Annotated in this window: 49 protein-coding genes and 4 pseudogenes (2 of these 53 running past the window's edge); 30 read left to right on the forward strand and 23 right to left on the reverse strand. The window is 73.0% G+C overall.

The features are described 5' to 3' along the window. The 3 genes from IF83_RS0116405 to IF83_RS0116415 all read right to left on the reverse strand — a co-directional run. Positions 1-276: the beginning of a Uma2 family endonuclease gene (locus IF83_RS0116405; RefSeq protein ID WP_030544941.1), read on the reverse strand. Its footprint begins 306 nt before the window's first position; the window shows 276 of its 582 coding nt (coding positions 1-276); the start codon lies at positions 274-276; its stop codon lies off the left edge, out of view. Between the two features lie 210 nt (positions 277-486). Further along, positions 487-756: a type II toxin-antitoxin system RelE family toxin gene (locus IF83_RS0116410; RefSeq protein WP_030544942.1), complete on the reverse strand. Its 270-nt coding sequence runs from the start codon at positions 754-756 to the stop codon at positions 487-489. After that, on the reverse strand, positions 749-1015 hold the full coding sequence (locus IF83_RS0116415) for a type II toxin-antitoxin system Phd/YefM family antitoxin (RefSeq protein WP_030544943.1): 267 nt from the start codon (positions 1013-1015) through the stop codon (positions 749-751). Before IF83_RS0116415 ends, IF83_RS0116410 begins: the two co-directional genes overlap by 8 nt. A 276-nt stretch (positions 1016-1291) precedes the next feature. Between IF83_RS0116415 and IF83_RS0116425 the strand changes: the two genes are divergently transcribed. Continuing rightward, the gene (locus IF83_RS0116425; RefSeq protein ID WP_158711051.1) at positions 1292-1720 is read left to right on the forward strand and encodes a hypothetical protein; all 429 of its coding nucleotides are present in this window, start codon (positions 1292-1294) and stop codon (positions 1718-1720) included. A 51-nt stretch (positions 1721-1771) separates the two neighbouring features. Here IF83_RS0116425 and IF83_RS0116430 read toward each other — a convergent pair whose 3' ends face one another. Then, complete coding sequence (locus IF83_RS0116430) at positions 1772-2104, reverse strand: SCO4225 family membrane protein (protein ID WP_051722829.1); 333 nt, start codon at positions 2102-2104, stop codon at positions 1772-1774. Between the two features lie 79 nt (positions 2105-2183). Then, a pseudogene (locus tag IF83_RS33745) lies at positions 2184-2597 on the reverse strand (BTAD domain-containing putative transcriptional regulator); the annotation flags it as partial. 382 nt (positions 2598-2979) lie between these two features. Between IF83_RS33745 and IF83_RS0116440 the strand changes: the two are divergent. From IF83_RS0116440 to IF83_RS0116450, 3 genes are all read left to right on the forward strand, one after another. Then, a complete protein-coding gene (locus tag IF83_RS0116440) occupies positions 2980-3174 on the forward strand; it encodes a sigma factor-like helix-turn-helix DNA-binding protein (protein WP_051722830.1) in 195 nt (64 codons plus the stop codon). A gap of 219 nt (positions 3175-3393) precedes the next feature. Further along, positions 3394-3795 (forward strand): BlaI/MecI/CopY family transcriptional regulator, encoded by a 402-nt coding sequence (locus IF83_RS0116445; protein ID WP_030544948.1) that lies wholly within the window; start codon positions 3394-3396, stop codon positions 3793-3795. Beyond that, positions 3795-4724 (forward strand): M56 family metallopeptidase, encoded by a 930-nt coding sequence (locus IF83_RS0116450; protein ID WP_030544949.1) that lies wholly within the window; start codon positions 3795-3797, stop codon positions 4722-4724. Before IF83_RS0116445 ends, IF83_RS0116450 begins: the two co-directional genes overlap by 1 nt. 87 nt (positions 4725-4811) lie before the next feature. Here IF83_RS0116450 and IF83_RS0116455 read toward each other — a convergent pair whose 3' ends face one another. Both IF83_RS0116455 and IF83_RS0116460 read right to left on the reverse strand, forming a co-directional pair. Continuing rightward, positions 4812-5837, reverse strand: coding sequence for a sporulation protein (locus IF83_RS0116455; RefSeq protein WP_030544950.1), 1026 nt, complete (start codon positions 5835-5837; stop codon positions 4812-4814). A gap of 91 nt (positions 5838-5928) precedes the next feature. Next, positions 5929-6150, reverse strand: a complete 222-nt coding sequence (locus tag IF83_RS0116460; RefSeq protein WP_030544951.1) for a hypothetical protein — start codon at positions 6148-6150, stop codon at positions 5929-5931. A gap of 314 nt (positions 6151-6464) precedes the next feature. On the opposite strand from IF83_RS0116460, the gene IF83_RS0116465 reads away from it, so the two are divergent. The 7 genes from IF83_RS0116465 (at position 6465) to IF83_RS0116495 (ending at position 14166) form a co-directional block, all read left to right on the forward strand. After that, positions 6465-6728, forward strand: a complete 264-nt coding sequence (locus IF83_RS0116465; protein WP_030544952.1) for a twin-arginine translocase TatA/TatE family subunit — start codon at positions 6465-6467, stop codon at positions 6726-6728. A gap of 269 nt (positions 6729-6997) precedes the next feature. Beyond that, positions 6998-8653: a S8 family peptidase gene (locus IF83_RS0116470; RefSeq protein WP_078843558.1), complete on the forward strand. Its 1656-nt coding sequence runs from the start codon at positions 6998-7000 to the stop codon at positions 8651-8653. Positions 8654-8955: 302 nt separating this feature from the next. Further along, positions 8956-9708 carry a GntR family transcriptional regulator gene (locus tag IF83_RS0116475; protein WP_030544954.1) on the forward strand — a complete coding sequence of 251 codons (753 nt, stop codon included), beginning with the start codon at positions 8956-8958 and terminating at the stop codon, positions 9706-9708. Positions 9709-10016: 308 nt separating this feature from the next. Beyond that, positions 10017-10193, forward strand: a complete 177-nt coding sequence (locus tag IF83_RS32145; protein WP_078843532.1) for an SPOR domain-containing protein — start codon at positions 10017-10019, stop codon at positions 10191-10193. Between the two features lie 10 nt (positions 10194-10203). Then, complete coding sequence (locus tag IF83_RS0116485) at positions 10204-10728, forward strand: NUDIX domain-containing protein (RefSeq protein WP_078843533.1); 525 nt, start codon at positions 10204-10206, stop codon at positions 10726-10728. A 188-nt stretch (positions 10729-10916) separates the two neighbouring features. Continuing rightward, complete coding sequence (locus IF83_RS0116490) at positions 10917-11393, forward strand: ATP-binding protein (RefSeq protein WP_394297330.1); 477 nt, start codon at positions 10917-10919, stop codon at positions 11391-11393. Between the two features lie 139 nt (positions 11394-11532). Then, positions 11533-14166 carry a SpoIIE family protein phosphatase gene (locus IF83_RS0116495; RefSeq protein WP_051722831.1) on the forward strand — a complete coding sequence of 878 codons (2634 nt, stop codon included), beginning with the start codon at positions 11533-11535 and terminating at the stop codon, positions 14164-14166. Between the two features lie 32 nt (positions 14167-14198). Here IF83_RS0116495 and IF83_RS0116500 read toward each other — a convergent pair whose 3' ends face one another. The 4 genes from IF83_RS0116500 to IF83_RS0116515 form a co-directional block, all read right to left on the reverse strand. Beyond that, complete coding sequence (locus tag IF83_RS0116500; protein ID WP_030544958.1) at positions 14199-14966, reverse strand: succinate dehydrogenase/fumarate reductase iron-sulfur subunit; 768 nt, start codon at positions 14964-14966, stop codon at positions 14199-14201. Next, positions 14963-16987, reverse strand: a complete 2025-nt coding sequence (locus tag IF83_RS0116505) for a fumarate reductase/succinate dehydrogenase flavoprotein subunit (protein WP_030544959.1) — start codon at positions 16985-16987, stop codon at positions 14963-14965. The genes IF83_RS0116500 and IF83_RS0116505 overlap by 4 nt, the downstream gene beginning before the upstream one ends. A 151-nt stretch (positions 16988-17138) precedes the next feature. Next, positions 17139-18011 carry a hypothetical protein gene (locus tag IF83_RS0116510; protein ID WP_030544960.1) on the reverse strand — a complete coding sequence of 291 codons (873 nt, stop codon included), beginning with the start codon at positions 18009-18011 and terminating at the stop codon, positions 17139-17141. Positions 18012-18470: 459 nt separating this feature from the next. Then, on the reverse strand, positions 18471-18761 hold the full coding sequence (locus tag IF83_RS0116515) for a hypothetical protein (RefSeq protein WP_030544961.1): 291 nt from the start codon (positions 18759-18761) through the stop codon (positions 18471-18473). An 847-nt stretch (positions 18762-19608) separates the two neighbouring features. On the opposite strand from IF83_RS0116515, the gene IF83_RS0116520 reads away from it, so the two are divergent. The 7 genes and pseudogenes from IF83_RS0116520 (at position 19609) to IF83_RS30300 (ending at position 29733) form a co-directional block, all read left to right on the forward strand. Further along, on the forward strand, positions 19609-21666 hold the full coding sequence (locus IF83_RS0116520; RefSeq protein ID WP_078843534.1) for an ABC transporter family substrate-binding protein: 2058 nt from the start codon (positions 19609-19611) through the stop codon (positions 21664-21666). Between the two features lie 262 nt (positions 21667-21928). Continuing rightward, positions 21929-23800, forward strand: a complete 1872-nt coding sequence (gene typA, locus IF83_RS0116525; RefSeq protein WP_030544963.1) for a translational GTPase TypA — start codon at positions 21929-21931, stop codon at positions 23798-23800. Positions 23801-24368: 568 nt separating this feature from the next. Next, a complete protein-coding gene (locus IF83_RS0116530; protein WP_030544964.1) occupies positions 24369-25985 on the forward strand; it encodes a peptide ABC transporter substrate-binding protein in 1617 nt (538 codons plus the stop codon). Between the two features lie 138 nt (positions 25986-26123). Then, positions 26124-27053 carry an ABC transporter permease gene (locus IF83_RS0116535; RefSeq protein WP_030544965.1) on the forward strand — a complete coding sequence of 310 codons (930 nt, stop codon included), beginning with the start codon at positions 26124-26126 and terminating at the stop codon, positions 27051-27053. Beyond that, complete coding sequence (locus IF83_RS0116540) at positions 27046-28020, forward strand: ABC transporter permease (RefSeq protein WP_030544966.1); 975 nt, start codon at positions 27046-27048, stop codon at positions 28018-28020. Before IF83_RS0116535 ends, IF83_RS0116540 begins: the two co-directional genes overlap by 8 nt. A gap of 11 nt (positions 28021-28031) precedes the next feature. Then, positions 28032-28812: pseudogene (locus tag IF83_RS32155) on the forward strand (ABC transporter ATP-binding protein). Beyond that, positions 28805-29733: pseudogene (locus IF83_RS30300) on the forward strand (ABC transporter ATP-binding protein). Before IF83_RS32155 ends, IF83_RS30300 begins: the two co-directional pseudogenes overlap by 8 nt. Before the next feature lie 399 nt (positions 29734-30132). Here IF83_RS30300 and IF83_RS30305 read toward each other — a convergent pair. Both IF83_RS30305 and IF83_RS30310 read right to left on the reverse strand, forming a co-directional pair. Next, positions 30133-30504 (reverse strand): PIN domain-containing protein, encoded by a 372-nt coding sequence (locus IF83_RS30305; RefSeq protein WP_051722832.1) that lies wholly within the window; start codon positions 30502-30504, stop codon positions 30133-30135. Next, positions 30501-30764, reverse strand: coding sequence for a hypothetical protein (locus IF83_RS30310; RefSeq protein WP_019710215.1), 264 nt, complete (start codon positions 30762-30764; stop codon positions 30501-30503). The genes IF83_RS30305 and IF83_RS30310 overlap by 4 nt, the downstream gene beginning before the upstream one ends. A 181-nt stretch (positions 30765-30945) precedes the next feature. On the opposite strand from IF83_RS30310, the gene IF83_RS0116565 reads away from it, so the two are divergent. From IF83_RS0116565 to IF83_RS30315, 5 genes and pseudogenes are all read left to right on the forward strand, one after another. Further along, a complete protein-coding gene (locus IF83_RS0116565; protein WP_030544969.1) occupies positions 30946-32577 on the forward strand; it encodes a peptide ABC transporter substrate-binding protein in 1632 nt (543 codons plus the stop codon). A 141-nt stretch (positions 32578-32718) separates the two neighbouring features. Continuing rightward, positions 32719-33642 (forward strand): ABC transporter permease, encoded by a 924-nt coding sequence (locus IF83_RS0116570; protein WP_030544970.1) that lies wholly within the window; start codon positions 32719-32721, stop codon positions 33640-33642. Continuing rightward, positions 33635-34612, forward strand: coding sequence for an ABC transporter permease (locus IF83_RS0116575; RefSeq protein ID WP_030544971.1), 978 nt, complete (start codon positions 33635-33637; stop codon positions 34610-34612). The genes IF83_RS0116570 and IF83_RS0116575 overlap by 8 nt, the downstream gene beginning before the upstream one ends. A 12-nt stretch (positions 34613-34624) precedes the next feature. Next, positions 34625-35452: an ABC transporter ATP-binding protein gene (locus IF83_RS0116580; RefSeq protein WP_078843535.1), complete on the forward strand. Its 828-nt coding sequence runs from the start codon at positions 34625-34627 to the stop codon at positions 35450-35452. After that, positions 35436-36405: pseudogene (locus IF83_RS30315) on the forward strand (ABC transporter ATP-binding protein). The gene IF83_RS0116580 and the pseudogene IF83_RS30315 overlap by 17 nt, the downstream one beginning before the upstream one ends. A 222-nt stretch (positions 36406-36627) precedes the next feature. Here IF83_RS30315 and IF83_RS0116595 read toward each other — a convergent pair. The 6 genes from IF83_RS0116595 to IF83_RS0116620 form a co-directional block, all read right to left on the reverse strand. Beyond that, positions 36628-37881, reverse strand: a complete 1254-nt coding sequence (locus IF83_RS0116595) for an ABC transporter ATP-binding protein (protein WP_078843536.1) — start codon at positions 37879-37881, stop codon at positions 36628-36630. Further along, positions 37878-39089, reverse strand: a complete 1212-nt coding sequence (locus IF83_RS0116600; protein ID WP_078843537.1) for an ABC transporter ATP-binding protein — start codon at positions 39087-39089, stop codon at positions 37878-37880. Before IF83_RS0116600 ends, IF83_RS0116595 begins: the two co-directional genes overlap by 4 nt. A gap of 9 nt (positions 39090-39098) precedes the next feature. Next, positions 39099-40076 (reverse strand): ABC transporter permease, encoded by a 978-nt coding sequence (locus IF83_RS0116605; RefSeq protein WP_030544975.1) that lies wholly within the window; start codon positions 40074-40076, stop codon positions 39099-39101. Between the two features lie 232 nt (positions 40077-40308). Beyond that, the gene (locus tag IF83_RS0116610; RefSeq protein ID WP_030544976.1) at positions 40309-42102 is read right to left on the reverse strand and encodes an ABC transporter substrate-binding protein; all 1794 of its coding nucleotides are present in this window, start codon (positions 42100-42102) and stop codon (positions 40309-40311) included. Positions 42103-42174: 72 nt separating this feature from the next. Further along, positions 42175-43233: an ABC transporter permease gene (locus IF83_RS0116615; RefSeq protein ID WP_078843538.1), complete on the reverse strand. Its 1059-nt coding sequence runs from the start codon at positions 43231-43233 to the stop codon at positions 42175-42177. A gap of 349 nt (positions 43234-43582) precedes the next feature. Beyond that, positions 43583-45706, reverse strand: coding sequence for a prolyl oligopeptidase family serine peptidase (locus tag IF83_RS0116620; RefSeq protein WP_030544978.1), 2124 nt, complete (start codon positions 45704-45706; stop codon positions 43583-43585). Between the two features lie 321 nt (positions 45707-46027). On the opposite strand from IF83_RS0116620, the gene IF83_RS0116625 reads away from it, so the two are divergent. The 4 genes from IF83_RS0116625 to IF83_RS0116640 all read left to right on the forward strand — a co-directional run bounded on the left by IF83_RS0116625 (position 46028) and on the right by IF83_RS0116640 (position 49885). Continuing rightward, positions 46028-46222 carry a hypothetical protein gene (locus IF83_RS0116625; RefSeq protein WP_019710204.1) on the forward strand — a complete coding sequence of 65 codons (195 nt, stop codon included), beginning with the start codon at positions 46028-46030 and terminating at the stop codon, positions 46220-46222. Between the two features lie 36 nt (positions 46223-46258). Continuing rightward, positions 46259-47209 carry an N-acetyl-1-D-myo-inositol-2-amino-2-deoxy-alpha-D-glucopyranoside deacetylase gene (gene mshB / locus IF83_RS0116630; protein WP_244177099.1) on the forward strand — a complete coding sequence of 317 codons (951 nt, stop codon included), beginning with the start codon at positions 46259-46261 and terminating at the stop codon, positions 47207-47209. Next, positions 47206-47574: a DUF6113 family protein gene (locus IF83_RS0116635; protein ID WP_037680220.1), complete on the forward strand. Its 369-nt coding sequence runs from the start codon at positions 47206-47208 to the stop codon at positions 47572-47574. Before mshB ends, IF83_RS0116635 begins: the two co-directional genes overlap by 4 nt. Positions 47575-47779: 205 nt before the next feature. Further along, positions 47780-49885 carry a peptidoglycan binding domain-containing protein gene (locus IF83_RS0116640; protein ID WP_030544981.1) on the forward strand — a complete coding sequence of 702 codons (2106 nt, stop codon included), beginning with the start codon at positions 47780-47782 and terminating at the stop codon, positions 49883-49885. A gap of 175 nt (positions 49886-50060) precedes the next feature. Here the strand turns inward: IF83_RS0116640 and IF83_RS0116645 are convergent, their stop codons facing one another. Continuing rightward, on the reverse strand, positions 50061-50960 hold the full coding sequence (locus IF83_RS0116645) for a transglutaminase family protein (protein WP_051722833.1): 900 nt from the start codon (positions 50958-50960) through the stop codon (positions 50061-50063). A gap of 14 nt (positions 50961-50974) precedes the next feature. Next, the gene (locus IF83_RS0116650) at positions 50975-51997 is read right to left on the reverse strand and encodes a GNAT family N-acetyltransferase (RefSeq protein ID WP_030544983.1); all 1023 of its coding nucleotides are present in this window, start codon (positions 51995-51997) and stop codon (positions 50975-50977) included. Positions 51998-52136: 139 nt separating this feature from the next. Here IF83_RS0116650 and fdxA point away from each other — a divergent pair, with 139 nt between their 5' ends. Together fdxA and dapC are read left to right on the forward strand one after the other, a co-directional pair. Next, on the forward strand, positions 52137-52457 hold the full coding sequence (gene fdxA, locus IF83_RS0116655; protein WP_019710198.1) for a ferredoxin: 321 nt from the start codon (positions 52137-52139) through the stop codon (positions 52455-52457). A gap of 157 nt (positions 52458-52614) precedes the next feature. Next, complete coding sequence (gene dapC, locus IF83_RS0116660; RefSeq protein WP_030544984.1) at positions 52615-53712, forward strand: succinyldiaminopimelate transaminase; 1098 nt, start codon at positions 52615-52617, stop codon at positions 53710-53712. Between the two features lie 161 nt (positions 53713-53873). Here the strand turns inward: dapC and IF83_RS0116665 are convergent, their stop codons facing one another. Both IF83_RS0116665 and IF83_RS0116670 read right to left on the reverse strand, forming a co-directional pair. Continuing rightward, positions 53874-54425 (reverse strand): ATP-binding protein, encoded by a 552-nt coding sequence (locus IF83_RS0116665; RefSeq protein ID WP_244177110.1) that lies wholly within the window; start codon positions 54423-54425, stop codon positions 53874-53876. A gap of 295 nt (positions 54426-54720) precedes the next feature. Beyond that, positions 54721-55665, reverse strand: a complete 945-nt coding sequence (locus tag IF83_RS0116670) for a hypothetical protein (protein ID WP_030544986.1) — start codon at positions 55663-55665, stop codon at positions 54721-54723. Positions 55666-55770: 105 nt separating this feature from the next. On the opposite strand from IF83_RS0116670, the gene dapE reads away from it, so the two are divergent. Further along, positions 55771-56720: the 5' portion of a succinyl-diaminopimelate desuccinylase gene (gene dapE, locus IF83_RS0116675; RefSeq protein WP_030544987.1), read on the forward strand. 130 nt of this gene lie beyond the right edge of the window; the window shows 950 of its 1080 coding nt (coding positions 1-950); the start codon lies at positions 55771-55773; its stop codon lies off the right edge, out of view.

The raw sequence follows: 56720 nt of genomic DNA on the forward strand, positions 1-56720 counted from the left end.
GGTCGTCACGAGCAGATCCGGCTCCGGCCGGTTGCGCTCGTCGAGGCGGATCGTCATCTCCCGCTCGATCTCGAAACCGGTGGGCGCGGCCGCCATGAGCGTGGTGGTGAGGGACGTGACGAGACGGCCGTGCCAGGACCGCTGGGGCGACAGCATGAAGACGAGGGCTCCGTCGATCAGCTCGGTGTGGCGCGGCGCCTCGGGGAGGCGGTCCAGGTCCTCCGCGAACCAGCCTTCCGCGCGCGGCGGGCGCATCCAGTCGGGTAGTGCGGTCATGGCTCAACCGTATCGACTTGCCGGGGCTTGGGTCACGAGATCGTCAGGGCGTCGATGGAGATGCAGCGTTTGTCCGGAGTGCGGGTCGGCGGACCGCGATGCTCACGGATCGCGGCCGGTCGTGACCCTTGTGCCCTTGGGGTGCCGCACTGGGCCAGGCTGCCCGGAGCTGCCGCGATGGGTTGTTCCGGCTGCTGGATTCTGGCTGGATCACGATCGCGACTCGTGGACCGTGGAGCGGTGGCCGACCTGAATCACCCATGCGACGAGTTCGCCGTTGTCGATGGTGTAGATGATGCGGTAGTCGCCGACCCGGAGGCGGCGGCGGTCGGGTTGGGACACGAGCGCCGTGGTGCTGAATCCGAGGGGGTCACTCTCCAGTTCCGTCAGCTTGGCCAGGATGCGCAGCGCCATGTCGCGGGGGACTTTCCGAAGCTCGGCCTGCGCCTCCGGCCGGAAGACGGTGCGGTACTCACTCACCGCGCGCCAGGGTTTCCTTCATGACGTCCTCGATGGGGACGCCGGGCGAGCGGTTTGCCATCCGCTCGTCGATGATGCGGTTGATCTCCCGCTCTTCCCACTGTTGGTACTTGCGCAGAACATCGATCGAGACGACGGCGGCGACTTCCTTTCCTCGTCGCGTGATCACGGTGGGCTGGTCATCGCGATCGGCCCGTTCGACGACCTCCGCAAGGTGCGCGCGGACGTCACGGATGGACTCTGTGGGCATCTGCGTCATGACTCAAAGGTACCGGGTGTACCGTGTGTACACAACGGGACGGCTCCGGAGATCAGTGAGGCTCTGCTCCGGCTCCGCCTCCACCTCCACGGACTGTCCTCGGCGATTTCGTGCCCGCGGCGGAGCGTTCCCGGGCTCCTCGGCGGCAAGACCGTCGAGCGGGCTGCCGGTCCGGGCCGGAGGGGGATCCGCGGCGCGGAGGACCGGGGCGGGGCCGGGGAACCGGGCCGGGGCTACTGTGGGCTGATTGACCGAGACCGTTCGGGGGCTGTGGTGATGCCGGTCAGGCGTGTGGTGCTTCCGCTCGTCATCTGGGTGGCCGTGGTGCCGTGGCTGCTCGCCACGGCCACGACCGTGCTCTGGGGGTTTGCGAAGGAACTGGAAGGGCTCTCGTTCGTCACATTCAGCACCCGGCTGTTGCTGGTGCCGTTGCTGCTGGCCGCCGAGGTCGTCGGCGTGGTGGCGGCCTTCCGGCGCCATGGCGGTCTGCGCTCCGACTTCTGGCCGGGAGCCGGGCTGGCGTTCGCTCTGCTGGCCCTGTTCACCGTGATGGGGGTCGGCGTGACGTGGGGCGAGTGGGGCGTGCTGCTGTGGATCTGGGCCCTGTACTCCGGCTATGTGTTCTTCGTGTTCGTCTTCGGCGGGATGGCCTGGAAGAAGGTCTTCGCCCGGACTTCCGTGCCGGTCGGTGGCGGTGTGATCTGAACGGGGGGCTGGTGCGGAGGCCGTCGGCGGCGCCGCACCGGCCGGGCGGGGTCAGGCGGTGGCGGTCCGGGCGCGCCACCGGCGCAGCAGGGCGCTGAACAGCCAGGAGTTGACCACCGCGGCCACCGCGAGCAGGACGAAGTAGGCCACCGTTCCGGCCGCGCCCTCCAGGGGGGAGACGAGGAGGAGGGCCAGGCCGGTGGGGAGCGTCGCGAACACCGGCCACACCCCCGCGAACGAGGCGTCCTCGTGCGCGACGAGGCCCGCGTCGAAGCCCACCCACAGCAGCAGGGCGGCGCACACCACCAGGTAGCCCCGGGCGATCCGGTTGTCCGCGACGCCGGCGAGGATCCGGTGCGGGGTGCCGGGCGTGTTGTTGCTCATCTTGTTCTGCCTCTCATGTCGCTCTGTTGGTAGGTCACTTGAAGAACCGTGGTGCCGTGGTGCTGTGCCGGTACGGCCCTCATCCGGGCACCGGCGCGGGCCGGTGGCTCCGCAGCGCGGCGTTCAGCCGGCGCAGCGCCGGGCCGGGCTCCACCCCGAGCTCGGCCAGCAGCAGCCGGCGGCACCGCTCGTACTCCCGCACCGCCTCGGCGGGCCGTCCGGCCCGTCCCAGGGAGCGCAGCAGCAGCGCCCAGGAGGATTCCCGCAGCGGCTGAAGGTCGGTCAGGCCGCGTGCCACGGCGACCGCCTGCCCACGGCATCCCTGGGCGAGCAGCACCTCCACGAGCAGCTCCCGGCCGGCGGTCCGGGCCTCCTCCAGCCGGCGGATCTCCCCCGCCGCGAACGGGTGGTCGGACGCCTCGGCCAGGGCGGGGCCGCGCCAGAGGCCCGGCGCGACCGCCGTGCGGACCGTGCCCGCCGGCCGGGGCGCCGGGTGCCGCCGCCTCCGCGCGGGACCCGCAGGCGCTCACCGGCGCCCTGCGCCGCCCGGGGCGGGCCGGGAGTGCGGAGTGCGGCGGGCCGGTGCCCGGCCGGTCCGGGTCCGGGGCACTGGACCGGGCCGGTGGTGCGGAGTTGCCCCGCTGGGCTGCGACAACGTCATGCCCCAAGCATTCCGCCCGCTCGGCGCTTCCTCGGCCGCCGGCACGAAAGACGTTTCTATCCCCGGGTGGAGAAGGCCCCGTCCCGCGGGAGGACGGCGCGGGCCGGGTACGGGCGGCCGTCCGGGTAACGGTGCGCCGCAGCCCACCGCCTCGCCGCGGCCGTGGTGAGCGCCGACGCCGCGCGCCGGCCCGGCCGGACGTCCCGGCGCGCCGGTGGCGAACCGAGCGCTGCGGGACCCGAGCGAGCGGCACCGGGAGGTGATCCGGCTCATGTACTACCAGCAGCAGAGCGTGGCGCAGGCGGCCGAGCATTTGGGCATCCCGCCGGGCACCGTCAAGTCCCGCACCCACCACGCCGTGCGGGCGCTGCGCGGGGTGCTGCTCACGCGTGGTCTGACGGAGGCGTGACGGGGCCTGACGCCCGTCATCGCGTCTCCTCCGGCCGGTCCGTCCGCGCCGGAACACGCCTGTCCTCCGGACCCGTTGGGCACCGGCATCCCGTCATCCCGTCATGCCGGGCGGGGCTCCGGAGGCGAGTTCCGCTCCGGACGCGGTGCCCGGCCGCTGTCGTCGGTACGATGGGCCGTTCGTTCTCGGCCGGGTGGCGCGGCCGTGGAGGGAGGGGTCATGGCGGAGCCGGGCGGCAGTGGTCCGCGGCCGCGGCGGCGGGGGCAGGGCGAGCTGGAGGCCCAGGTGCTGTCCGTGCTGCGCGAGGCCCCCGGGCCCGCGACCGCCGGATGGGTGCTGGACCGGCTCGACGGAGGCCTGGCCTACACCACCGTGATCACCATCCTCACCCGGCTGCACGCCAAGCAGGCCGTCACCCGGGAGCGGTCCGGCCGCTCCTTCACCTGGCAGGCGGCGTCGGACGAGGCGGGGCTCGCGGCGCTGCGCATGCGCCGGGTCCTGGACGGCGAGCCGGATAGGGAGGCGGTGCTGGCCAGCTTCGTCACCGCGCTGCCGCCCGACGACGAGCGGCTGCTGCGGGAGCTCCTGGACCGGGAAGCCGACGCGCCGGACGGCCGGTGATGGGCGTCTTCGTCTTCCTGCCGCTGGTGCTGCCCCTGACGGCCTGGCCCATCGCCCGGCTGGCCGAGCAGCATCTGCATCCCCGTGCCGCCACCCTGCTGCTGACGGGTGCCGCCGCCGTACTGGCCGTGTGCAGCACGCTCTGCCTGGCCCTGCTCATGGTCGTCGGCACCGCGCAGCTGCCCGGGAATCCGCTGCCGGACGGCTGGGCCGATCCGGAGGTGCGGGAGGCGGTCCCCTATGACGAGGTCCTGGGCGTCGCGGCCATCCCCGTGCTCAACGCCGTGGCCGGGGGCTGCGCGCTGACGCTCTGGCGTCACCGGCGGATGCGGCGCCGCCTGCGGCGGGCCCTGGACGGGCTGCCCGGCACACAGGTGGCCGTCCTGCCCGACGAGACCCCGTACGCCCACGCGCTGCCCGGCGGGCGGGGCCGCATCGTGGTGTCCGCGGGCATGCTGGCCGCCCTCGAACCCCGGGAGCGGCGGGCCCTGTTCGCCCATGAGCGGGTGCATCTGACGGCGCGGCACCACCGCCTGCTGCTGGTGGTCCAGCTGGCGGCCCGGGCCAACCCCTTTCTGCGGCCGCTGCGGACCGCGGTGTTCTTCGGGGTGGAGCGCTGGGCGGACGAGGAGGCGGCGCGCGCCGTCGGGGACCGGCGACTGGTGGCCCGCGCCATCGGCCGGGCCGCGCTGGTCTCCGCGGCGGCGCCCGCACCGGCCTTCGCCGGCTTCGCCTCGCCGGGGCCCGTGCCCCGCCGGGTCCGGGCGCTGCTGGCCCCGGAGCCGCCGGCCCGGGTCTGGCCGCCGGCGCGCACGGCCGCCGGGCTCGCCGCCTGGGCCGCGGCCATGGGCACCGCGGCCTCCGCCTTCTCCTCGGCGAACGCGGCCGTGGCGCTGTTCCTCGTCCTCCGCGCGGCGACCCCGCTCTGAGCCCGGGGCGGGGCCGGACGGGTCCGCCCGAGCCCTCTTGACGCGGGCGGCCCCGCCCGCGGCGGGGCCCGGACGCCTCGGGCGCGGTCAGCCCTCCTCGTCCTCCTCCTCGCCCTCGAAGGCGTCGCCGATCTCGTCGACGATCTCGGCGGCCACCAGACCCCCGGCGACGCCGACCGCCAGGCCGGCCGCGCCGGCCGCGATGGCGGTCCCCGTCCCCGGGCCGGAACCGTGACCGCCGTGGTGGTGGCCGCCGTGGTGGTGGTCGTCCTTGAACCCGGCCCCGCCTCCGTAGGGGTCGACCTGCCCGTACGGCGCTGGGGCCGGAGAGCCGTACGCGGCCCGGTGCTCGACGAGCTGCCGGACCCAGGCGTCGACCTCGGCGGCCCAGTCGCGCGAAGCGGCCTCCTCATGGCCGACGGTGTGCCGGCTCAGGGCGTCGTGGCCGCCGGAGAACAGCCCGCCGCGCTTGTCGGCCTCCAGGACGACCTCCACCCCGGCGGGACCGGCGAGGAAGGTCACCTCGATCTCGTTCACCGCGTGCGCGTACTGAGGGGCGGGGGACAGCTCGATCTCCTGGTAGAACGGCAGTTGCTGCCCGGTGCCGTGGATGCGGCCCAGCTCCAGGTCGGCGGACGTGAACCCGAAACCGAGCCGGCCGAGCGCCTCCAGTACGGCCTCCTGGACGGGCAGCGGACGGACGGACAGCGCGTCCAGGTCGCCCTTGTCCTTCGCCCCGGCCACCGCCAGCTCGGTGCGCACCCCCAGGACCACGCCGAGCGGCTGTCCGTGGAGCTCCGTGACGGGGGTCTCCCACGGCAGCGTCACGGCGAACGGGACCGACCGCTCCTCGCCCCCGGCGAGCCGGAAGCCGCCGCCCACCGTGAAGCGCTCGAAGGCGACCGCGCCCTCCCGCTCGCCCTCCTCGTGCTCGGCCTCGACCCGTGCCACCAGCTCCAGCGTGATCTGCTCGATCTCGAAGTCCACGCTCCCGCCCCGCAGACGCACCTGTCCGCGCAGGACTCCGCCGGGCGGTACGGCGCCACCCTCCAGGACCGTGTCCACGGTCGGTCCGCCGACCCCGAGAGATCCCAGCAGCCGTTTGAACACCATCGCGGCGTTCACTCCTTCTCGTTCGTTCCTCGCCGGCGCCGCCGCACCGCCGTCCGGACTCCCCGGTGACGGCCCGGCGCGCGGCTCACGGTCACTTGTCCGATGCGTCCAGTGCCACCAGGGCCCGGGCCCAGCGGGCGTACTTCAGCGACCCCAGGTCGGCGACCGTCTTCACGCCGAACGCCTCCCGCAGCAGCTCGCCGTCACGGTCCGACACCCCTTTGAGGGCCGATACGGGTGCGGCCAGGACCTCGGGGAGGCTCTTGTCCGCCCACGCCTTGTCCAGCACCTTGTCCAGGTCGATCGAAGCCACCGTGTCCTCCTGAAGTTCATCCGCCGGTCCGGGCACAGACGCTTGCCGCACCACCGCCCGGGGCATGCTCCGGCCGGCGGCCGACGGGCCGTCTGTTCATCTTCTACATGCGTGTAGAAGAATAGGCCGCCCGGCGTCGCGCCGTCCGCGGAGCGGGGGTCCCGGCGGGGGAACGTCCGAAAGACGCGGTCTCCCGGCCCCGTCCGGCCCGGAGGGTCCCGGGTTCCGGCGGGTGCCGGACCGGGCGGGCCCTCCGGCGGGGGCGACTTTCGGACAGACGGGGCAACCATCGGTGCGCAGAAGGGAATACACGGATGTTCGGGATCAGCGAAATCGCCCTCATCCTCATCGTCGTCGTCGTGCTGCTCGGGGCCAAGAAGCTCCCTGAGCTGGCGCGTTCGCTGGGGAAGTCGGCCCGGATCCTCAAGAGCGAGGCCAGGGCCATGAAGGGAGGCGGCGGGGCCGGCTCCGGCGGCGGGGCCTCGGAGCCGTCGGCCCCGCACGTCATCCGGGCGGCGCCCGGCGATGTCGTCTCCCGTCCGGACGGTGATCCGGGGAGCGGGACGCCACGGCCCTGAACGCACCGGGCGGCCCTGAACGGGGCGGCGGCGCCCGGGGCCGTCCGGACGGTGAACTCCCGCTGAAACGCCGGTGACCAATGGGGCGCGCGCACCCTTGTGCGCGGGCCCGGGGGTCGGCCACTCTTGCGTCGGCGAGCGCCCGTGCACGTCCGTCGGCGCCGCCGCGCCCCGGCCCGCACGCGCCCCGCTCCGTACGCTGCCCGGCCGCCGGTTCCGGGGCGCCCACCCCCGCGCGCCCTCTCCGAGAAGGACCCCCCATGGCAGTGATGCGCAGACCCAGGCCCACCCCGCAGGCCCGTCACACCCGGCAGTTATGGCCCTCGCCGCGCTCGCCGCGCACCCGGCTCCGAGCCGTCCTCCCGCGGCACCTTTCCGTCCGGCCGGCCCTCGCGGCCGGTGCCGCGCTCGTCCTCGGCGCGGTCTGGGCCCTGCCCGCAGCGGCCGCCGCGCCCGCGGAGGGCGAGATCCTCGGCGCCGGCGGCGCCGGAGTGGTCGAGGACAGCTACATCGTCGTCCTCGACGAGGGCGCCCCCGCGGCGGACTCCCGGCCGGGCCGCGCACTGGCCGAGCGGTACGGCGGTGAGATAGCCGAGACCTATGACGCGGCGCTCAACGGCTTCGCGCTCGAACTGCCGGAGCGCCAGGCCCGGCGGCTGGCGGCCCATCCCGATGTCGCCGCGGTCCACCGCAACCGGACCGTCACCGCGGCCGCGACCCAGCCCGACCCGCCCTCCTGGGGACTGGACCGGATCGACCAGCGCGAGCTTCCCCTCGACTCCGGCTACACCTATCCCGACTCCGCAGGCGAGGGCGTCACCGCGTACGTCATCGACACCGGAGTCCGCGTCAGCCACGAGGACTTCGGCGGCCGGGCGTCGTACGGCTACGACGCCGTCGACGGCGACACGTCCGCCGACGACGGCGTCGGCCACGGCACCCACGTGGCCGCCACCATCGCGGGCACGCAATACGGCGTGGCCAAGAAGGCCGACATCGTCGCGGTCCGCGTGCTGGACGACAACGGCGCGGGCACCGAGGCGGGCGTCATCGCCGGCATCGACTGGGTGACGAAGAACGCCGTCAAGCCGGCCGTCGCCAACCTCAGCCTGGGCGGCGGTGCCAGTGACGCCCTGGACGCCGCGGTCCGGAACTCCATCGCCTCCGGCGTGACCTATGTCGTGGCGGCGGGCAACTCCGGTACGGACGCCGCCACTTCCTCCCCCGCCCGGGTGACCGAGGCCGTGACGGTCGGTTCCGTCACCCGGGCCGGCGCACGCTCCGGCTTCTCCAACTACGGCGAGAGCGTGGACCTCTTCGCCCCCGGCTCCTCCATCACCTCCGCCACCAACACCGGGGACACGGCCACCGACACCGCGTCCGGCACCTCGATGGCCGCACCCCATGTGACGGGCGCGGCCGCGCTCCTGCTCGGCGACCGGCCCTCGGCCTCCCCGGCGGAGATCTCCGGCTCCCTCGTCGAGTCCGCGGTACCGGGCACCGTGGGCGACCGCGGGGACGGATCGCCGGACCGGCTGCTGCACATCGGCGAGCAGGCGGGCGGCGGCGGCCAGGGGCCGGCCGTCGCGCGGTTCGAGAACACCGCCGACCTCCTCATCGCGGGCGGCGCGGTCACCGAGTCCGCCATCGCCGTGTCCGGGGTCGGGGGTGACGCCCCGGCCGACCTGGAGGTCGAGGTCGACATCCGGTTCGCCTGGAGCGAGAGCCTCCGGATCGAACTGGTGGCCCCGGGCGGCTCCGTCCACGTCCTGAAGGAGACCGGCCCCGACGGCGTCGCGGAGAGCACCGCCCGCTACACGGTGGACGCCTCCGGCGAGACGGCGGACGGTGTCTGGACGCTCCGCGTCCACGACCCGGCCTCCGCGAAGCCCGGCTTCCTCAACTCCTGGGCCCTGCGCTTCTGATCCGCCCGGGCACCACCCGGACCGCCCGCGCCACCACCGTCGCCGCCCCGTCCCGCTCCGTCATGCCGCGGGGCGGGACGGGGCGGGACCGTCGGCACGACCGCCCATCGCGGGACTCGGCCGGATCCCCGGACGCAGCACACCCGGCGCACACGGCGCACGCGCGCCGCTTCCCCGGCCGGGTCCGTTCATGCCTGCTCCCACCCAGCATCAGCCCTTCGGGCGAATCTTTGGCCTTCGCTTGCGGTGGCAACTCTCGGTTGCCAAGCTGTCGCAGAATGTCAACTCGTTGGGAGGGGCACGTGTCCTTCGGTGAGCAGCCCGCGTATCTCAGGGTCGCCGGCGACCTGCGGCAGAAGATCGTCGACGGCTCCCTGGCGCCGCACACCAGACTCCCCTCCCAGGCCCGCATCCGCGCGGAGTACGGCGTCTCCGACACCGTGGCCCTGGAGGCCCGCAAGGTGCTGATGGCAGAGGGCCTGGTGGAGGGCCGGTCGGGCTCGGGCACCTATGTGCGGGAGCGCGTGGAGCCGCGCCGCATCGCGCGGACCGGATACCGCTCCACCGGTGACAGCACCCCCTTCCGGCAGGAGCAGGCCGACGAGCGGGTGCCCGGCACCTGGGAGTCGCGCAGCGAGCAGGAGGCCGCCCCCGCCGAGATCGCCCGGCGGCTCGGCACCGAGCCCGGTGACCGCGTCATGTGCACGCGCTATCTCCACCGCGCCGAGGGGGAGCCGATGATGATCGTCACCTCCTGGGAGCCGCTGGCGGTCACCGGCCGCACGCCCGTGATGCTGCCGGAGGAGGGGCCGCTGGCCGGGCGCGGGGTGGTCGACCGGATGGCGGCGATCGACGTGGTCGTGGACAACGTCCAGGAGGAGGTCGGGGCGCGGCCGGGGCTCGCGGAGGAGACGCGGCTGCTCGGCGGGGTCCCCGGCCGGGTGGTCATCGTCGTCTCCCGGACATTCTTCGCCTCGGGCCGGGCGGTGGAGACGGCCGACGTGGTGATCCCGGCGGACAGCTACCGCCTCTCGTACCACCTCCCCGTCCGGTAGCCGCCGGGGAGCCGCCGGGGAGCCGCCCCGCCGCCCGCTTCCGCGCCCCGGGAATTCCCCGCCCCGTCACCTGCCCGAGGCTTTCCGCCCCGCCCGGGAGCCCGAACCGCCGTCACGGCTGTCGCGGGCAGGGGATGCCGGGGCGCGTTTCCCTGCTCGAACGAGTGGCCGGATGCGTGCCTCTTCGTGCAAACTCGTATCCGCTCCGTGAGGGCCCGGCGTAGGCTCGGGCATATGCAGACTGCTGTTTCCTCACAGAACGGAATCCTGTGCGCGGGCTCGCGCGCCCCGGCGCGGGAGGGGCGGCGATGAGCGACAGCGGTCCCGCCCTCCCCTGGCTCGTCATACGCGAGGACGGGAACGGCAATCGCTACCGCGTCGGCGCTTACGCGACCCGCGCGGAGGCGGAGAAGGCCAGGGCCCGGCTCCACCGGTCCGGGGGTGAACAGCTGTACGTGGTCGAGCGCGTGGCCCGCGGCTCGTAGAGTCCGGCCCATGACGGAAGACCCCGGAAGACGCGGACCGGCGGGGGACGGGCGGGCTGCGGACGCGAGCGCCCCGGAGCCCGGACCCCCGCCCCCGGCCGCCGCGCGCGTGGTCGTCGGCGGCGCCGTCCTGCGCGGCGGGCGGCTGCTGGCGGCCCGGCGCAGCGCGCCGCCCGCGCTCGCCGGCCGCTGGGAACTGCCCGGCGGCAAGGTCGAGCCGGGCGAGACGGCGCCCGAGGCCCTGGTGCGCGAACTCCGCGAGGAGCTGGGGGTGGAGGCCGTCCCCCTGGCCCGGATTCCCGGTACCTGGCCCCTCTCGCCGCCGTACGTCCTCCAGGTGTGGACGGCCGAGCTGCTCTCCGGCGAGCCCGAGCCGCTGCAGGACCACGACGAGCTGCGCTGGCTGACGCCCGCGCGGGTGGGCGAGGTGGACTGGCTGGACCAGGACCGCCCCGCCGTGGCCGAGGTGGCGCGGCGGCTGGCGGCGGACGCCGGCGGCGCCGGCGAAGACGGGGCGCGCGCCGGGGCGGGGTGACGCGGGGGTGTGGCACGCGCCGGGCGCGCTGCGCCGTTCGTGCCACAGGAGCTGCGGCAATGAGCGGTAATGGGATATTCACGCCGCGATATCGGGTAGGCGATGCTTCGGCCGGATACGTCCGGCCGGAGTCCGCCAGCAATCCCTGATCGGGCGGTGACGCCCGGCTCCCGTCACCCGGTTGGGAAGTGGTCGGTGTGAGCGACACCACAGGTTCTTCCGAACCGGCGGTCCCGCTCTCCTTCCGCCCTGCCGGTGCCGTGGCCCCCGGTACCCCTCCCCTGGAGGGGTACGTGGCCGAATGGAGCTTCCCCGCCGGGCCGGAGGCGCTGCGCGGCGCCCGCGCGCTGACCCGGGCCACGCTGGGGGAGTGGCGGCTGAACGCTGTGAGCGATATCACCGTACTGCTGGTCAGTGAGTTGGTGACCAACTCTCTGCGGTATGCGAGCGGCCCGATCGGAGTCCGTATGGAGCGCACCCCGAACCGTACTCTTGTGGTCGAAGTGTCCGATCCTCTGCCCGATCCGCCCCTGACGCGCGTCGCCGCCCCGGAGGACGAGGGGGGCCGCGGCCTGCAACTGGTGGCCGGTGTGTCCCACCGCTGGGGTGCCCGGCGGGGGAGATCGGGGAAGACGGTGTGGTTCGAGCTGGTCATCTCCGGTTAGGAGAGAGAAAGGACCTGATCACGTCCGATTCAACAGTTGAAACCGTGCTGTGATCGTGAAGGCCGTGTTCCGGATGGCGTTGGTGCTGGATACTCGGCCCATGCCGGTCCGGGCAAGGTGAGCTGGAGGGGACGGGCGCGTGAGCGAAATACCAGCGGGGCCGGGATCGGCCGGTGAGGGAACCGGTGTGCCCGCGTGGCAGGGGCACCCGCCCGGCTCGATCTACGACTACATCGGGGTGGCCTCCTTCTCACTGGGGCCGGACGGCCGGATCACCCAGTGGAGCGACCGGGCCGCGGAACAACTCGGCATCCCCGCCCGCGAAGCGCTCGGCAAGGACCCGGTCGAAGCCTTCCTCCGGCCCGATCTGCGGGACCGGGGACGCCGCAAGATGGCCGGCATCATGGACGGCCGCGAGTGGGTCGGCCTGGTGCCCTACCGGGCCGCCGACACCTCCGGGACCCACGGCCTCGCCGAGGTCTATGTGATGCCGGCCGATACCGAGAAGGGCGAACGCGGCGCCGTCTGCATCGTGGTCGACGTCCGCGCCCTCCGCGGGATCGAGACCGACCTGGCCGTCTCGGAGGCGGTTTTCGGCCAATCTCCGATGGGCTTCATGCTGTTCGGCACGGACCTCCGGCTCATGCGCGTCAACGAGCGCTTCGCCACCGTCTTCGGCGGGACCCCCGAGTCCCACCGCGGCCGCGTCCCCGCCGACTACCTCCCGCCCGGCGAGGCCGACCGGCTGGAGAACGCGGTCCGCAAGGTGCTGGAGACCGGCAGCTCCATCACCGACCTCCAACTCCTCGGCTCCGTACGGGGCGAGGAGGACCAGCACCGCTGGACCGTCAACCTCTACCGGCTGCACAACGCGGCCGGGCGCCCCATCGGCGTGGCCGGCCTCGGCACCGACGTCACCCGGCGGCGGAACGCCGAACGCGAGGCCGCCAGCGCCCGGCGCAACCTCGCCCTGCTGAACGCCGCCGGCGCCCGGATCGGCAACTCCCTCGATCTGGAGACCACCTCCCGGGAACTGCTCGCGGTGGCCGTGCCGCAGTTCTGCGACATCGCCTCCGTCGACCTCTTCCAGGGGCTCCTCAGCCGGGACGAGGCCCCGTTCTCCGCGAAGATCGGCCGCGAGCCGGTGCCCGGGCTGGCCGACGGCAGCGCCGAGATGCGCCGGGTCGCCTTCGCCAGCGCCGTCTCGGGCGCCCCGCTGCCGCTCTCCGATCCCGGCGAGGGGGAGGAACGGCGGAGCGCGAGCTCACCGGTGAAGGTGGGCGCCGTGCACCGGTACCCCTTCGACTCCTCGCTCGCCGACGCCCTGCGCACCGGCCGCACCCACGTCGTCCCCGGCTGGGGCAGCGACGACCGGCCCGATCTGGCCGCGATCGTGCAGTCCACCCTGGCCGTGCCGATGATCGCGCACGACACCGTGGTCGGCCTCGTCCGCTTCTCCCGGGTGAAGGGCAGCGAGCCGTTCGGCGAGCGCGATCTGGGGCTGGCCGCCGAGCTGGCCTCCCGCGCCGCCGTCTGCATCGACAACGCCCGCCTCTACCGCCGCGAGCACGAGCGCGCGCTGATCCTCCAGCGCAGCCTGCTGCCCCCCGGCGACCCGGAGGCGGCGGGCCTCGACATCGCCTGCCGCTATCTGCCCGGCACCACCGCCACCGAGGTCGGCGGCGACTGGTTCGACGTCATCGAACTGCCCGGCCACCGCACGGCGCTGGTCGTCGGCGACGTCATGGGCCGTGGCCTGCGCGCCGCCGTCGCCATGGGCGAACTGCGCACCGCCGTCCGCACCCTGGCCATGCTCGACCTGGAACCCGCCGAGGTGCTCTCCCATCTGGACGAGATCGCCCGCGGCCTGGGCGCCCCCGCCGGCGTCCACGGCACCCAGAGCGGATCGCGCTCGGCGGCCCGGAACGGCCGCGAGGCCGACGACCTCTCCGAGGTCTACCTCGCCACCTGCGTCTACGCGGTCTACGACCCCGTCACCCGGCGCTGCACCTTCGCCAACGCCGGTCATCTGCCGCCCGTCCTGGTGGAGCCCGGCGAATCGGCGCTGATGATGGAGGTCCCCACCGGGATGCCGCTCGGCGTCGGCGGGGAGCCCTTCGAGGAGGTCGAGGTCGAGCTCCCCGACGGGGCGCTGCTCGCCCTCTACACCGACGGCCTCGTCGAGTCCCGCGAACACCCGCTGGAGGAGGGGCTGCAGGCGTTCCGCGCCGCCCTGGACAACCAGGGCCGGCCGCTGGAGGACGTGGCCGACCATGTGCTGAACACCCTGCACACCCAGCACGGCGAGGACGACACCGCCCTGCTGATGGCCCGGGTGCAGGGGCTGCCGGCGGAGTCCGTCGGCGACTGGACGCTGCTGCGCGAGCCGCAGTCGGTCTCCCGGGCCCGGGAACTGGCCCGGGACCAGGTGGTGGCCTGGGGCCTGGAGGAGCTCGTCGACACCACCGAACTGCTGGTCAGTGAGCTGGTCACCAACGCCCTGCGGTACGGCGAGGGAGAGATCCGGCTGCGCCTGCTGCTGGACCGCACCCTGGTCTGCGAGGTGTGGGACAGCGGCCTGGTGCAGCCCCGGCGCCGCCGCGCCCGCGACACCGACGAGGGCGGCCGCGGACTGCAGCTCGTCGGGCTGCTCAGCAGCGGCTGGGGCAGCCGGCGCACCCCGCGCGGCAAGACCGTCTGGTTCGAACTCGCCCTGCCGGACGGGGAGTCGCCCGGTACGGACCCGGTCGAGGCGCTCCTCAGCCTCTACTGACGCCCCGGGCCGCCGGCTTCCGCCGCGGGGGATCAGGCCCCGCGGCGGCGGATCTTCGAGCCGAGCCAGACCAGCGGGTCGTAACGGCGGTCGGCCACCCGCTCCTTCATCGGGATCAGCGCGTTGTCCGTGATCTTGATGTTCTCGGGGCAGACCTCCGTGCAGCACTTGGTGATGTTGCAGTAGCCGAGGCCGTGCTCCTCCTGGGCCGTGGACTTCCGGTCGAGGCCGGTCTCCGCGGCGGCGTCCAGCGGGTGCATGTCCAGCTCGGCGACGCGCATCAGGAAGCGCGGCCCGGAGAAGGCGGCCTTGTTCTCCTCGTGGTCCCGCACCACATGGCAGACGTCCTGGCAGAGGAAGCACTCGATGCACTTCCGGAACTCCTGCGAGCGGTTCACGTCCTCCTGCCGCATCCGGTACTCGCCGGGGGCCAGCCCGGGCGGCGGGACGAAGGCGGGCACCTCCCGGGCCTTGGCGTAGTTGAACGACACATCCGTCACGAGGTCCCGCAGCACCGGGAAGGCGCGCAGCGGGGTGATCGTGACCGGCGCGGTGAGGTCGAGGACCGACATCCGGGTCATGCAGAGCAGCCGCGGCCGGCCGTTGATCTCGGCGCTGCACGAACCGCACTTGCCCGCCTTGCAGTTCCAGCGGACCGCGAGATCCGGGGCCTGGGTCGCCTGGAGGCGGTGGATGGCGTCGAGGACGACCTCGCCCTCGTTGACCTCGACGTCGAAGTCCGCCAGACCGCCGCCCTCGGCGTCGCCCCGCCAGACCCTGAAGTGAACGGTGTGGGTCACAGGGAAAGCTCCTCATCGGACAGGTACTTGCCCAGTTCGTCCTTCTCGAACAGGGCGAGCAGATCACTGCGGACGGGTGGGGCGGTGGAACGGGTGAGCTCGATCCGGCCGGGGGAGGCGGCGGACGCGGAGGTGGACGCGGTGGCGGACGCGGAGGCGGCGGCTGCCGGTCCGTCCTTCTCCGCGGCCAGGGAGCAGAGCAGGTTGATCCGCCGCCAGGCGCGGTCCATGCCCGGATGGTCCTCGCGGGTGTGGCCGCCGCGGCTCTCCTCGCGCTCCAGCGCGGCACGGGCCACGCACTCGCCGACCAGCAGCATGTTCCGCAGGTCCAGGGCGAGATGCCAGCCCGGGTTGAACTGGCGGTGGCCCTCCACCCCCACGCGCCGGGCGCGGGCCCGCAGCCCGTCCAGGCGCTCCAGAGCCTCGGCCATCTCGCCGCCGCGCCGGATGATGCCGACGAGGTCGTTCATCGTCTGCTGGAGCTCCTGGTGGAGCGTGTACGGGTTCTCGGCACCGGGGCCCTCTCCGGCGCCGCCCTCCGCCGCGCCGAACGGGCGGAGCGCCTCGGCGACGGCCGCGTCCACGGCGGTCTCGCGCACCGCCGGCGGCGCGGAGGCGGCCGCCCCCAGGGCGTACTCCGCGGCGTGCAGCCCGGCGCGGCGGCCGAACACCAGCAGGTCCGAGAGGGAGTTGCCGCCCAGCCGGTTGGAGCCGTGCATGCCGCCGGCGACCTCGCCCGCCGCGTACAGGCCGCTCACCCCGCGCGCCTGCGCCGTGTCCGGCTCCACCCAGACACCGCCCATCACGTAGTGGCAGGTCGGGCCGACCTCCATCGGCTCGGCCGTGATGTCGACGTCGGCCAGCTCCTTGAACTGGTGGTACATCGACGGCAGCCGGCGGCGGATCGTCTCGGCGGGGATGCGCGTGGAGACGTCCAGGAAGACCCCGCCGTGCGGGGAGCCGCGCCCGGCCTTGACCTCGGCGTTGATGGCGCGGGCCACCTCGTCGCGGGGGAGCAGCTCGGGCGGGCGGCGGTTGTGGTCCGGGTCCTCGTACCAGCGGTCGCCCTCCGTCTCCGTCCGCGCGTACTTCTCCTTGAAGACATCGGGGACGTAGTCGAACATGAACCGCTTGCCCTCGCTGTTGCGGAGCACGCCGCCGTCGCCGCGGACGGACTCGGTGACGAGGATGCCCTTCACGGACGGTGGCCAGACCATGCCGGTGGGATGGAACTGGACGAACTCCATGTTGGTCAGCCGGGCGCCCGCGAGAAGGGCCAGCGCGTGCCCGTCGCCGGTGTACTCCCAGGAGTTGGAGGTCACCTTGAAGGACTTGCCGATGCCGCCGGTCGCCAGCACCACGGCGGGCGCCCGGAGGACGAAGAACCGGCCGGACTCGCGCTCGTAGCCGAACACCCCGGAGACCCGGCCGCCGCCTGCCTCACCGGCTTCCCCGCCCGCTCCCTCCGCGTCCCCCTCGCCGTCCATGAGGACACGAGTGACGGTGCACTCCTGGAAGACCTTCAGCCGGGCCTCGTGGTCGCCGTGCTCCCGGAAGTCCTCCTGCTGCAGCGCGACGATCTTCTGCTGGAGGGTGCGGATCAGTTCCAGGCCCGTGCGGTCGCCGACGTGCGCGAGCCGCGGGTACTCGTGGCCGCCGAAATTGCGCTGCGAGATGCGGCCGTCGGCGGTGCGGTCGAAGAGGGCGCCCCAGGTCTCCAGTTCCCACACCCGGTCGGGTGCCTCGCGGGCGTGCAGCTCGGCCATCCGCCAGTCGTTGAGGAACTTCCCGCCGCGCATCGTGTCGCGGAAGTGGACCTGCCAGTTGTCGCCCTCGTTGACGTTGCCCATGCTGGCCGCGATACCGCCCTCGGCCATCACCGTGTGGGCCTTGCCGAACAGGGACTTGCAGATGACCGCGGTGCGCGCGCCCCGCTCGCGGGCCTCGATGGCGGCGCGCAGCCCGGCGCCGCCGGCACCGACCACGACCACGTCCCAGGCCTGCTGTTCCGGTTGGGTCATCGCCTACGTTGTCCTATCCCTCGGGGAGCTGCCGGAGCTGCCGGAGCTGTCGTCCTTCTCGTCACTCGGGTGAGTCCTCCCGGGACCGCGGGGCCGGCCGCCTTCCCGTCCTCCCGCTCTTCCGTTTCGCCCGTCCTTCCGCCCCTCCCGCTCAGAACAGCCTCGGGTCGTCGAAGACGCCGGTCGCCAGCAGATAGACGTAGAGATCGGCGAGGGCGACGCTGATCAGCGAGGCCCAGGCCAGCTGCGCGTGGCGGGCGTTGAGGCGGCTCACCCAGCCCCAGAGGCGGTACCGCACCGGATGCCGCGAGAAGTGCTTGAGCCGGCCGCCGACGATGTGCCGGCAGGAGTGGCAGGAGACGGTGTAGAGCCAGATCAGCGCGATGTTGACCAGCATGATCACGGTGCCGAGGCCCATGTGGCCCCAGGCGTAGGTCTCGTCGCGGAAGGCGAGCACCGTGTCGTAGGTCAGGATCAGGGCCACCGGCAGCGCCGCGTAGAAGAAGTAGCGGTGGATGTTCTGCAGGATCAGCGGGAAGCGGGTCTCGCCGCGGTACGCGGTGTGCGGCTCGGCGACCGCGCAGGCCGGGGGCGAGGCCCAGAATCCCCGGTAGTAGGCCTTCCGGTAGTAGTAGCAGGTCAGCCGGAAGCCGAGCGGGAAGACGAGGATGATCAGCGCCGGGGAGAGGCCCCACCACTCCCCGAACAGCGGCCAGTTGGGGCCCGCCTTCATGGGTTCGCAGTTCTCCGCCAGGCAGGGCGAGTAGAACGGCGAGACGTACGGGGCGGCGTAGTAGTCGGCGTTCGCGAAGGCGCGCCAGGTCGAGTAGACGACGAAGGCGAGCAGCCCGGCCGCGGTCGCGGCCGGCGCGAGCCACCAGCGGTCCGTACGGAGGTGGGCGGCGCCGATGGCGGCGCGCGCCGGGGAGTTCACGCCCCGGCGCACGCCACCGCGGGCCGTGCCGCCGGGGCCGGTGCCGCCGCCGGGCTCGCCGGTGGTCGTGGAGTCGGTGCCTGTGGCCAAGAGGGGCTCCGGGGTCGGACGGATGGGGCGGCGGGCCCGCGTGCGCCGCGGGGCTCGCGTGCGTCGCGGGTGTCTCGGGGGCTCTGGTGCGGGTGGATCCCGGTCAGGGGGCCGAGGCCTGGGATTGCGGGTCCGGGGGACGGCGAGGTCGGGTCGGGGTCGGACGGGGAGGCCCGGGGCCGGACGGCGCCTCGGGTGGCCGGGGGATCGGTGACCGCCGTGCGGTCCGGGGCCCGGCCGGGCGGCCGTGACGCCGATGGCCGGTACTCGGTGACCGGGGTGCGGACCCGAGGGCCTGGGCCGCCGGATGCCGACGGCCGGCCCCGTGGCCTCGGGTGGCCGAGGGCTCCTTGGCCGGGTGCGGGCCGGGGGCCGGTCCGGGTGGCCGTGCCGCCGGTGGCCGGGGGCCGTGGCTCGGGCGGCCGGTCCCGGAGCCGGAGTGACCGGGCCGCCCTGCCGTCAGGGCGCCTGTCCGTGACGAGCACCGAGCCCTTCGTCCTCGGCGTCCGCCCACAGGGCCGTGTTGTACGGAGCGTCCGGGATGACGATGACGTCCTGCCGGGGCTCGGACGGCAGTGCGGCCGGGACCGCCTCCCGCAGCAGCGCGAGGCTCTCGCGCAGATGCTCGGTGTCCGAGCGCACCCGGCGGATGTCGGGACCTCCGCCGACCTGGCGTTCCAGACGGTCCACCGTCCGGCCCAGCTCGTCGAGACAGCGCTGCGCGGCTCGTAGATCGTCGTGCAGGGACATAACTCGCCCTCACCTCCGCGGTGTTGCGGTGTGCGACTCCCGGAGAGTGTCGCGCGTCACACGCGCGCTTGTGAAGACGGCGGAGGCGAATAGCGCTCCGTTCACCCGCCACCGACCCCATCCCCGAACCCCCGTCCGCCCGCCCGGCACACGTACGCCGGCGAACCGTCCCGGCTCCGCCGGGGGGCCGGGGCCTGAGCCGAGGCCGGGGCCTTGAGCCGGGGCCGGGGCAGGGGCCGGGGCCGGGGCCTGAGCCGAGGCCTGAGCCGGGGCAGGGGCCGGGGCCAGGGCCGGGGCCTGAGCCGAGGCCTGAGCCGGGGCCGGGGCCGGGGCAGGGCTGGGGCCGGGAAAGGGCCGAGGCCGGGCGGGGGCCGGGCGATGGCAGGGGCCGGTGTCGGTGCCGGGGCCCGGGGGCCTGGCGCCCAAGAGCCGGGCCGGGACATCCCGCCCGGAGCAATGGGTGGCCGCGGGCGGGCAGCACCCGCGCGCAGCGCGGGACGACAGTGCCGCACCCGCGCGCAGCGCGGGGAAACGAAGCCGCACCCGGGGCAGGGACGGGCGGGGCGAGAGGGCAGAGGCGTCTCACCCGGAGCAATGGGTGGCCGCGGGCGGGCAGCACCCGCGCGCAGCGCGGGACAACGGCGCCGCACCCGGACAAGAACCGGAACCCGCGCCGGAGGCGAACCCGCGCCGGAGGCGAACCCGCGCCGGAGGCGAACCCGCGCCGGCAGGCGAGCACCACTCGCGCGGGTGACATCCCCGGCCCCCCGGCCGTATCCACCGTGCCCGGGCCCCGGACCGCCCCTTCAGTGGTGGGGAGAAACGCGTGCGAGCCGGGAGGTCCACCATGTCCAGTACCGGAGCAGCCGACCCGAGCACCGGTGTGGCCGACCGCCGGTCCCCGGCACCGCCCGACCGGTCCCCGGCACCAACCGACCGGTCCCCGGCACCGACCGACCGGTCCCCGGCACCGCCTGCCCGGGCGCGGGTGCGCGCACCCGCGCCCACCGCGCTGCTGCTGAGCGCCGCCCTGCTGGCCGGCCTCGCCGGGCTCACCGGCTGCGGCGGGGGCGACGACGACAAGCCGGCCGCCCACACCGCCCCGCCCGACATCGCCGCCACCCCCCGCGAGCAGGTGCGCGACGGCGGCACCGTCCGGTGGGCCGTCGACTCGGCGCCCGCCACGCTCAACGTCTTCCAGGCCGACTCCGGCGCCACCACCGACCGCATCGCCGAGGCCGTCCTCCCCGCGCTGTTCCACCTCGACCGCGCGGGCCGCCCGCAGCGCAACCCGGACCATCTCCGCTCGGCGGAGGTCGTCCAGCACGAGCCCGCGCAGGTGGTCGTCTACCGGCTGAACCCCGAGGCGGTCTGGAGCGACGGCCGCCCCCTGGGCGTGGCGGACTTCCGGGCCCAGTGGCAGGCGCTCAACGGGCGGAACCGCGCCTACTGGACGGCACGCAACGCCGGCTACGACCGCGTCGCCCGGGTCGACCCGGGCCGGGACGCCCACGAGATCCGGGTGACCTTCAACACGCCGTACGCCGACTGGCGTTCCCTCTTCACGCCGCTCTACCCGAAGTCGGCGATGGGCGGGGCCGACGCCTTCAACGACGGCACGCGCCGCACCCTCAGGGCCACCGCGGGCCCCTTCACCCTCCGTGCCCGGGATGCCCGCGAGCGCACCGTCACCCTCGTCCGCGACCCCCGGTGGTGGGGCGAGCGGGCCAAGCTCGACCGGCTCGTCCTCACCGCCGTGCCCCGCGAGCGGCGGGTGGCGGCGCTGGCCGGCGGGAAGATCGACATTGCGGGGATCGGCCGGCCGGAGGTGGAGGACATCCGCACGTCCGTACAGCGGCGCGACGCGAGGTCGGCGGCGCTGCGCCGGATCGACGTGCGCCGCTCCCTGGCCCCCGCCTACACGCAGCTCGCGCTGAACGGCGCCGAGGGCCCGCTGGCCGACGAGCGCGTGCGCCGCGCCGTGGCCCGCGCCATCGACCGCTCGGCGCTCGCCGAGTCGGTGCTGAAGCCGCTGGAACTCCCGGCCGCTCCGCCCGGCAGCCATCTGCGCCTGGCCGGCCAGCCCGGGTACGAGGACAACAGCTCGGCCCTCGGCGGGCCGGACCCCGCGGCGGCGCAGGCGATGCTCGCGGACGCGGGCTGGCGGACGATCACGGCCGGGCCCGGCGCCAGGGACGCCGGCAACAAGGAGTCCGGCACCAAGGAGCCGGGCACCGGGCGGGCCGCCGGCGAGGAAGCCGGCGAGAAGGCGGCGGAGCGGGGGAGCCAGGCCGGGGAGCTGACCGGCGAGAAAGCCGGCGAGAAGGCCGGCGAGAAGGCCGGTGAGCGGGCCCTGCCGGGCAACGCCCATGTGCTGCACAAGGACGGGGTGCCGCTCACGCTGGAGTTCGTCCTCCCCGAGGGGCGGGGCGCCGGGCAGCTCCGTGCCGTCGCGGAACGGATCACGCAGATGCTGACCGCGGTCGGGATCCGGGCGGAGATCGAGGAGGTGGCGGGGGAGAAGTTCTTCCGGGAGCACGTCGCCTCCGGGGACTTCGACCTGGCCCTCTACTCCTGGCCGGCCACCGCCTTCCCGGCGACCGACGCCCGCCCGGTCTTCGCCAAGCCGCGGCCGGCGCCGGACGGCTCGCTGACCGTCGAGCAGAACTACACGGGGGTGGGCACCGACCGCATCGACCAGCTCTTCGAGCAGGCGGCCGCGGAACTGGACGAGTCGGTGGCCCGGGAGCTGTTGAGCCGCGCCGACGCCCGGATCTGGGCCGCGGCCGGGTCCATCCCGCTCTACCAGCGGCCGGAGCTGGTGGCCGTGCGGCCCGGGGTGGTCAACGCCGGGGCCTTCGGCTTCGCGACGCCGCGCTATCAGGACGTGGGCTTCCGCCGCTGAGCCGCTGAGCCGCCGAGCCGCCGCCGCCGAGCCGCCGAGCCGCCGAGCCGCTCCGGCGCGCCTCCGCGCCCCGCACGGGAACCCCGCCCCCGCCCGCCCCTCGCAGCGCACGGCCCCGCCGGGCCCCGGGCGGGGCGGGGCTGCGCGCCGGGTGCGCCGGGGCCCGTACGATGGGGTGAGGCCGAGGCATGTTTCCAGCCCGGCGGGCGCGCGTGCCGGACCGTACGCGCCGCCATCCACGATTCCGGGAGTGCCCCGCAGTATGCCCACGCGCCACGACATCCGTAACGTAGCCATCGTCGCCCACGTCGACCACGGCAAGACGACCCTCGTCGACGCCATGCTCAAGCAGGCCGGCGCCTTCGCCGCGCACGCCGCCGAGAACCTCGACGAGCGCATGATGGACTCGAACGACCTCGAGCGCGAGAAGGGCATCACCATTCTCGCCAAGAACACCGCGGTCAAGTACCACCCGTCGGCCGGCGGCGGCCCCGTCACCATCAACATCATCGACACCCCCGGCCACGCCGACTTCGGCGGCGAGGTCGAGCGCGGCCTGTCGATGGTGGACGCCGTGGTGCTGCTGGTGGACGCCTCCGAGGGCCCGCTGCCGCAGACCCGCTTCGTGCTGCGCAAGGCGCTGCAGGCCAAGCTGCCGGTGATCCTCTGCATCAACAAGACGGACCGCCCTGACGCCCGGATCGCCGAGGTCGTCGACGAGACGTACGACCTCTTCCTCGATCTGGACGCGACCGAGGAGCAGATCGAGTTCCCGATCGTCTACGCCTGCGCCCGCGACGGCATCGCCTCGCTGACCAAGCCGGAGGACGGCACCGTCCCGGCCGACAGCAAGAACCTGGAGCCGTTCTTCACCACGCTCCTGGAGACCGTCCCGGCCCCGGAGTACGACGAGAGCGCCCCGCTCCAGGCCCATGTCACCAACCTGGACGCCGACAACTTCCTCGGCCGCATCGCGCTCCTCCGCGTCGAGCAGGGCGAGCTGAAGAAGGGGCAGACCGTCGCGTGGATCAAGCGCGACGGTTCCGTCTCCAACGTCCGCATCACCGAGCTGATGATGACCGAGGCGCTGACCCGCAAGCCGGCCGAGAAGGCGGGCCCGGGTGACATCTGCGCGGTCGCCGGCATCCCGGACATCATGATCGGCGAGACGCTGGCCGACCCGGAGAACCCGATCGCCCTGCCGCTGATCACGGTGGACGAGCCGGCCATCTCGATGACGATCGGCACCAACACCTCCCCGCTGGTCGGCAAGGGCGGCAAGGGCCACAAGGTCACCGCCCGGCTGGTCAAGGACCGGCTGGAGCGCGAGCTGATCGGTAACGTCAGCCTCCGCGTGCTGCCCACCGAGCGCCCCGACGCCTGGGAGGTGCAGGGCCGCGGCGAGCTGGCGCTGGCCATCCTCGTGGAGACGATGCGCCGGGAGGGCTTCGAACTGACCGTCGGCAAGCCCGAGGTGGTCACCAAGGAGATCGACGGCAAGCTCCACGAGCCGATCGAGCGGATGACCATCGACTCCCCCGAGGAGCACCTGGGCGCCATCACCCAGCTCATGGCCGCGCGCAAGGGCCGCATGGAGACGATGACCAACCACGGGTCCGGCTGGATCCGGATGGAGTGGATCGTCCCCAGCCGCGGCCTGATCGGGTTCCGGACGGAGTTCCTGACCCAGACCCGCGGCACGGGCATCGCGCACTCGATCTTCGAGGGCCACGAGCCCTGGTTCGGCGAGCTGCGCACCCGGAACAACGGCTCCCTGGTCGCCGACCGGTCCGGAGTCGTGACCGCCTTCGCGATGACGAACCTCCAGGAGCGCGGTGTGCTCTTCGTCTCCCCGGGCACCGAGGTCTACGAGGGCATGATCGTCGGCGAGAACTCCCGCGCGGACGACATGGACGTCAACATCACCAAGGAGAAGAAGCTCACCAACATGCGGTCCTCCACGGCCGATGTGACGGAGTCCCTGGTCCCGCCGCGGCTGCTGTCGCTGGAGCAGTCGCTGGAGTTCTGCCGGGACGACGAGTGCATCGAGGTGACCCCGGAGACGGTGCGCATCCGCAAGGTCGCCCTCGACCAGAAGGAGCGCGCCCGCGCGGCCTCCCGCGCCAAGCGCTGAGGTTGCGCCGCGGCTTCCCGCGCCGCGGTGCTTCCGGTCCGTCCGGGGGCGTCCTTCGGGGCGCCCCCGGCGGCGTTGGCGGCGGCCTCTGGCCGGATGGCCGGTTCTCGCTGGTTTCCGGCGGGCTACGCGTGGGTAATCGACGCCCGGCGGGCCCTGTCGGAGAGGGTGCCGGAGAGGCCCCGGAGAGGGTGCCGAGCGGGTCTTTCGACGGGCCTTGTTGATCTCCGTTGTCAATCCGATTTCGCGCGGATCGCGTTCGACTATCGGTCCCCGTCATCCGGTACATGAGTTAACAGTCCGTTTCGTGCCTGTCTGTATGGGCTTAGTTTGCCCGGATTTCGGCCATCCGGCCTGGTTGATGTGACCAAACCGAGATCCCTGACGTGTGGTTTCGGGGGTCCCGGGTGACCGATAGTGGGGTCCATCGAGCTCGGGTCAATGGGTCACGCGCTGTGGGGAGCGCGCCGACTCACGAGCACAGGTGCCGGCTGCGGCTGTCAGGGGTGTCAGCCCGCGACCGGCGCCCTTCCATGTACTGACGATGGACTCCTGAGGAGGCACACCCATGCGCGGTGCCAGAAGTGCCAAGTTCGCTGCGGGTGCGATAGCCGTGACGATGGCCGTGACGGCGTGCGGCGGCGGCAGCGACGACGAAGGCAAGAAGTCGAGCTCCGGCAAGCCCGAGGGCTACGTCTCGATCGAGGTCGGCGAGCCCCAGAACGCGCCGATCCCCTCGGACACGAACGAGAGCAACGGCAGCTACCTCGTCAAGGCGCTCTTCACCCAGCTCCTCGAGCACGACAACGAGGGCAAGCCGGTCTACCTGAACGCCGAGTCGATCAAGACCGAGGACTCGAAGCTCTGGACGGTCAAGCTGAAGGACGGCTGGACCTTCCACAACGGCGAGAAGGTCACCGCCCAGTCCTACGTGGACACCTGGAACTGGGCCGCCCACATCAAGAACAACCAGAAGAACAGCTTCTGGTTCGCCGACATCAAGGGCTACGACGAGGTGCACCCCGAGAAGGGTGACGCCAAGGCCGAGAAGATGTCCGGTCTGAAGGTCGTCGACGACCTCACCTTCACCATCGAGCTCTCCAAGCCGGTCCCGTACTTCGAGTACAAGATGGGCTACACGACCTGGGCCCCGCTGCCCAAGTCGGCCATGGAGGACCCGAAGGCGTTCGCCAAGAACCCGGTGGGCAACGGCCCCTACAAGTTCGAGAAGTGGCAGCACAAGAAGCTCTTCCAGGTCGCCGCCTACGACAAGTACAAGGGCGACGACAAGGCGGCCAACAAGGGCATCCAGTTCAAGAACTACTCGACCCCCGAGGCCGCGTACCAGGAGCTCATCTCGGGCAACCTCGACGTGGTGCGCCAGATCGCGTCCCGCGACCTGCCCAAGTACAAGAGCGACCTGGGCGACCGTGCGATCGAGGAGCCCTTCGCCGGCGTCCAGAGCATCGTCCCGGCCTTCTACAGCAAGCCGTTCAAGGACGTCGACCCCAAGGTCATCCAGGGCCTGTCCATGGCGATCGACCGCGAGACCATCGCGAAGACCGTCATGAACGGCACCCGTGACGCGGCCACCAGCTTCACCCCGCCGCAGGTCATGGGCAACCAGGACCTCGACTCGCCGGCCTTCAAGTTCGACCCGAAGCAGGCCAAGAAGCTGGTCGAAGAGGGCGGCGGCATCCCGGGCAACAAGGTGTGGATCCAGTTCAACGCCGATGGTGGCCACAAGGACTGGGTGACGGCGGTCTGCGAGAACATCCGCCAGAACACCGGTGTGGAGTGCATCCCGGACTCCAAGCCGGACTTCCAGACCGACCTGGACCTGCGTGACGCCAACAAGGTCAAGGGCATGTACCGCGGTGGCTGGGTGGCCGACTACCCGGTGAACGTCAACTTCATGCGGGAGCTCTACCACACCAAGGCCGAGGCCAACAGCGGTCGCTTCTCCAACAAGGAGATCGACAAGCTGATGGAGAAGGGCGACAACGCCGAGACCCTGGAGGAGTCGCTCAAGATCTACCAGGAGGTCGAGCGCAAGCTGGCCGAGCAGATGCCCGCCATCCCGGTCTTCAACTACAAGATCAACGCCGGCTACGGCAAGGACGTCGACAACGTCACGACCGACTGGCACGGCGACATCGTGATCGACCAGGTCACGGTCAAGTAAGACGCGCGCGGAACCCCGTTCCGCATCCGGCCGATCCCGCCGCGGCCGCAAACCGGCAGTCGGCGGGGCAGGCACCCCGGGGGCCGTTCCCAGCAGTGGAACGGCCCCTTGGGGCCGTCCGTTCCTATTGGAGGCAACATGGGGCGCTATGTCGTGCGGCGACTGCTCCAGGCGATACCGGTTTTCCTCGGGTCAACCCTGCTGATCTTCCTCATGATGTACAGCCTGCCCGGCGATCCCGTGCGGGCCCTCTGGGGCGACCAGTCCGTGGACCCGGCACAGATCGCGGCGTTGAAGAAGGACCTCGGCCTCGATCTGCCTCTCTGGCAGCAGTATCTGAACTACATCGGAGGGCTGTTCCAGGGCGACTTCGGTACCCAGATCGCCAGCCAGCGACCGGTGTCCGAAGTCATCGCCGACGCGCTCCCGGTCACCATCCGGCTGACCCTGTTCGCCTTCACCTTCACCGTCCTCGTCGGCATCTCGCTCGGCATCGCGGCCGGGCTCTGGGCGGACCGGCTGCTGGACCGGGCGATGCTCTTCTTCACCCTGCTGCTGATTTCCGTCCCGTCCTTCGTCCTGGGCTACACCGCGCAGTTCTGGCTGGCCTTCAAGTTCCAGCTGCTGACGCCCACGGTGCAGGACTCGGAGGCCTTCGGCGATCTGCTGATGCCGGCCATCGTGCTCGGCTCGCTCTCCCTGGCCTATGTGGTCCGGCTGACCCGCACCTCCGTCGTGGAGAACCTGCGCTCCGACTACATCCGCACCGCCATCGCCAAGGGCCTGCCGCGCCGCCGGGTCATCGGAGTGCATCTGATGCGCAACTCCCTGATCCCGGTGGTCACCTTCCTCGGTACCGACCTCGGCGCGCTGCTCGGCGGAGCGGTCATCACGGAGGGCATCTTCAACGTCCAGGGCGTCGGCAACCTCGTCTACGAGGCACTGCTCCGCCGTGAGGGATCGACGGTGGTGGGCGTCGTCACCCTGCTCGTCATCCTCTACCTCACCATCAGCCTGATCGTCGACCTGCTTTACGCGGTTCTGGACCCGAGGATCCGTTATGTCTGACGTCACTCAAGCCACCCATGTCCCCGCCCCGGCGACCCCGGCGGACCTGGACAAGACTGCCGACACCCCCGGCACGGGCAACGGTGAGGGCGGTCCGGTCGGCAAGCCGCGGAGCCTGTGGTCCGACGCCTGGCACGACCTGCGGCGCAACCCGCTCTTCGTGATCTCGGCCGGACTGATCCTCCTGCTGCTGGTGATGGCCGTTTGGCCGACCCTTTTCACCGGCGCGTCCCCGCGCCGCGGTGACCTGGCGAACCACTATCTCCAGGCACCGCAGCTCACCCACTTCTTCTCACCGGAGTGGCTCGGCTACGACCATCAGGGCCGCAGCATTTACGCGCGGGTGGTCCACGGCGCTCGCGCCTCCGTAACCGTCGGTATCGCCGTGACGCTGCTGGTCACCGTCTTCGGCGGCCTGCTCGGTATGATCGCCGGATACTTCGGCGGCTGGATCGACAGCGTCCTGTCCCGGATCCTCGACGTGTTCGCCGGCCTGCCCTTCCTGCTCGGTGCGATGGTCGTGCTCAACGTCTTCGATGTCCGCACCGTCTGGATCGTCTCCCTGGCACTGGCCTTCCTCGGCTGGACCCAGATCGCCCGCGTCACCCGCGGCTCGGTGATCACCACCAAGCAGTCGGACTACGTTCAGGCCGCGAAGGCTCTTGGCGCCGGCACCGGCAGGATCCTGCTGCGGCACGTGCTGCCCAACGCGATCGCCCCGGTGATCGTCGTCGCCACCATCGCGCTCGGCGGTTACATCGCGGCCGAGGCCAGTCTGTCCTTCCTGGGCATCGGCATCTCGCCGCCCACGGTTTCCTGGGGCATGGACGTCTCCGACGGCGCCGACCAGCTGCGCAACGCGCCGCACGCTCTGTTGGCGCCGGCCATCATGGTGTCGGTCACCGTGCTGGCGTTCATCATGCTCGGCGATGCGGTCCGCAACGCCCTCGACCCCAAGCTGCGCTGAGGGAGGCGTACGTGACCACCATCGAGAAGACCTCGGCCGAACCCAAGCCCGCGGGCGGGGCGGACGGCACACCACTGCTCGAAGTCCGCGATCTGCACGTGGAGTTCCACACCCGCGACGGCGTGGCCAAGGCCGTCAACGGCGTCAACTACTCCGTGTCCGCCGGTGAGACCCTCGCCGTGCTCGGCGAGTCCGGTTCCGGCAAGTCCGTGACCGCGCAGGCGGTCATGGGCATCCTGGACATGCCCCCCGGCCGCATCCCCAAGGGGGAGATCTTCTTCCGCGGCCAGGACATGCTGAAGATGTCCGCCGAGGAACGCCGGAAGATCCGCGGCGCCAAGATGGCGATGATCTTCCAGGACGCCCTGTCCTCGCTCAACCCCGTCTTCACCGTCGGCTTCCAGCTCGGCGAGATGTACCGGGTGCACCAGGGCCTGTCCCGGAAGGCCGCCAAGGCCAAGGCCGTGGAACTGATGGACCGGGTGAAGATCCCCGCCGCCAAGCAGCGGGTGAACGACTATCCGCACCAGTTCTCCGGCGGTATGCGGCAGCGCATCATGATCGCGATGGCGCTGGCCCTGGAGCCGGACCTGATCCTACGCGATCAAGGGCCTGCCGCCCAACCTGACCCGTATCCCGTCCGGTTGCGCCTTCAACCCGCGCTGCCCCAAGGCGCAGGACGTCTGCCGCGCCGACATCCCGCCGCTGTACCAGGTCACCGAGCGGGACGGCACGGAACTCGACGGCCGCCGCAGCGCTTGCCACTTCTGGGAGGAGACGATCCATGGCTGAGATCAGCAAGAAGGACGAGGCCACGGGCGCTTCCACCGTCACCTCCGAGCAGGCGGCCGAGGCCGAGAAGACCGCGGCCGATGCCGCGGCGGCCCAGGAGTCCGACGAGACCGCCGAGGTCGTGGCGGCCATCGAGTCCCCGGTCGAGCGCGGCGAGCCGATCCTGCAGGTGCGCAACCTGGTCAAGCACTTCCCGCTGACCCGGGGCATCCTCTTCAAGCGGAAGATCGGCGCGGTCAAGGCCGTCGACGGCATCTCCTTCGACCTGCACCAGGGCGAGACCCTGGGCATCGTCGGCGAGTCCGGCTGCGGCAAGTCCACCGTCGCCAAGCTGCTGATGACGCTGGAGCACGCCACCGCCGGCGAGGTCTTCTACAAGGGCCAGGACATCACCAAGCTGTCCGGGCGCGCGCTGAAGGCCGTCCGCCGCAACATCCAGATGGTGTTCCAGGACCCGTACACCTCGCTCAACCCGCGGATGACGGTCGCCTGATGGAGAAGCTGCAGGACGAGTTCAACCTCTCCTACATCTTCATCGCGCACGACCTCTCCATCGTCCGCCACATCTCCGACCGGGTCGGAGTCATGTACCTCGGCAAGATGGCCGAGATCGGCTCCGACGAGGAGATCTACGACCACCCGACGCACCCGTACACCCAGGCGCTGCTCTCCGCCGTCCCCGTCCCGGACCCCGAGATGCGCGAGGGCCGCGAGCGGATCCTGCTCACCGGTGACGTGCCGTCCCCGGCCAACCCGCCGTCGGGCTGCCGCTTCCGCACCCGCTGCTGGAAGGCGCAGGACAAGTGCGCCGTGGAGGAGCCGCTGCTGGCGGTTCCGGAGCGCTTCAAGAGCTCCGACACCCCGGCGAACCACGAGTCGGCGTGCCACTTCGCGGAGGAGAAGGACGTCGTCCACGCGTAACGCCCACCCCCGTCCCGCGCCCGGCGCGGGCCGGGCGGACTCGGCCCCGGCCCCCGGTCATGAACCGGGGGCCGGGGCCGTTCGCGTATCGCGGAGTGGCGGAAGAGGCGGCCACTCCTTCGGGTGGTCCGGCCGACGGGACGGGGCAGGGCGTCCGGAACTCCGCAGGGTTCCCACATGAGTTCTGAGTACGTCACCCTCACCATCCCCAGCGAGGTGCTGGAGGCGGCACAGGCCGCTGCGGAGCGGGAAGGGCTGAGCGTGTCGGCTTGGCTCTCACAGACCGCCCAGCACGCCGTTCGCGAGTGCTGCCGACTGGTCTTCGCCCGGGCACGACGGAGAAGCGCCGCAGCACGGCAGCTGACCCTCCGTTCCGTCCTCCTGCCGCGATCCCTGACATCACGGCTTGCCGATGTCCACCACCCAGACACCCGTTCCGTCGTATGCCTCCGGGGTGCCGCTCAGCACCTGGCCGCCCGCCGGGTCGGACACGGCGGCGTAGACGGCGTGGGCGTGGCGCCAGTCCAGCCCGGCGCCGGCGGCCTGTTCCACGGCGGCGGTCGCGGCGAAGTCGAGGGGGAGGAACTCCAGGCCCGGGAGGGCTCCCAGATGGGCGGCGGCGCCCGGGAGTTCGAGACTGGCCGACACCAGGCAGAGGGCGGGGACCTGGGCCCGCTGGGCGGGGTCACCGGCCTCCACGACCGCCAGGCCGGAAAGGAAGCGGTGCCCGCGGCAGAGGGCGAGCACGGCCGTGTGATCGAGGATGATCACCTGCGGCTCCCGAGGCGGCCGGCCGCGATGTCGGCACGCCACTGCTGAGCCCGGCGCACGTCGTCCTCGGTGAGATCCGGGCAGAGGTTCGCGCGGATGTAGGCCAGGCCCCGCGCGGTGCGTTCGGCGCGCTCCGCCTCGGTGGGCGTCTCCGTGGCCATCCGCTCCACCAGGCTGCGCACACTGGTGCCGCGCTCCTCGGCCAGTATGCGCAGGCGGTCGCGGACGTCATCGGTGATTTTGATGGTGGTGTCGGCCATACGGCGAGAATACCGTTGAATACCGGCCGGGTGCGCCCAGGGCTCCGCGCGGACGCGCGCTCCTGCGGGCGGGTGACTCCCCGCCCGCCGCCCGCGCGGATGGCGCAGGCCGGGATGCGGGGGCGGGCGAAGCGGGCTCGGATGGGACCGGGCGTCCGTTCCCCGACCGAGGAGGCACCTCATGCGCCGATCCCTGCACGCCAGATGGGCCGCCTGCGCGATCGCCGCCGCACTGGCCGCGACGGCCTGCGGCGGGGACGACAACGGCGGAAGCGGGGGAGGGGACGGGACCGGCGTCCTCAGCTCCTCCTGGGGCGACCCGCAGAACCCGCTGGAGCCGGCGAACACCAACGAGGTCCAGGGCGGCAAGGTCCTCGACATGATCTTCCGCGGGCTCAAGCGGTACGACCCGGAGACCGGCGAGGCCAAGGACATGCTCGCCGAGTCCATCACCACCGACGACTCGCAGACCTTCACCGTCAAGGTCAAGGACGGCTGGACGTTCAGCAACGGCGAGAAGGTCACCGCCAAGTCGTTCGTGGACGCCTGGAACTACGGCGCCAACGTCGACAACGCCCAGAAGAACGCCTACTTCTTCGAGTACATCGAGGGGTACGACGAGGTGCACCCGGAGGAGGGTGAGCCGACGGCGAAGACCCTCTCCGGGCTGAAGGTGAAGGACGACCGGACCTTCACCGTCAAGCTCAGCCAGAAGTTCTCCACCTGGCCCGACACCCTCGGCTACAACGCCTTCGCCCCGCTGCCCCGGGCCTTCTTCGACGACCACGACGCCTGGGTGAAGAAGCCCGTCGGCAACGGCCCCTACCAGGTCGAGTCCTACACCAAGGGCTCCGTGATGAAGCTGCGGAAGTGGGACAAGTACCCGGGGGACGACAAGGCGCAGAACGGCGGCGTCGACCTCAAGGTCTACACCGACAACAACGCCGCCTACACCGACCTCCTCGCCGGCAACCTCGACCTCGCCGACGACATCCCCGCCGCCCAGCTCAAGAACGTCGAGAACGACCTCGGCGACCGCTACATCAACCAGCCGGCCGGCATCATCCAGACCCTCGCCTTCCCCTTCTACGACGACGCCTGGGGCGAGGGGAAGGAGCAGCTGCGCAAGGGCATCTCCCGGGCCATCAACCGCGAGCAGATCACCGAGCAGATCTTCAGCGGCACCCGCACCCCCGCCACCGACTGGACCTCCCCCGTGCTCGGTGAGGACGGCGGCTACGAGAAGGGCCTGTGCGGCGAGGCCTGCGAGTACGACCCGGCGGAGGCCAAGAAGATGATCGAGGAGGCCGGCGGCCTCCCCGGCGGGAAGATCACCCTCAGCTCCAATGTCGACACCGGCTCCCACCGCGAGTGGCTCGACGCCGTCTGCAACAGCATCAACAACGCCGTCGGCCGGGACAGCGCCTGCACCGTCAACCCGGTCGGCACCTTCGCGGACTACCGCAACCAGATCGGCGACCAGCGGATGAAGGGCCCCTTCCGGGCCGGCTGGCAGATGGACTACCCGCTGATCCAGAACTTCCTCCAGCCGCTCTACTACACCAACGCCTCCTCCAACGACGGCAAGTGGAGCAACAAGGAGTTCGACAAGCTCGTCGACGAGGCCAACGCCGAGAGCGACACCGGGAAGGCCGTGGAGACGTTCCAGGAGGCCGAGAAGGTGCTCGCCGAGGAGATGCCCGCCATCCCGCTCTGGTACCAGAACGGCAGCGCCGGCTACTCCGACAAGCTCACCAACGTGAAGCTCAACCCCTTCAGCGTCCCCGTCTACGACCAGATCAAGGTCGCCTGACGAGCCCGGCGAGCCCGGCAGGCCCCACGAGCCCGGCAGCCCTCACGAGCCCGGCGCGCCCGACGGCCCGTACCGCCCGTACCGGAGAACCACGCGGTACGGGCGCGGGCGGCGGCGCACCACGACCCCCGGAGCACCCCCATGGGACGCTATGTGATCCGGCGGCTGCTCCAGATGATCCCCGTGTTCATCGGCAGCACCTTCCTGATCTTCGTCATGGTGTACGCGCTCGGCGACCCCGTCGCGGCGCTCTTCGGCGACCGGGCGCCCGACCCGGCCACCGCCGCCCGCATCCGCAAGGAGCTCTACCTCGACCAGCCGCTGTGGAAGCAGTACCTGCACTACATGGGCCAGATCTTCCGCGGCGACTTCGGGACGGCCTTCAACGGCCAGCCGGTGCTGGAGCTGATGGCCACCGCCTTCCCGGTGACCCTGCGGCTGACCCTGGTCGCGGTGGTCATCGAGGTGATCGTCGGCATCGTCCTCGGGGTGGTCAGCGGGCTGCGGCGCGGCCGGGCCGTGGACACCGGCCTGCTCTTCCTCACCCTGATCGTGATCTCCGTCCCCACCTTCGTGACCGGCTATCTGCTCCAGTTCCTTTTCGGGGTGAAGTGGGGGCTCGTCCGGCCCTCCGTCTCCACCGACGCGACCTTCGAGGAGCTGCTGCTGCCGGGCGTGGTGCTCGCCCTGGTCTCGCTGGCCTACGTCACCCGGCTCACCCGCACCTCGATCGCGGAGAACGTCCGCGGCGACTACGTCCGCACCGCGATCGCCAAGGGCCTGCCGCGCCGCCGCGTCATCGTCCGGCACCTGCTGCGCAACTCGCTGATCCCCGTGGTCACCTTCATCGGCACCGACATCGGCGCCCTCATGGGCGGGGCCATCGTCACCGAGCGGATCTTCAACATCCACGGCGTCGGCTTCCAGCTCTACCAGGGCATCCTGCGCAACAACTCGCCCACGGTCGTCGGCTTCGTCACCATCCTGGTCATCGTCTTCCTGCTGGCGAACCTCGTCGTCGACCTGCTGTACGCCGTACTCGACCCGAGGATCCGCTATGCCTGACGGCAACGACCCCGACCGGGCCATCGCCCCCACCGGAGCCGGCGGTTCGGCCGATCTCGCCATGGGCGAGGCCGAGACGCTGGAGCGCCCTCCCCGGCGCGGGCCCGACGGCACGGACACCGGAAAGCCGCGCAGCCTCTGGTCCGACGCCTGGCGGGAGCTGCGCCGCAACCCCGTCTTCATCGTCTCCGCGCTGCTGATCCTCTTCCTCGTGGTGATCTCCATCTGGCCGCAGCTGATCGTCTCCACCAACCCGCTCTCCTGCGACCTCTCCAAGTCCCAGCAGGGCCGCGCCCCCGGCCACCCCTTCGGCTACGACACCCAGGGCTGCGACGTCTACGCCCGCACCGTGCACGGGGCCCGCGCCTCCGTCACCGTCGGTGTCTGCGCCACCCTGGGCGTGGCGCTGCTCGGCGGGCTCATCGGCGGGCTGGCCGGCTTCTTCGGCGGCTGGGCCGACGCGGTGCTCTCCCGGGCCGCCGACATCTTCTTCGGCATCCCGGTGATCCTCGGCGGGCTGGTCTTCCTCTCCGTGGTCACCAGTACGACGGTGTGGCCGGTGGTGGGCTTCATCGTGCTGCTGGGCTGGCCGCAGATCGCCCGTATCGCCCGCGGCGCGGTGATCACCGCCAAGGAGAACGACTACGTCCAGGCCGCCCGGGCGCTCGGCGCGAGCAACCGCCGGATGCTGCTGCGGCACGTGGCGCCCAACGCCGTCGCCCCGGTGATCGTGGTGGCCACCATCGCGCTCGGCACCTACATCGCGCTGGAGGCCACCCTGTCGTTCCTCGGGGTCGGGCTGCGCCCGCCGACCGTCTCCTGGGGCATCGACATCTCCAACGCCGCCTCCCAGATCCGCAACGCCCCGCACATGCTGCTCTGGCCGGCCGGCGCCCTGAGCATCACGGTGCTGGCGTTCATCATGCTGGGCGACGCGGTGCGCGACGCCCTCGACCCCAAGCTGCGCTGAGGAGCCGCCACCATGCCCGCGACCGCGACGCCGACCGCAGACGGAGAGCAGCCCGCACCGGGACGGGGCGGCGTGCCGGACGGCGAGGGCCCGCTGCTGGACGTCCGCGATCTGCGGGTGGAGTTCCGCACCCGCGACGGCGTCGTCCAGGCCGTCAACGGCGTGACCTACGACGTGGACGCGGGGGAGACCCTCGCCGTGCTCGGCGAGTCCGGCTCGGGCAAGTCGGTGACCGCGCAGGCCGTCATGGGCATCCTGGACTCCCCGCCGGGGCGGATCACCGGCGGGGAGATCCTCTTCCGCGGCCGGGACCTGCTGCGGGCGGGCCGCGAGGAGCGCCGCGCGATCCGCGGCGCGCAGATGGCGATGATCTTCCAGGACGCGCTGTCCTCGCTCAACCCCGTGCTCTCGGTGGGCTATCAGCTCGGCGAGATGTTCCAGGTGCACCGGGGCGATTCGCGGAAAGCGGCCCGCGCGAAGGCCGTCGAGCTGATGGACCGGGTCCGCATCCCGGCGGCCAAGCAGCGGGTGAACGACTATCCGCACCAGTTCTCCGGCGGTATGCGGCAGCGCATCATGATCGCGATGGCGCTGGCCCTGGAGCCGGACCTGATCCGCAAGGGGAAGCGGCTCTACGCCGTCAAGGGCCTGCCCCCCAACCTCACCCGGATCCCGCGCGGTTGCGAGTTCCATCCACGCTGCCCCCGGGCGCAGGCGGTCTGCGTCACCGACCGGCCGCCCCTCTACACCGTCGCCGAGAACGACGGCACCCCGCTGCCCGGCCGCGCCAGCGCCTGCCACTTCTGGAAGGACGAACTCAACGATGCACCAGCACATTGAGGTGGAGCCGCCGCGCGAGCCGGAGCCGCAGCAGTCGCCCCGGCCGCCGCGGCCCGAGCCGATCCTCGAAGTGCGCGATCTGCAGAAGCTGTACCCGCTGACCCGCGGCGTCGTGTTCCGCCGGCAGACCGGCGCGGTCCGGGCCGTGGACACCGTCTCCTTCGACCTCGCGCGCGGCGAGACGCTGGGCATCGTCGGCGAGTCCGGCTGCGGCAAGTCGACGGTGGCGAAGCTGCTGGTCCATCTGGAGCGGCCGACCTCCGGCACCATCCGCTACAAGGGCGAGGACGTCACCAAGCTGTCCGGGCGCGCGCTGAAGGCCGTCCGCCGCAACATCCAGATGGTGTTCCAGGACCCGTACACCTCGCTCAACCCGCGGATGACGGTCGGAGCCGGTCTCGGCCCTGGACGTCTCCGTCCAGGCGCAGGTGATCAACCTGATGGAGAAGCTCCAGGACGAGTTCGACCTCTCCTACATCTTCATCGCGCACGACCTGTCGGTGGTGCGGCACATCTCCGACCGGGTCGGCGTGATGTACCTCGGACGGTTCGCCGAGACCGGCACCGATGAGGAGATCTACGAGCACCCCACCCACCCGTACACCCAGGCGCTGCTCTCCGCCGTCCCCGTCCCCGACCCGGCGGCGCGCGAGCAGCGCGAGCGCATCCTGCTCTACGGGGACGTGCCCTCCCCGGCCGACCCCCCGTCGGGCTGCCGCTTCCGCACCCGCTGCTGGAAGGCACAGGAGAAATGCGCCCGGGAGGTGCCGGCGCTCGCCGTGCCGGCGGAGTTCCGCGACCGGGCCGGGCCCGCCGCCCACCCCTCGGCCTGCCACTTCGCGGAAACCCTGCCGCTGGCCCGGCCGGCGCCGCAGCACGTACGGCAGGGCGGGCCCAGCGACCCGCACGGCTCGGGGGAGACCCCGGAACCGGGCGGCCGGCGCGACGGGTGACGCGGGCGGGGCCGGCCCGGCGGTCCCGGGCCGCCCCGGGACCCGTGGCCCCCGGGGCCGACCCGGCCGGGCCGCTGCGGTCCGGGACCCGCCGTGGCCGGGTCGGGCCCCGGACCTCCTGGCCTCTGCCCACGGTTCCGGCCGGGCCGGGCGGACCACGGGCCGGCCCGCTGCGGCGCCCGCGTCCGCCGGCCCCCGCCGCCACGGTTCCGGCCGGGCGGGTCAGCTCTGTTCGCCCGTCCGCGGCTCGCCGGCCCCGCGCTCCTCGATCGCGGCCAGCGCCGGGTCCAGGACGATGTCCTCGGTGCGGGCCGAGGTGGACGGCTCCTCCGGGAAGTGGCACGCCGTCAGATGACCTTCGCGGTTCCCCTCGATCCGGACCAGCGGCGGCACCTCGGCGGCGCACCGCTTCCGCGCCTTCCAGCAGCGGGTGCGGAACCGGCAGCCCGAGGGCGGGTCGACCGGGGAGGGCACGTCGCCCGCGAGACGGATGCGCTCGCGGCGCTCCGCCCCGCCGGCCCCGTGCGCCTCCTCCCCGGCACCGTACGTCCCGATCTCCGGTACGGCCGACAGCAGCGCGTGCGTATAGGGATGCCGGGGCGCCCGGTAGATCGCGTCGCGGTCGCCCACCTCCACGATCCTCCCCAGGTACATCACGGCCACCCGCTGCGAGAAGTGCCGCACCACCGCGAGGTCGTGGGCGATGAAGAGGAAGGCGATGCCCAGCTCCCGCCGGAGGTCCTGGAGCAGATTGACCACCTGCGCCTGGATGGAGACGTCCAGTGCCGAGACCGGCTCGTCGGCGACGATCAGCCTCGGCTCCAGGCCGAGGGCGCGGGCCACCCCGATGCGCTGCCGCTGCCCGCCGGAGAACTCGTGCGGGAAGCGGTTGTAGTGCTCGGGGTTGAGGCCGACGGTCTCCAGCAGCTCCCGCACCCGGTGCTCGCGGCCGCCCGGCGGATCGATGCCGTTGATCTCCATCGGGCCGCCGATGATCGTGCCGACGGTCTGCCGGGGGTTGAGCGAGGAATACGGGTCCTGGAAGATCATCTGGATCTCGGAGCGGACCGGGGCCAGCTCCCTGCGGCTCGCGTGGGTGATGTCCCGGCCCCGGTAGCGGATCCGGCCGGCCGTCGGCTCCAGCAGCCGCGTGAGCAGCCGCCCGGTGGTGGACTTGCCGCAGCCGGACTCCCCGACGAGGCCGAAGCTCTCGCCGGCCCGGACGGTCAGATCGATCCCGTCCACCGCCCGCACGGCCCCGACCTGGCGCCGGAACGGGAAGCCGCCCAGCACGGGAAAGTGCTTGACCAGGCCCTCGGCGACGAGCAGCGGCTCCCCGGCCGCCGGTTCGCCTCCGGCGGCGCGGACGGAACGGGCCCGGTGCGCCGGGCCGGAGCCGGAAGCCGCCGGGCCGGCGGACTCCCCGGCGGACTCCCCGGCCGTGCCCGGCGCGGGCGGTGTGCGCTCGTTCGTCATCGGCCCGTCTCCCCCTGCTCCTGCCGGGGCACCCCGGGCCTCCCGGTCCCCGCGTCCCCGCTCCGCGATGGCGCGTCCGGTGCGTCCGGCGGGTCCGTCGCGTCCGTCCCGGCGTGCGCCTCCCGCGCCCCGCGCCGCGATGGCATGCCCCCGTCCGCCCACAGGTCCCGTTTTTGCTCCGGCGTCAAGTGACAGGCGGCGCCCCGCCCTTCGGGCAGCTCCGGCCGCTCGCGGACGCAGCGCCCCGGCCCGCCCCGCACCTCCGGCGGGAAGGCGCAGCGCGGGTGGAACGGGCAGCCGGAGGGCGGCGCCAGCAGGCTCGGCGGGGTGCCCGGAATGGGGTGCAGCGCCTCCTCCGGGTCGGACAGGAGGCTCGGCATCGACCGGAGCAGCCCCCAGGTGTACGGGTGCCGCGGCGCGCCCAGCACCTCCGGGACCGAACCGCGCTCCACGGCCCGCCCGGCGTACATCACCAGGATGTCGTCGGCGGTGTTGGCGACGACGCCCAGATCGTGGGTGATGAGGATGATCGCCGAGCCGAACTCCTGCTGGAGTTCCCCGAGGAGGTCCAGGATCTGGGCCTGCACGGTGACGTCGAGGGCGGTGGTCGGCTCGTCCGCGATCAGCAGGTCCGGGTCGCAGACCAGCGCCATGGCGATCATGGCCCGCTGCCGCATCCCGCCGGAGAACTGGTGCGGGTAGTCACCGGCCCGCAGCCGGGGGCGGGGGATGCCGACCTTCTCCAGCATCTCCACCGCCCGCTCCCACGCCTCCCGCTTCGAGGCGCCGGTGTGCTTGCGGTACGGCTCGGCGATCTGCCGGCCGATGGTGTAGTACGGAGAGAGCGCCGTGAGCGGATCCTGGAAGATCATCGCCATCTTGTTGCCGCGGAGCCGCTCCAGCGTCCGCTCCGGCGCCCCGGTCAGCTCCCGCCCGTCGAGCAGGATCTCCCCGGTGATGGTGGTGGTGCGCGGGTCGTGCAGGCCCAGGACGGCGAGGTTGGTGACGGACTTGCCCGAACCGGACTCGCCGACGATGCCGAGGGTCCTGCCCCGCTCCAGGGAGAAGGAGAGCCCGTCCACGGCGCGGACGGTGCCGTCCTCGGTGGCGAAGCGCACGTGCAGGTCGTGTACGGAGAGGAAGGGCCCGGAGCCGGTGCCCGGCCCGGCGGGGGCGGGCCCGGCCGCTTCCTTGCTGACGGTGGTCACAGGGGTCTCCTAGGACAGGCGCACACGCGGGTCGATGAGCGCGTAGGCGGCGTCCACGACGATGTTGAAGAGGATGATCGCCGTCGCGGCGAACAGCATCACGCCCATGAGCATGGGGAGATTGGTGTTGACGACGGACTCCACGGCGAGCCGGCCGAGGCCGGGCAGGGTGAAGGTGAACTCGGTGATCATCGCGCCGCCGAAGAGGGAGCCCATGTCGACGCCGAAGATGGTGATGATCGGGATCAGCGAGCCGCGCCAGGCGTAGCGGAAGAAGACCGTGCGCCGGGCCATGCCCTTGGCGCGGGCGGTCCGGACGTGGTCCTCCTGCAACTGCTCGATCATCGTGGAGCGCGCCATACGCGTGTAGTTGGCGGTGAAGATGATCGACAGCACGCACCAGGGCAGGATCAGCCCGGTGAACCAGCCGGCCGGGTCGTCCGTGAGGTTCACGTACTCGGGCTGGGAGAGCCAGCCGAGCTGGTAGACGAACAGGGCGATCGCCAGCGGGCCGACGAAGTAGATCTGCATCGAACTCAGCACCAGGGAACCGGAGCTGACGACCTTGTCCACGAGGGTCCCGCGCCGGGCCGCGGCCAGCATCCCGGTGCCCAGGCCGACGGTCAGGAAGACGACGGCGCCGCCCAGGGCCAGCGAGACGGTGGTCGGGAAGCGGTCGAGGATGGTCTCCCAGACGGGCGTGTTGTCGACGAAGGAGTAGCCCAGGCAGGGCGCGGGGCAGGGGCCCACCGCGTAGTCGCGGCCGGCGAAGATCCCCGCCATGTACTCCCAGTACTGCACCGGCACGGGCTTGTCGATGCCCATGTTGCGGCGGATGACCTCCAGCGCGTCCGGGGTGCAGTTCTTGCCGCAGGCGAGCAGGGCCGGGTCGCGCGGGATGCTGTAGAAGAGGAAGAAGGTCAGGGCGCTGATGATCAGCAGGATGACGACGGCGCCGAGCGACCGGCGGACCAGGAATCTCAGCATGCGTGGACAGCTTTCGCGGATGGCCGGGACGGGACGACGGACGCGGTGCCGGCGGCCGGCGCCCCGGGGCCGGGGGCCGGGGCCGGCGGTGACGGAGCGCCCGGCGAGCGGGTGACGGAGCGGGCGGCGCGGCGGCGCGGTGGCGGTCCCGGTGCGCGGGGGCGGGGACGGGGGCCGGGTCCGGCCGCCGGCCGCTGCCGCGCCGCACGCGCCTCCCGCGCACCGGGGGACGTCACTTCTTCAGATAGAGCTTGTTCGGGTCGAGACCGCTGAGGTCGTTGTTGTAGACCGCGCCGCCGATCTTCGAACCGCTGATCTGCACCTGCTTGTAGTAGTACGCCGGGACCACCGGGGTGACCTCCTCGACGATGTACTTGCCGAGTTCGAACCACTCCTCGGCGGCCTTCTCCGGGTCGGCGATGGCCGAGATCCGGTCGATCTCCGAGTTGATCTTCTTGTCGTTCACGTGCGCGTAGTTGGCCGAGCCGTCGGCGATCTTCCTGCCGTCGAACAGCGGCGGGATCACCGTCGACGAACTCACCCAGTCGTGGCCCCAGTTGTTGCGGTAGAGGTCATAGCCGTTGTCGACCTTGCCGACCCGGTCGTAGAAGGTGTCGGTCGGCAGCTCCTTGCGCTGCACGTCGAAACCGGCCTCGCGCAGGGCGTCCGTGACGGCGACCGCCTCTTGCTGGCTCTCGTTGTCGTTGCGGAAGGCGAAGACCAGCTTCATGTTCTCCTTGCCGGACTCCTTCAGCAGCTCCCGCGCCTTCGCCGGGTCGCCGTTCGGCTTCGCCAGCTTGCCGAAGGGGTCGTAGCCCTTCTGGTAGCCGGGCAGCAGGGGGCTGATGACGCCGCCCGCGAGCTCACCGGCCGCCGAGCCGCCGTACGGGGCCAGGATCGCCCGCAGCGGCAGGGCGTGGGCGATGGCCTGCCGGACCCGGTGGTCCTTGATCCGGTCCATGTTGATGGCGTACATGGCGACATAGGACTGATAGCCGGAGATGGTGCGCTTCTTGGCCTCCTCGTCGCGCAGCACCTGCGGGAGAGTGCTCGCGTCCACCGAGTTGTTGAAGCTGGTGGCCCGCTGGTTCTCCCCGGTGTCGGAGAGGATGCGCTTACTGGAGTCCTCGTACTGGTGGTTGAAGGTGATCTCGAACTTCTCCGGGTACTGGTGCCGCGAGGCGTCCGTGTCCGGGTCCCACTCGGCGTTGCGCACCAGCGTCATGGACTTGCCGGGCTTGAACGACTGGATCTTGTACGGGCCGGAGGCCAGCGGGTCCTTGTCGTACTTCTCCTTGGTGTCCTTCTCCTCGGACACCACCCCGTAGCCGGGCATGCCCAGCGCGTACGGCAGGTCGTTCTGCGGCTTCGCGAAGTGGAAGACCACCGTCTTGTCGTCCGGGGTCTCCAGGACCGAGTCCGGCAGGTGCTTCCCCTTGTACGGGCCGCCCGGGAGCAGATCGCGGTACTCCGGGTCGTCCGCCATCCAGGACTGGACGAAGGTCGGGCCCTCCGTGACGAAGTCGGCGAACAGCCGCTCGAAGCTGTGCCGGACGTCCCGGGAGGTGATCGGTGAGCCGTCCTCGAAGCGGATGCCGTCCTTGAGGGTGTACGTCCAGGTCTTCCCGTCGTCCGAGCGCGTGCCGCTGTCGGTGGCGAGATCGCCGACGACCGAGTACTCGCCCTCGTTGTCCATCTTGACGGTGGTCAGCCGGCGGTGGATCAGCGCGGCGAGCTTGCCCTCGTCGGAGACGTAGATCTGCGCCGGGTCCAGATGCGCGAAGCTGTCCCGCGCCAGCACCCGTATCGTGCCGCCCGGCTCGGCCCCCGCGATCGGTTCCGCCGGCCCGGCCGACGCCTTGGCGTCGGCGAAGGGCACGGGGGCCTGCGCGGTGGCGCCCTTGTCCTTCTCCCCTCCGTCCTTCCCGCCGCCTCCGCCGCCCTCGCTGCAGCCGGAGAGCAGCAGCGCCCCCGCCGCCAGCGCCACCACGGCGGCGCGCCCTCCGCGTGCCCGAATCCTGCTCATGGCCTGTCGCACCTGCCCGTCCTTGAGTGGTGGCCTGTGGTTCGCCGCCCGGTGTACGCCGCCGGGCCCGGATCAGTGCCGGGTCTTGGGGTCGAACGCGTCCCGGACCGAATCCCCGAGCAGGTTGAAGGCGACGATGAAGATCACCATCGCGCCGCCCGGGAAGAACATGTAGGTGAAGTCGTTCTCGAAGACCTGGGCGCCGGTGGCGAACATCCGGCCCCAGTCCGGAGTGGGTTCGATGAATCCGACGCCGAGAAAGGAGAGCCCGGCGGCCGCGGTCACGAAATTCGGCAGCATCAGCGTGCTCTGCACCAGAATCGGGGTGACCACATTGGGGAGCAGTTCCCGGCGGATGATCCGCCACGGGGAGGCACCGCTCACCCGGGCCGCCTCCACGAACTCCCGCTCCCGCAACGACAGCACCGTGCCGCGCAGAATTCTCGCCAGGCTCATCCAGCCCAGGAACCAGAGCACGAGCACCATCGCCACCGCCCGGACCCAGGTCGGCGTCTCATCGGTGTCGGCCACGAACAGGGCGACCACGATCGGCATGAAGGCGACGAAGAACAGCTGGTTGGGAAAGGCCATCAGCAGGTCGATGGTGCGGCCGATGAGGAAGTCGGCGCGGCCGCCCAGATAGCCGGCCGCCACCCCCAGCACGATCGCGGTCAGCGTGGCCAGCGCCGTCACGGCCACGGCGACCAGCAGCGACGTGCGGATGCCGTAGAGGAGCTGGGTGAAGACGTCGCGGCCCAGAATCGGTTCGATACCGAACCAGAATTCCCCGGAGATGCCGCCGTTCGGCGCGATCGGATAGCCGAACTCATTGAGCAGCCCGTCGCGCTGCTGCCCGTAGCGGGTGTACGGGTCCTTGCCGTAGAAGTGGGAGATCACCGGCGCGAGCAGGCCCGCGGCGAAGAAGAACAGCACCACACCGGCGGAGATCGTCCCGGCGCGGTCGCGGCGGAAGCGCCGCCACATCAACCGGCCGGGGGAGCGGCCGCCCGGTACACCCGGGACACCCGGGACATCCGGCGCCCGGTCGCCGCCGGATCCGGCCGGTCCGCCGGATAAGGAATCATCCGCACCGGTCGCGCCCGCCGCCGCGGGCTTCGATAAGCTCGTCATCGCGCTGGGCCCCCGCTGATCACGTCCGTCGTCGAACTGGTCTGTACCGATTTCCTGACGTGATCGCGACTTTGCAGCGGCGCCCCCGCCCAGTCAAGAGGGCGCCCGGCACCAAAAGGCGCCGCCCCCGCATCTTGGGAAAAGGTTTCGCATACTGAGGTCGCCGTGTGCTTGACGGTGCCGCGCGGCGCCGGACATTCCCGGAAACGCCGTCAGGCGCGTTAACACCGGGGCAACTTGCCGGAAGCAAGCCCGATATCCGAAGGCGGCAGGCTGAACGGCGTACGGCCGTGCGGGTGCCGTAGAACCGGCCGGGGCGGTCCGTTGGACCGCCCCGGCCGGGGCACGGTCAGACCAGGCCCAGCGAGCGGCGCAGGAAGCCGGCCTGGAGCAGCAGCAGATTCTCCGCCACCTGCTCCTGCGGGGTCATGTGCGTCACGCCGGAGAGCGGCAGCACCTCGTGCGGACGCCCGTCCGCCAGCAGCGCGGAGGAGAGCCGCAGGGTGTGCGCCGCCACCACGTTGTCGTCCGCCAGACCGTGGACCACCATCAGCGGCCGGTGCTGCCCGGCCGCCCCGGAGAGCCCGCCCTCCCCGGTGACCAGCGAGTTGGCGTCGTACACCTCCGGCCGCTCGGCGGGGTGGCCGAGATAGCGCTCGGTGTAGTGGGTGTCGTAGAGCCGCCAGTCGGTGACGGGCGCCCCGGCGACGCCGGCGTGGAAGACGTCCGGGCGGCGCAGCACCGCGAGCGCCGCCAGATAGCCGCCGTAGGACCAGCCGCGGATCGCCACCCGCCCCAGATCCAGCGGGAAGCTCCCGGCCAGCCCGTGCAGCGCCTCCACCTGGTCGTCGAGCGTGACGCCCGCGAAGTCGTGCGCGATCGCCTTCTCCCAGGCCGGTGAGCGGCCCGGGCTGCCGCGGCCGTCGGCGACGACCACCGCGAAGCCCTGGTCGGCGAACCACTGCGAGGTCAGATACGCGTTGTGGGCGGCGAGGACCCGCTGGCCGTGCGGACCGCCGTACGGGTCCATCAGCACCGGCAGCGGCCCGTCACCCTCCCGGTAGCCGGTGGGCAGCAGCACGGCGCACGGGATCCGGCGCTCCCCGGCCTCGGCCAGCCGCACATGGGCGGTCAGCACCGGCTGCTCCGCCAGCGACATGACCGTCCCGGCGGGACTGCCGTCCCGCAGCAGCCGCACCGCCGCACCGCTGTGGTCGAGCGTGGCCGACGCCAGGACCGTCACCGCGCCCGAACGGACCGCCGAGTGCACCCCGGGGCCCTCCGAGATCCGCTCCACGCCGAGCTCGCTGACCCGGTGCACATGGATCTCACCGGTCTCCGGCGCCGCCGCCTCCGGCCCGGCGGAAGCCGTCACCAGTACGTCGTCCGCGGTGACGTCGAGCACCGCGCGGATGTGCAGCTGAGGCCCGGTCAGCGGGCGGTCGCCCACCATCAGCACCCGCGCGCCGCCCTCGTCCGCGATCCGCACCAGCCGGCCGTCCGGCGTCCACACCGGGACCCCCGGGAAGAGATCGAGCCAGACCGGGTCCTCGTCCGCGTGCAGCAGCCGGGTGGCACCGGTCTCCGGGTCGGCCGCGAGATACAGCTGGGAGCGCTGGTCGCGGGCCTGCACCAGCAGCAGCGGCGGCCCGGCCGCGGACCAGTGCACGCGCGCCAGATACGGATAGCGCTCCCGGTCCCATTCCACCGGCACGCGCGAGCCGTCGAGACCGGTGAAGGCGAGCGTCACCTCCGCGTTCTCCGTACCGGCGGCCGGATACGCCACCTCGGCCGGCTCCCGGCCCGGCCGCGCCGGGTCGGCGATCCACCAGCGGCGCACCGGCGTCTCGTCCACCCGCGCCACCAGCAGCCGGTCGCTCTCCGGCGACCACCAGAAGCCCCGGGAGCGGTCCATCTCCTCGGCGGCGACGAACTCCGCCAGCCCGTGGGTGATCCGCTCGTGCTCCGGCTCCGCCAGCGCCCGGGCGTCCGAGCCGTCGGCGGCGGCGACGTACAGGGCGCCGCGGGCCACCCAGGCGATGTGGCGGCCGTCCGGCGAGGGGCGGGGATCGACCACCGGGCCCGCCACCGGGAGCTCCCGCGCGGTCCCGGCGCGCAGTTCGGCCGCGAACAGCCGCCCGGAGAGCGCGAAGGCGGCCAGCTCGACGGCCGCGTCGACCGCGTAGCCGACGACCCCCGCCGACCCCTCCCGGCTCCGCTCCCGGCGCGCCCGCTCCTCCGGGGACAGCCGCTCCTCGCCGCCGCCGAGCAGCACCGCGGGATCGGCCGCGATCCGTTCCGTCCCCTCGCCCAGATCGTGCACCCACAGCAGGTTCGCCCGGTCGGTGCCGGAGCGGGACCGCAGGAAGACGAGGCGGGAGCCGTCGGGCGACACGGTGAAGGAGCGCGGCGCGCCCAGGCTGAAGCGCTGGGTTCTGGCATGCTGCCGCGGAAACGAGAGCTGTCCGTCCATGGGGAGACCCTATGCGCCGGGCCCCGCCCGGCCGAGTCCCCGCACCGCCACCGCACCGCCGCCAACCCGCCTCCGCGCGGGTTCGGCGAGGGCTCCGCGCGGCCTCCGCGCGCTTTCCGGCCGGCCGCCGGGCGTGCTCCGGCGTACGCCCGGTGGATCTTCGGGGCGCCCGGTCCGTGCGCCCCTTCTCTGCTGCGATGCACCCGCTCGTGCGCAGGAACGGATCGTTATGATCTGTGGCGCATCATGGGTAACCACACTGTGGCGCCCGGGTGTTACCCCTCGTCGCCCCGACCGCACATACCTTGGAGGTGAACCGCCGTGGCACTCTCGATTTCGGTGGTGGTGCTGCTGGCGATCATCGTCTTCCTGCTGGTCCGGAAATCCGGGCTGAAGGCCGGACATGCGGTGGTCTGCATGCTGTTGGGCTTCTACCTGGCCAGTTCCTCGGTGGCCCCGACCATCAGTGAGCTGACCAACAACGTCGCCGGGATGATCGGGGGGCTGAAGTTCTGACGGCCCGGCGCCGTTTTCGCTCGTACGCTGTAGCGCATGACTGACCTGCCCTCTCCAGGCCGTGGCCGGGCGACGATGCCCGCCCGCCGTCTGCTGCTGGTGCACGCGCACCCGGACGACGAGACGATCAACAACGGCGCGACCATGGCCAAGTACGCCTCCGAAGGGGTGCATGTCACGCTCGTGACCTGCACCCTGGGCGAGGAGGGCGAGGTCATCCCGCCCGGGCTCGCGGACCTGACCGCCGACCGGGACGACGCCCTCGGCCCGCACCGGGCGGGGGAACTCGCGGCCGCGATGGCCGAACTCGGCGTCACCGACCACCGGTTCCTCGGCGGGCAAGGCCGCTACCGCGACTCCGGCATGATGGGCCTTCCGCAGAACCACCGGCCGCGGGCCTTCTGGCGGGCCGACACGGACGAGGCCGCCGCGCATCTCGTCGAGGTGATGCGGGAGATCCGCCCGCAGGTCATGGTCACCTATGACCCGGACGGCGGCTACGGCCATCCGGACCACATCCAGGCGCACCGCGTCGCCATGCGGGCCGCCGCTCTCGCCTCCGAGCGGGCCTACCGCCGCGACCTCGGCGAGCCGCACACCATCCGGAAGATCTACTGGAACTGCCTGCCGCGGCCGGTGGTGGAGGAGCGGCTGACGGCGCTGCGGTCCGCCCCCGCCCGGCCGTTCCCGGGCGTCGCCGGCGTGGAGGACCTTCCCGGGGTCGTGGAGCCGGAGCAGGTGACGACGGTCGTCGACGGCGGCAAGTGGGCCGGGCGGAAGACGGCGGCCCTGCGGGCGCACGCCACCCAGATCGCCGTCCCGGACGGCGAGGACTGCTTCGCCCTGTCGAACAACCTCGCGCAGCCACTGCTGGCCACCGAGTACTACCGCCTGGTGCAGGGCCCGGCGGTGGACGGACCGCCGGCGGGCGAACCGCCCGAGACCGACCTGTTCGCGGGCATTCCGGACGCCGGGCGGGGCCGGTGAGCGCCGGGCGCCTCGCCGCGTACGCCGTTCTCGCGGCGCTCGGTGCCCTGACCGGCGCGGCGGGCGCCGTCGTCCAAGGCGCCTGGTTCCCGGCGGGGTTGCTGCTGGCGGTGCTGGCCATCGGCGCCCTCTGCTACGGCGGCCTGCGGGCCACCGGCACCCGGATCGGCCCGGGCGCGGCGGCCGGCGGATGGCTGCTCGCCGTGATGGCGCTGACCACGTCCCGTCCGGAGGGCGACTTCCTGTTCGGGTCGGGTGTGGGCTCGTATCTCTACCTGCTGGGCGGGATGTTGACCGCTGTGATCTGCACCACTCTGCCCACGCTGTCCCCACCGGCCCCCGGGGCCAAGGCACTTGGCGGCTGACGCGCCGGCGGGCGGGGAGCGCGGGCTCCCCGCCCGGGCCGCCGATGCGACGGCCGCGGTATGAGCGCGGGCATCGGCCAGTATGGTGGTAGCGCCGCCGAGCTCCCCTGCCCTACGGCAGGGAGAACCCCCGCCCGCGGCCTCCGGCACGGGGGGAGCCCAGTGCGAGTACTACGGGCGGCGGAGCCAACCGGGAGAACCAGCTTTGAGCCGTGAATCTGACACCACGTCCTCCGGGCCCCAGGGTCACGGCGGGGCCGCGTCGTACCCCTCGGGCACCCCGCCCTACGGGACGCGCCGCTATCCGTCGCTGCACCCCCCGCAGGACGCGCCGGACGCACCCGAGGCGGCCGACGCCGGGCAGCCCTCCGAGCCGGATGAGCAGCCGAGGACCGAGACGACGCTGACCACCCGGATCAGAATCAACATCCCCGGGTCCCGGCCGATCCCCCCGGTCGTCATGCGCAAGCCCGTCGAGGACCGGTCGTCCGGGATCAAGCCCGGCGTGCCGGGCCAGGCCAAGCCCGCCGGTGAGCGGCAGCCCTCCGCTTCCGCCTCCGCCTCCGCGGCGGGCGGCGGGCAGGAGGAGCCGAAGAAGAACCCGGCGGCGCCCGGTGGCGGCCAGGGCGGCGGCGAGCGGGCGAGCGACTGGTTCGCGCCCCGCAAGACCCCGACCCCCACCTCGGGCACCCCGATTCCGGGGGGCCCGGCCTCGGGCGGTGCCGGCGGCCCGGGCGGTTCCGGTCCGGGCGGCGGCGCGAGCGGTACGGCGCCCGGCGGTCCCGCTGCCCCCGGCGGTCCCGCGGCGCCCGGAGGACGGCCCGCCGCCGGTGGCCCGCCTCCCGGCCGGGACGCCGATCCCACCTCCACCCCGGCCTACGGCACCCGCGTCGGCCCGGCCCCCGGCCCCAACGGGCCGACCGGCGGCCCCGCCGAGGGCGACATGCCGCTGCTGCCACCGGCCTTCCGGCAGCAGCCGGGCGGCCAGGGCGGCCAGGGTGTTCCGGGCGGCCAGGGCGGCCAGGGCGGCCAGGGCGGCCCGGGGGCACCGGCGGGCAAGGACGGCGCGCAGCGCTCCGGGCCGCCGTCCCCCGCGTACGGCGGCGGCTTCCCGCCCCCCGCCGCGCCCGGACCGATGCAGGACCCGGCCGCGCCCCCGCCCTTCGGCGGCGACCACGGCTTCGCGCCGGACCCCTTCGGCGGGCCGGGGGATCGGGTCTCCAGCGACACGCTGGTCAGCGGTATCCAGGCGGTGCCGCCGGCCGGTGAGTCCCCCTTCCCGACCCTGCCCGCGGACGACGCCGGGGCCCCCCGCCCGCCGGCGCCGCCCGGCGCCGGCTCCCCGGCGCCCGCCGCGCGGAAGAAGGGCCGGTCCAAGCTCGTCCTGGCCGCCGCCGGGGTCGTCGCTGCGCTCGGCGTCGCCTACGCGGCCGGGCTGCTGCTCGACCACGCCGAGGTCCCGAAGGGCACCACCGTCGCCGGAGTCGACATCGGCGGCATCTCCCGGCAGGAGGCCGAAGACCGGCTCGACCAGGGGCTCGGCCGGCGCGTCGACGCCCCGCTGACCGTCCGCGTGGCCGGGGAGCAGCACGAACTCAAGCCCTCCGTGGTCGGCTTGGACGTCGATATCGAGGCCAGCGTCCGGCAGGCGGCCGGGCGCGACTACAACCCGGTCTCCGTGATCGGTTCGCTCTTCGGCGGCTCCCGTGAGGCCGAGCCCGAGATCGTCACGGACCGGGAGAAGCTGCGCGCCGCGCTGGACTCGCTGGCCGGGGAGGGCGGCGCCGAGCAGGACGGCATGATCCGGTTCGAGGCGGGCAAGGCCGTGCCCGTCCCGGGCAAGCCGCACCGCGCCGTCGACGTCAACAAGGGCGTCAGCGCGCTCTCCGAGGCCTACCGGAACCGCACCGAGACCGGCGCGAGCGCGGCCGTCGAACTGCCCAGCACCGTACGGCAGCCCGCCGTGAGCCAGGCGGAGATCGACAAGGCGATGAAGGAGTTCGCCGAGCCCGCGATGTCCGGGCTGGTCACCGTGCGGACGGACGCGGCGCGCACCATCTCCTTCAGCCCGGAGAACTCGCTGCCGAAGTTCCTCTCCATGAAGGCCGTCAACGGCAAGCTGGTGGACACCTACGACCTGAAGGTGCTCAAGTCCCTGTACGGCGGGGTGTTCGACGGCGTCCTCATCGAGCGCGGCAACGGCTCGAAGACCCCGGTCGGCCCGCAGGACGTGGCCGGCGCGCTCCGCGAGGCGCTCCGGTCCACCGACCCGGCCGGGCGCACGGTCACCATCGACACCACCCCGGAGTAACGGGAACCGGTGTTTCCTCCGGCCCGGTGCGCGGCGCGCGCACCGGGCCGGAGGCGTCTTCCGGGGGCGCCGGACGGGGTGCGGGGCCGCGCGGGGCAGCCGTCCGCCCGCGCCGCCGTCCGTCTGCCCGCCCGTCTGCCCACCCGCCCGGATCCCACGGGCCGCTTTTGGTGCGTCAGTTGAGCATCGCCCGGGCCGCGCGGGCCTGCTGCCGAACCTCCCGCGCCTCCTGGGGATCCACCGCCTCGGCCACCTCCGCGTAGGTCTCCAGCTCGGCCGCGCCGGTCAGGAAGTCACCGCGCCCGACGAGCAGGTGCCCGTGCTCCCGGCGCAGCCGCGCGGGATGGTGGGGCAGCAGCAGGGAGAGCTCGACCGCCCACAGCCGGACGTCGCCGCGCTCCGGCCGGGCGGCGGCCCAGGCCCGGATGTTGCCGAGGACGCGCCGGACGATGTCCAGCGGCGCGGCCGGGGTGAGCATCGACGGGGTGAGCGGCTCCCCGGTCGCCTCCGACACCAGCAGCCCGGTGTCGGCCTCGCTCAGCAGCCGGCCGCCGTCGAAGGGGTCGGCCAGCACCCGGCCGTCCGCGCCCGTCCCGGCCGGGTCGCCGAAGCCGACGACGAAGTGACCGGGCAGGGCCACCCCGTACACCGGAGCGCCGGCCCGCCGGGCCACCTCGATCCAGACGACGGACAGCAGGATCGGCAGCCCGCGCCGCCGCCGCAGCACCTCCGGCAGCAGTGAGGACTCCAGAGCGCCGTAGTCCTCCCGGGAGCCGCCGAATCCGCAGCGCCCGCCGAGCAGCGCGCCGACCGCGCGCGCCCAGCCCGCGGGGCCGCCGCCGGGCGCGTACGGCAGCTCCCCGGCGAGCCGGTCCAGCTCGATCTGGGCCGCGTCGATGCCCTGCTCGCCCAGCGACGGATCGGCCTCCGCGGCGATCAGCAGGCACAGCAGGGCGAGGTCGGGCCGCTCCGCGCGGGCCTCGGCGGCGAACCGGCGCCGGATCTCCGCCCGGTCGCCGGCGCCGTCCGCGCCGCGGGAGTCGTGTGCGTCCGGGGTGTCCGGCCTGTCCGGCATGGGAGTCCTGTTCCTCAGTTGCCGCCGTCGTCCGGCGCGCGCCAGTGGTGATACGTGTGGTGGACGGCGAAGCCGAGCCGGTCGTAGAACGTGCGAGCGGGCCCGTTCTCCGTCTCGACCTGGAGGTACGCGGCCGAGGCGCCCTCCTCCAGGGCGCGGGCGGCGAGCGCGGCCATCACGGCGGACGCCAGGCCCCGCCGCCGGTGCTCCGGGGCCGTCTCCACCGCCGAGAAACCCGCCCAGCGGCCGTCCACCACGCACCGTCCGATGGCCGCGGTGGCGGCCGCGTCCGGCTGCCCGTCCGCCGGGACGGCGGCGAACCAGACGGACGGCCCGCCGCACAGGACCCGCCGCACCTCCGGGGCGTCATCGGCGAACCGCCGGTAGCGCCGGAGCCAGGCGGCGTCGAGGGAGCGGGCCAGCCGCACGGGCCCCGCGGCGGCTCCGGCCTCCGCGACCGGGGCGAGCGCCGCGATCCGCACCTCCGCGGAGACCTCCCGGATCCAGCCGCGGCCGGCGAGGGCGGCGGCCAGCTCCTCCTGGCCGTCCCCGGCGCCGGTGGTCACCTGGACGTACGCGGGCAGGCCCCGCCCGGCGTACCACCGGACCACCCGGCGCAGCGCCTCGTCCAGCGGGACCCCCGGATCGCCCAGTGGCAGCACGGAGTTGGCGCGCCGGGTGAAGCCGCCCGAGGCCCGCAGGGTCCAGCCGCCCAGCGGCTCGCTCACGGCGGGCGGCCAGGCGCGGGCCGCGACCCGGCTCAGCTCGGCCGCGGAGGCGGCCGGGCCCCGCCGCCGGGCGGGCGCCGCCGGCACCACCTTTCCGGCGGCCAGCGCGGATTCCGGGATGCGGACGATCTCGCCGTTCCGGCGTGTGAGACACAGCACACCCCCGTCCCAGGATGTGAGCACACCGACCGCGTCGGTGAACCGCCCGCCCGGCGCTCCGGGCTCGCTCCACCGCCGCACCGATACCCTTTTGCCCACGTCAGCGGCGGTGATCCGGACCGTGAGGCGTCCGCCGGTGGTGAAATCCACAGCTGTGCCCGCCCCTCCTGTTCGACTGGTGCCCCGGAACGGAGATACTAGTTGCGGGCATCGACGACGCCGCGCTCCCGCGCGCCATGCGGCGGAGACGACAACCGCTCCGCCCGCCCTACCGAGGAGGAACGACAGCGTGACCTACGTCATCGCGCAGCCTTGTGTCGACGTCAAGGACAAGGCGTGCATCGAGGAGTGCCCCGTCGACTGCATTTACGAGGGCTCCCGGTCCTTGTACATCCACCCCGACGAGTGCGTCGACTGCGGCGCCTGCGAGCCGGTCTGCCCGGTCGAGGCGATCTTCTACGAGGACGACACCCCGGAGGAGTGGAAGGACTACTACAAGGCGAACGTCGAGTTCTTCGACGAGCTGGGCTCGCCCGGCGGTGCCTCCAAGCTCGGCCTGATCGAGCGCGACCACCCGCTCATCGCCGCGCTCCCGCCGCAGAACCAGTAACCGGCGGAGCCGGACAGCGCGTCCCGGTCCCGTACGGCACTCCGCCGTACGGGACCGCGGTCTTCGGGCGGGCGGCGGGACGCCGCCCCCGTCCCGTTCCGGACGCGCGCCCGAGCCGCAGCCCGGCCGCCCCGAACGCCCGAGAGAAGTGAGCACCGTGCCCGGAGTCTCCGACCGGCTTCCCGTCTTCCCCTGGGACCGCCTCGAACCGTACCGAGCGTCCGCCGCCGCGCACCCCGGCGGCTTGGTGGACCTGTCGGTCGGCACCCCCGTGGATCCGGTCCCCGGGGTGATCCGCGAGGCGCTCACCGCCGCGGCGGACAGCCCCGGCTATCCGACCGTGTGGGGCACCGTCGCGCTCCGCGACGCCCTGGTGGGCTGGGTCGGACGGCGGCTCGGCGCGCGGGGCGTGGAGCACACCAACGTCCTGCCGGTCGTCGGCTCCAAGGAACTGGTGGCCTGGCTGCCCACCCAGCTCGGCCTGGGCCCGGGCGACCGCGTCGCCTTCCCGCGGCTGGCCTACCCGACGTACGAGGTCGGGGCGCGGCTCTCGGGCGCCGAACCCGTCGTCTACGACGAGCCGGCGGAGGTCGCGCCGGAGGGCCTGCGCATCCTGTGGCTCAACTCCCCGTCGAACCCGACCGGCCGGGTCCTGTCCAAGGACGAGCTGCGCACCGCCGTGGCCTGGGCCCGGGAGCACGGCGTGCTGGTCGTCAGCGACGAGTGCTATCTGGAGCTGGGCTGGGAGGCCGACCCGGTCTCCGTGCTCCACCCGGACGTGTGCGGCGGCAGCTTCGACGGCGTCGTCGCGGTGCACTCGCTCTCCAAGCGCTCCAACCTCGCCGGCTACCGGTCGGCGTTCATCGCCGGGGACGCGGCGGTGCTGGGCGAGCTGCTGAGGATCCGCAAGCACGGCGGGATGATGGTGCCCGCCCCGGTCCAGGCGGCGACGGTCGCGGCCCTCGCCGACGACGAGCACGTGGCGGAGCAGCGCGCCCGGTACCTCGCGCGGCGCACGGCCCTGCGCGGTGCGCTGGAGGTGGCGGGTTTCCGGATCGAGCACAGCGAGGCGAGCCTCTACCTCTGGTCGACCCGCGACGAGCCCTGCTGGGACACCGTGGCCGACCTCGCCAAGCGGGGCATCCTGGTGGCCCCGGGCGACTTCTACGGCCCGGCCGGAGAACGCTTCGTCCGGGTGGCGCTGACGGCGAGCGACGAGCGCGTCGCGGCCGCCGTGGAACGCCTGCGCGGCTGACCGCCCTGCGGACGGCCGCCCCGCCGCAGGGCCGCCGGAACCGGAGAACGCCGGAACGCCCGGCCGGGGATGCCCCGGCCGGGCGTTCCCGTCCGTACCGTTGACGGCCCGTGGGCCGCGGGGGAGTTCCGGCCGCCCCCGCCGGGGAGCGGCCGTCACCGTCAGACGCCCAGCCGCGCAGGCCCGTCCGCCGTCAGCGCGCGGGCCGTCTCCGCGGCTCCGGAGAGGTCGGGGGCCGTCTCCGGGGCGGCGGGCGTCCGGATGTCCTCGGTCGCCGGAATGCTCTCCGGCAGGGCCGGAAGGCCGCCCGGTGCGGCGAGACCCCGCGCGGAATCCTGTACCGGCAGCGCGCCGGTGCGGGCGTCGGCGGCGCTCCCGGCGAGGGTTCCGGCGAGCTCCCCGGTGCCGGTGACGGTCCTCTCCACGGCCGGGGCACCGGTGCGGGGGGCCGGGCCGAGCAGTGCGCCGGCGGCCGGGAGGGGGCTCTCCGCGGTGGTTCCGGCGGCCTCGGGGGCCCCGGCCGGGGCCTGCCGCACGGTGCCGTCGAGGGTGTCCCCGAGGGACGCGCTGTCGAGGTTGCTCAACCCGCCGAGGCCGGTGGACTGGGGCGGGCCGCCGGCCTGCGCCGGGCCGGCCGCGCCGACGAGGGGAGCCGCGCCCGCTGCGACCAGCAGCGCGGCCCGGGCGATCCGACGCGTGAGGGGGAGGGACATGGTGCTCCTTTGGCGGGGAAAAGCTGATGATTCCAGGGGAGTTGTCCGCCGGGCGGACGCAGTGACTACCGCGTGAGGAGCGGGAAGGTTGCGGCGGGCCGGAGTAAAAGCTTGGCAATGCGCCGCGCTCCGGAAAGGCGGCGCGACGGCCTCGGGGCGGCGGCCGGGCACGGTGCGCGGAACCATCCGTGCCCAGGTCGCGCAAGGGGAGCGGGGGCGCGGAGGCCGTTCCCGGGCCCGGCCGCCGCCGTCCGCAGGGCCGCGGCCCGCTCCCTCCGCCGGGTGACCCGCCGTACTACTGGACGGTGGTGATGACGACGGCTGCCGCGGCCCGCTTCCGCTCCTCCGCCGAGATGCCGGGCGTCTCCGGGCGCCAGTCGTTGCCGGAGTTCGAGGCGCTCCACACCCGGCCCGCGTAGGAGACCTGTGCGATGCGCAGCTCGCGGGAGTGGGCCACCGCCCAGTGGGCCAGCTCCCAGCCGCGCCGCTCCGGACCGCCCTGTTCCCTATCCGGCACCGGAACGCTCACCACCGGACCGGACGGCCCGCTCTTCCCGGCCCCGCCGACCCGGCCGGCGCCCTCCGTCCCCGCCAGCACGTCCTTGCCGAAGTCCCGCCGGAGCTTCTCCTGCACCCGGACCGGGTCGCCCGGCTGCTCCTGCGCGCCCGGAGCGCAGCTCAGCGACGCCTCCGCGCGGCCGGTGAGCGCCGAGGTGAGCAGCGCGGCGTCCGGCTCGTGCTTGGCGTACGCCTGCGGGAACCCGCTGCGCTGCACCTCCTGGGCGGCCACGGTCAGCGGCAGCCGGGAGTAGCCGGGGACCTTCACCAGATGGTCGTAGAACGCCCCGGCCGAGTAGACCGGGTCCATGATCTGCTCGGGGGTGCCCCAGCCCTGGGTGGGCCGCTGCTGGAAGAGGCCGAGCGAATCCCGGTCGCCGTAGCGGATGTTGCGCAGCCCGGACTCCTGCATCGCGGTGGCCAGCGCGATGGTGACCGCCCGCTCCGGGAGCCGGCGGGCCGAGCCGACGGCCGCGATGGTGGCGGCGTTCACCGCCTGCTGGGGTTCGATCTCGTAGCGGTCGCCGTCCTGTCCGGCGGCCCTGACGACACAGCGCGGGGAACCCGGTCCGGAGGTCTGGAAGTGCACCGCCAGATACCCGGCCAGGGCAACCAGCACGGTGCACGCCACGAGTGCGCGCACAAGACGCCGGCGGCGGACGGAAGTGGTTCGGCTGGACACGCCGCACACGGTACCGGGCGGCCGGGGAGACCGGGGCGCGTGCCCGGAAGGACGGGGTCCGGGCGCCCGGAGGGGCGTCCCCGCGGACGGGTTAGGGTCGCCGTCATGGACCCACACGTGCTCGATCTGTCCCTGGACGCCGCCGCCCTCACCGCCGCCCTCGTGGACATCCCGTCCGTCAGCGGCCGGGAGAAGCCGCTGGCCGACGCGGTCGAGACGGCGCTGCGCGCCCTGCCGCACCTCACCGTGGACCGCTACGGCAACAACGTCGTCGCCCGGACGCGGCTGGGGCGGGCGGAGCGGGTGGTGCTCGCCGGCCACCTCGACACCGTGCCCATCGCGGACAACGTGCCCTCCCGGCTGGACGAGGACGGCTACCTCTGGGGCTGCGGGACCTGCGACATGAAGTCCGGGCTCGCCGTGCAGCTGCGCGTCGCCGCCACGGTGCCGGCGCCCAACCGCGATCTGACCTTCGTCTTCTACGACAACGAGGAGGTCGCCGCCGAGCTCAACGGCCTCGGCCATGTGGCCGAGGCCCACCCGGACTGGCTGGAGGGGGACTTCGCCGTCCTGCTGGAGCCCACGGACGGGCAGGTCGAGGGCGGCTGCCAGGGCACGCTCCGGGTCCATCTGCGCACCACCGGGGAGCGGGCGCACTCGGCCCGCGCCTGGATGGGCTCCAACGCCATCCACGCCGCCTCGCCGATCCTGAGCCGGCTGGCCTCGTACGAGCCGCGCCGGGTGGTCATCGACGGACTGGAGTACCGCGAGGGGCTGAACGCGGTGGGCATCGAGGGCGGGGTGGCCACCAACGTCATCCCGGACAACTGCACGGTCACCGTCAACTTCCGCTACGCGCCCGACCGTACGGAGCAGGAGGCGGAACAGCACGTCCGGGAGGTCTTCGCGGACTGCGGCGTGGCCGAGTTCGTGATCGACGACCACACCGGCGGCGCCCTGCCCGGCCTCTCCCACCCCGCCGCGGCGGCGTTCATGGCGGCCGTCGGCGGCCGGGCGCTGCCCAAGTTCGGCTGGACCGACGTCTCCCGTTTCAC

Source organism: Streptomyces albus subsp. albus (assembly GCF_000719865.1).
Taxonomy (GTDB): Bacteria; Actinomycetota; Actinomycetes; order Streptomycetales; family Streptomycetaceae; genus Streptomyces; species Streptomyces albus_E.

Bases quoted from the DNA above. Each gene is read 5' to 3' on its own strand.
- IF83_RS0116415 (WP_030544943.1), bottom strand. From the start codon at position 1,015: ATGACGCAGATGCCCACAGAGTCCATCCGTGACGTCCGCGCGCACCTT.
- IF83_RS0116425 (WP_158711051.1), top strand. From the start codon at position 1,292: ATGCCGGTCAGGCGTGTGGTGCTTCCGCTCGTCATCTGGGTGGCCGTG.
- IF83_RS0116430 (WP_051722829.1), bottom strand. From the start codon at position 2,104: ATGAGCAACAACACGCCCGGCACCCCGCACCGGATCCTCGCCGGCGTC.
- IF83_RS0116445 (WP_030544948.1), top strand. From the start codon at position 3,394: ATGGCGGAGCCGGGCGGCAGTGGTCCGCGGCCGCGGCGGCGGGGGCAG.
- IF83_RS0116450 (WP_030544949.1), top strand. From the start codon at position 3,795: ATGGGCGTCTTCGTCTTCCTGCCGCTGGTGCTGCCCCTGACGGCCTGG.
- IF83_RS0116455 (WP_030544950.1), bottom strand. From the start codon at position 5,837: ATGGTGTTCAAACGGCTGCTGGGATCTCTCGGGGTCGGCGGACCGACC.
- IF83_RS0116465 (WP_030544952.1), top strand. From the start codon at position 6,465: ATGTTCGGGATCAGCGAAATCGCCCTCATCCTCATCGTCGTCGTCGTG.
- IF83_RS0116470 (WP_078843558.1), top strand. From the start codon at position 6,998: ATGCGCAGACCCAGGCCCACCCCGCAGGCCCGTCACACCCGGCAGTTA.
- IF83_RS32145 (WP_078843532.1), top strand. From the start codon at position 10,017: ATGAGCGACAGCGGTCCCGCCCTCCCCTGGCTCGTCATACGCGAGGAC.
- IF83_RS0116485 (WP_078843533.1), top strand. From the start codon at position 10,204: ATGACGGAAGACCCCGGAAGACGCGGACCGGCGGGGGACGGGCGGGCT.
- IF83_RS0116505 (WP_030544959.1), bottom strand. From the start codon at position 16,987: ATGACCCAACCGGAACAGCAGGCCTGGGACGTGGTCGTGGTCGGTGCC.
- IF83_RS0116515 (WP_030544961.1), bottom strand. From the start codon at position 18,761: ATGTCCCTGCACGACGATCTACGAGCCGCGCAGCGCTGTCTCGACGAG.
- IF83_RS0116520 (WP_078843534.1), top strand. From the start codon at position 19,609: ATGTCCAGTACCGGAGCAGCCGACCCGAGCACCGGTGTGGCCGACCGC.
- typA (WP_030544963.1), top strand. From the start codon at position 21,929: ATGCCCACGCGCCACGACATCCGTAACGTAGCCATCGTCGCCCACGTC.
- IF83_RS0116530 (WP_030544964.1), top strand. From the start codon at position 24,369: ATGCGCGGTGCCAGAAGTGCCAAGTTCGCTGCGGGTGCGATAGCCGTG.
- IF83_RS0116535 (WP_030544965.1), top strand. From the start codon at position 26,124: ATGGGGCGCTATGTCGTGCGGCGACTGCTCCAGGCGATACCGGTTTTC.
- IF83_RS0116540 (WP_030544966.1), top strand. From the start codon at position 27,046: ATGTCTGACGTCACTCAAGCCACCCATGTCCCCGCCCCGGCGACCCCG.
- IF83_RS30310 (WP_019710215.1), bottom strand. From the start codon at position 30,764: ATGGCCGACACCACCATCAAAATCACCGATGACGTCCGCGACCGCCTG.
- IF83_RS0116565 (WP_030544969.1), top strand. From the start codon at position 30,946: ATGCGCCGATCCCTGCACGCCAGATGGGCCGCCTGCGCGATCGCCGCC.
- IF83_RS0116570 (WP_030544970.1), top strand. From the start codon at position 32,719: ATGGGACGCTATGTGATCCGGCGGCTGCTCCAGATGATCCCCGTGTTC.
- IF83_RS0116575 (WP_030544971.1), top strand. From the start codon at position 33,635: ATGCCTGACGGCAACGACCCCGACCGGGCCATCGCCCCCACCGGAGCC.
- IF83_RS0116580 (WP_078843535.1), top strand. From the start codon at position 34,625: ATGCCCGCGACCGCGACGCCGACCGCAGACGGAGAGCAGCCCGCACCG.
- IF83_RS0116595 (WP_078843536.1), bottom strand. From the start codon at position 37,881: ATGACGAACGAGCGCACACCGCCCGCGCCGGGCACGGCCGGGGAGTCC.
- IF83_RS0116605 (WP_030544975.1), bottom strand. From the start codon at position 40,076: ATGCTGAGATTCCTGGTCCGCCGGTCGCTCGGCGCCGTCGTCATCCTG.
- IF83_RS0116610 (WP_030544976.1), bottom strand. From the start codon at position 42,102: ATGAGCAGGATTCGGGCACGCGGAGGGCGCGCCGCCGTGGTGGCGCTG.
- IF83_RS0116615 (WP_078843538.1), bottom strand. From the start codon at position 43,233: ATGACGAGCTTATCGAAGCCCGCGGCGGCGGGCGCGACCGGTGCGGAT.
- IF83_RS0116620 (WP_030544978.1), bottom strand. From the start codon at position 45,706: ATGGACGGACAGCTCTCGTTTCCGCGGCAGCATGCCAGAACCCAGCGC.
- mshB (WP_244177099.1), top strand. From the start codon at position 46,259: ATGACTGACCTGCCCTCTCCAGGCCGTGGCCGGGCGACGATGCCCGCC.
- IF83_RS0116645 (WP_051722833.1), bottom strand. From the start codon at position 50,960: ATGCCGGACAGGCCGGACACCCCGGACGCACACGACTCCCGCGGCGCG.
- IF83_RS0116665 (WP_244177110.1), bottom strand. From the start codon at position 54,425: ATGTCCCTCCCCCTCACGCGTCGGATCGCCCGGGCCGCGCTGCTGGTC.